The 57,671-nt window shown below is 42.1% G+C and carries 53 protein-coding genes; 29 read left to right on the top strand and 24 right to left on the bottom strand.

All coding sequences use genetic code 11. The annotated features are described in order from the left end of the window. Window positions 1-174: 174 nt before the first annotated feature. Window positions 175-1,026 (bottom strand): phospholipase A, encoded by an 852-nt coding sequence (locus L2703_RS14510; RefSeq protein WP_428848664.1) that lies wholly within the window; start codon window positions 1,024-1,026, stop codon window positions 175-177. A gap of 282 nt (window positions 1,027-1,308) precedes the next feature. On the opposite strand from L2703_RS14510, the gene cobA reads away from it, so the two are divergent. Genes cobA through cysC form a run of 5 tightly spaced genes read left to right on the top strand, consistent with a single transcriptional unit; the run spans window position 1,309 to window position 6,974 of the window. After that, the gene (gene cobA, locus L2703_RS14515) at window positions 1,309-2,124 is read left to right on the top strand and encodes a uroporphyrinogen-III C-methyltransferase (protein ID WP_248971798.1); all 816 of its coding nucleotides are present in this window, start codon (window positions 1,309-1,311) and stop codon (window positions 2,122-2,124) included. Window positions 2,125-2,178: 54 nt separating this feature from the next. Next, window positions 2,179-3,087 carry a sulfate adenylyltransferase subunit CysD gene (cysD, locus tag L2703_RS14520; protein WP_248971799.1) on the top strand — a complete coding sequence of 303 codons (909 nt, stop codon included), beginning with the start codon at window positions 2,179-2,181 and terminating at the stop codon, window positions 3,085-3,087. Between the two features lie 48 nt (window positions 3,088-3,135). After that, entirely contained in the window at window positions 3,136-4,578 is a 1,443-nt protein-coding gene (gene cysN, locus L2703_RS14525; protein ID WP_248971800.1) for a sulfate adenylyltransferase subunit CysN, read from the top strand. 3 nt (window positions 4,579-4,581) lie between these two features. After that, on the top strand, window positions 4,582-6,306 hold the full coding sequence (locus tag L2703_RS14530) for an SLC13 family permease (protein ID WP_248971801.1): 1,725 nt from the start codon (window positions 4,582-4,584) through the stop codon (window positions 6,304-6,306). 44 nt (window positions 6,307-6,350) lie between these two features. Further along, entirely contained in the window at window positions 6,351-6,974 is a 624-nt protein-coding gene (cysC, locus tag L2703_RS14535) for an adenylyl-sulfate kinase (RefSeq protein ID WP_248971802.1), read from the top strand. 93 nt (window positions 6,975-7,067) lie between these two features. Here cysC and fliB read toward each other — a convergent pair whose 3' ends face one another. The 7 genes from fliB to yjjX all read right to left on the bottom strand — a co-directional run bounded on the left by fliB (window position 7,068) and on the right by yjjX (window position 13,649). After that, window positions 7,068-8,246 carry a flagellin lysine-N-methylase gene (fliB, locus tag L2703_RS14540; RefSeq protein WP_248971803.1) on the bottom strand — a complete coding sequence of 393 codons (1,179 nt, stop codon included), beginning with the start codon at window positions 8,244-8,246 and terminating at the stop codon, window positions 7,068-7,070. A gap of 46 nt (window positions 8,247-8,292) precedes the next feature. Then, on the bottom strand, window positions 8,293-9,474 hold the full coding sequence (locus tag L2703_RS14545) for a membrane dipeptidase (RefSeq protein WP_248971804.1): 1,182 nt from the start codon (window positions 9,472-9,474) through the stop codon (window positions 8,293-8,295). Window positions 9,475-9,499: 25 nt separating this feature from the next. Beyond that, window positions 9,500-9,961 carry a cysteine desulfurase sulfur acceptor subunit CsdE gene (gene csdE / locus L2703_RS14550; RefSeq protein WP_248971805.1) on the bottom strand — a complete coding sequence of 154 codons (462 nt, stop codon included), beginning with the start codon at window positions 9,959-9,961 and terminating at the stop codon, window positions 9,500-9,502. 37 nt (window positions 9,962-9,998) lie between these two features. Beyond that, window positions 9,999-11,258: an aminotransferase class V-fold PLP-dependent enzyme gene (locus L2703_RS14555; protein WP_248971806.1), complete on the bottom strand. Its 1,260-nt coding sequence runs from the start codon at window positions 11,256-11,258 to the stop codon at window positions 9,999-10,001. 121 nt (window positions 11,259-11,379) lie between these two features. Further along, entirely contained in the window at window positions 11,380-12,420 is a 1,041-nt protein-coding gene (locus tag L2703_RS14560) for an NADP(H)-dependent aldo-keto reductase (protein ID WP_248971807.1), read from the bottom strand. Window positions 12,421-12,574: 154 nt separating this feature from the next. Then, complete coding sequence (locus tag L2703_RS14565; protein WP_346347551.1) at window positions 12,575-13,087, bottom strand: GNAT family N-acetyltransferase; 513 nt, start codon at window positions 13,085-13,087, stop codon at window positions 12,575-12,577. Beyond that, complete coding sequence (yjjX, locus tag L2703_RS14570; protein WP_248971808.1) at window positions 13,080-13,649, bottom strand: inosine/xanthosine triphosphatase; 570 nt, start codon at window positions 13,647-13,649, stop codon at window positions 13,080-13,082. Before yjjX ends, L2703_RS14565 begins: the two co-directional genes overlap by 8 nt. Window positions 13,650-13,903: 254 nt before the next feature. Here yjjX and L2703_RS14575 point away from each other — a divergent pair, with 254 nt between their 5' ends. Further along, window positions 13,904-14,707: a DUF4097 domain-containing protein gene (locus L2703_RS14575; RefSeq protein WP_248971809.1), complete on the top strand. Its 804-nt coding sequence runs from the start codon at window positions 13,904-13,906 to the stop codon at window positions 14,705-14,707. A 130-nt stretch (window positions 14,708-14,837) separates the two neighbouring features. Then, window positions 14,838-15,626 carry a ribonuclease H family protein gene (locus tag L2703_RS14580; protein ID WP_248971810.1) on the top strand — a complete coding sequence of 263 codons (789 nt, stop codon included), beginning with the start codon at window positions 14,838-14,840 and terminating at the stop codon, window positions 15,624-15,626. Between the two features lie 93 nt (window positions 15,627-15,719). On the opposite strand, the gene pepN is transcribed toward L2703_RS14580, so the two are convergent. From pepN to L2703_RS14610, 6 genes are all read right to left on the bottom strand, one after another. Beyond that, window positions 15,720-18,383, bottom strand: coding sequence for an aminopeptidase N (gene pepN / locus L2703_RS14585; protein ID WP_248971811.1), 2,664 nt, complete (start codon window positions 18,381-18,383; stop codon window positions 15,720-15,722). A gap of 77 nt (window positions 18,384-18,460) precedes the next feature. After that, entirely contained in the window at window positions 18,461-19,054 is a 594-nt protein-coding gene (lpoB, locus tag L2703_RS14590; protein ID WP_188958353.1) for a penicillin-binding protein activator LpoB, read from the bottom strand. A 48-nt stretch (window positions 19,055-19,102) separates the two neighbouring features. After that, window positions 19,103-20,476 (bottom strand): COG3014 family protein, encoded by a 1,374-nt coding sequence (locus L2703_RS14595; protein ID WP_248971812.1) that lies wholly within the window; start codon window positions 20,474-20,476, stop codon window positions 19,103-19,105. Next, complete coding sequence (gene def / locus L2703_RS14600; protein WP_248971813.1) at window positions 20,470-20,982, bottom strand: peptide deformylase; 513 nt, start codon at window positions 20,980-20,982, stop codon at window positions 20,470-20,472. Before def ends, L2703_RS14595 begins: the two co-directional genes overlap by 7 nt. Window positions 20,983-21,067: 85 nt before the next feature. Continuing rightward, window positions 21,068-21,280, bottom strand: a complete 213-nt coding sequence (locus L2703_RS14605) for a SlyX family protein (RefSeq protein ID WP_248971814.1) — start codon at window positions 21,278-21,280, stop codon at window positions 21,068-21,070. A gap of 22 nt (window positions 21,281-21,302) precedes the next feature. After that, window positions 21,303-22,274: a WD40 repeat domain-containing protein gene (locus L2703_RS14610; protein WP_248971815.1), complete on the bottom strand. Its 972-nt coding sequence runs from the start codon at window positions 22,272-22,274 to the stop codon at window positions 21,303-21,305. A 170-nt stretch (window positions 22,275-22,444) separates the two neighbouring features. Here L2703_RS14610 and fkpA point away from each other — a divergent pair, with 170 nt between their 5' ends. Then, the gene (gene fkpA / locus L2703_RS14615; protein WP_248971816.1) at window positions 22,445-23,194 is read left to right on the top strand and encodes an FKBP-type peptidyl-prolyl cis-trans isomerase; all 750 of its coding nucleotides are present in this window, start codon (window positions 22,445-22,447) and stop codon (window positions 23,192-23,194) included. Between the two features lie 174 nt (window positions 23,195-23,368). On the opposite strand, the gene L2703_RS14620 is transcribed toward fkpA, so the two are convergent. Continuing rightward, on the bottom strand, window positions 23,369-24,334 hold the full coding sequence (locus L2703_RS14620) for a zinc transporter ZntB (RefSeq protein ID WP_248971817.1): 966 nt from the start codon (window positions 24,332-24,334) through the stop codon (window positions 23,369-23,371). 744 nt (window positions 24,335-25,078) lie between these two features. Between L2703_RS14620 and L2703_RS14625 the strand changes: the two genes are divergently transcribed. Further along, complete coding sequence (locus tag L2703_RS14625) at window positions 25,079-25,450, top strand: YacL family protein (RefSeq protein ID WP_248971818.1); 372 nt, start codon at window positions 25,079-25,081, stop codon at window positions 25,448-25,450. A gap of 179 nt (window positions 25,451-25,629) precedes the next feature. Here the strand turns inward: L2703_RS14625 and L2703_RS14630 are convergent, their stop codons facing one another. Together L2703_RS14630 and narQ are read right to left on the bottom strand one after the other, a co-directional pair. Continuing rightward, window positions 25,630-26,259 (bottom strand): response regulator, encoded by a 630-nt coding sequence (locus L2703_RS14630; RefSeq protein ID WP_248971819.1) that lies wholly within the window; start codon window positions 26,257-26,259, stop codon window positions 25,630-25,632. Further along, a complete protein-coding gene (gene narQ / locus L2703_RS14635; protein WP_248971820.1) occupies window positions 26,252-27,970 on the bottom strand; it encodes a nitrate/nitrite two-component system sensor histidine kinase NarQ in 1,719 nt (572 codons plus the stop codon). Before narQ ends, L2703_RS14630 begins: the two co-directional genes overlap by 8 nt. A gap of 277 nt (window positions 27,971-28,247) precedes the next feature. Here narQ and nrfA point away from each other — a divergent pair, with 277 nt between their 5' ends. The 5 genes from nrfA to L2703_RS14660 all read left to right on the top strand — a co-directional run bounded on the left by nrfA (window position 28,248) and on the right by L2703_RS14660 (window position 33,513). Then, the gene (nrfA, locus tag L2703_RS14640) at window positions 28,248-29,645 is read left to right on the top strand and encodes an ammonia-forming nitrite reductase cytochrome c552 subunit (RefSeq protein WP_418359015.1); all 1,398 of its coding nucleotides are present in this window, start codon (window positions 28,248-28,250) and stop codon (window positions 29,643-29,645) included. A gap of 407 nt (window positions 29,646-30,052) precedes the next feature. Then, window positions 30,053-30,391 (top strand): P-II family nitrogen regulator, encoded by a 339-nt coding sequence (locus L2703_RS14645; RefSeq protein WP_160053502.1) that lies wholly within the window; start codon window positions 30,053-30,055, stop codon window positions 30,389-30,391. A gap of 9 nt (window positions 30,392-30,400) precedes the next feature. Next, window positions 30,401-31,651, top strand: a complete 1,251-nt coding sequence (locus tag L2703_RS14650) for an ammonium transporter (RefSeq protein WP_188738891.1) — start codon at window positions 30,401-30,403, stop codon at window positions 31,649-31,651. 206 nt (window positions 31,652-31,857) lie between these two features. Next, a complete protein-coding gene (locus L2703_RS14655) occupies window positions 31,858-32,193 on the top strand; it encodes a hypothetical protein (protein WP_248971822.1) in 336 nt (111 codons plus the stop codon). A 243-nt stretch (window positions 32,194-32,436) separates the two neighbouring features. Further along, on the top strand, window positions 32,437-33,513 hold the full coding sequence (locus L2703_RS14660) for a tetratricopeptide repeat protein (protein ID WP_248971823.1): 1,077 nt from the start codon (window positions 32,437-32,439) through the stop codon (window positions 33,511-33,513). A gap of 67 nt (window positions 33,514-33,580) precedes the next feature. On the opposite strand, the gene L2703_RS14665 is transcribed toward L2703_RS14660, so the two are convergent. Next, window positions 33,581-34,432, bottom strand: coding sequence for a substrate-binding periplasmic protein (locus tag L2703_RS14665; protein WP_248971824.1), 852 nt, complete (start codon window positions 34,430-34,432; stop codon window positions 33,581-33,583). A 358-nt stretch (window positions 34,433-34,790) separates the two neighbouring features. Here L2703_RS14665 and aroG point away from each other — a divergent pair, with 358 nt between their 5' ends. Next, window positions 34,791-35,843, top strand: coding sequence for a 3-deoxy-7-phosphoheptulonate synthase AroG (gene aroG / locus L2703_RS14670; protein WP_248971825.1), 1,053 nt, complete (start codon window positions 34,791-34,793; stop codon window positions 35,841-35,843). A 33-nt stretch (window positions 35,844-35,876) separates the two neighbouring features. Here aroG and L2703_RS14675 read toward each other — a convergent pair whose 3' ends face one another. Next, window positions 35,877-36,053 carry a hypothetical protein gene (locus L2703_RS14675; RefSeq protein WP_248971826.1) on the bottom strand — a complete coding sequence of 59 codons (177 nt, stop codon included), beginning with the start codon at window positions 36,051-36,053 and terminating at the stop codon, window positions 35,877-35,879. A 342-nt stretch (window positions 36,054-36,395) separates the two neighbouring features. Between L2703_RS14675 and L2703_RS14680 the strand changes: the two genes are divergently transcribed. Further along, window positions 36,396-38,207, top strand: coding sequence for an ABCB family ABC transporter ATP-binding protein/permease (locus L2703_RS14680; RefSeq protein ID WP_248971827.1), 1,812 nt, complete (start codon window positions 36,396-36,398; stop codon window positions 38,205-38,207). Between the two features lie 636 nt (window positions 38,208-38,843). Beyond that, the gene (locus tag L2703_RS14685; protein WP_248971828.1) at window positions 38,844-39,065 is read left to right on the top strand and encodes a hypothetical protein; all 222 of its coding nucleotides are present in this window, start codon (window positions 38,844-38,846) and stop codon (window positions 39,063-39,065) included. 180 nt (window positions 39,066-39,245) lie between these two features. On the opposite strand, the gene L2703_RS14690 is transcribed toward L2703_RS14685, so the two are convergent. Together L2703_RS14690 and L2703_RS14695 are read right to left on the bottom strand one after the other, a co-directional pair. Further along, the gene (locus L2703_RS14690) at window positions 39,246-39,452 is read right to left on the bottom strand and encodes a hypothetical protein (protein WP_248971829.1); all 207 of its coding nucleotides are present in this window, start codon (window positions 39,450-39,452) and stop codon (window positions 39,246-39,248) included. Window positions 39,453-40,489: 1,037 nt separating this feature from the next. Continuing rightward, window positions 40,490-41,977 (bottom strand): FMN-binding glutamate synthase family protein, encoded by a 1,488-nt coding sequence (locus tag L2703_RS14695; RefSeq protein ID WP_248971830.1) that lies wholly within the window; start codon window positions 41,975-41,977, stop codon window positions 40,490-40,492. A 192-nt stretch (window positions 41,978-42,169) separates the two neighbouring features. Here L2703_RS14695 and L2703_RS14700 point away from each other — a divergent pair, with 192 nt between their 5' ends. The 6 genes from L2703_RS14700 (at window position 42,170) to L2703_RS14725 (ending at window position 48,723) form a co-directional block, all read left to right on the top strand. Beyond that, a complete protein-coding gene (locus tag L2703_RS14700; RefSeq protein WP_248971831.1) occupies window positions 42,170-42,784 on the top strand; it encodes a DUF5610 domain-containing protein in 615 nt (204 codons plus the stop codon). Between the two features lie 115 nt (window positions 42,785-42,899). Then, window positions 42,900-43,649 carry a ferredoxin--NADP reductase gene (locus L2703_RS14705; protein ID WP_248971832.1) on the top strand — a complete coding sequence of 250 codons (750 nt, stop codon included), beginning with the start codon at window positions 42,900-42,902 and terminating at the stop codon, window positions 43,647-43,649. Between the two features lie 179 nt (window positions 43,650-43,828). Beyond that, window positions 43,829-44,836 (top strand): extracellular solute-binding protein, encoded by a 1,008-nt coding sequence (locus L2703_RS14710; protein ID WP_248971833.1) that lies wholly within the window; start codon window positions 43,829-43,831, stop codon window positions 44,834-44,836. Between the two features lie 72 nt (window positions 44,837-44,908). Then, entirely contained in the window at window positions 44,909-46,540 is a 1,632-nt protein-coding gene (locus tag L2703_RS14715) for an ABC transporter permease (RefSeq protein ID WP_248971834.1), read from the top strand. Window positions 46,541-46,542: 2 nt separating this feature from the next. Continuing rightward, entirely contained in the window at window positions 46,543-47,577 is a 1,035-nt protein-coding gene (locus L2703_RS14720) for an ABC transporter ATP-binding protein (protein ID WP_248971835.1), read from the top strand. 207 nt (window positions 47,578-47,784) lie between these two features. After that, entirely contained in the window at window positions 47,785-48,723 is a 939-nt protein-coding gene (locus L2703_RS14725; protein ID WP_248971836.1) for a Dyp-type peroxidase, read from the top strand. Window positions 48,724-48,788: 65 nt separating this feature from the next. Here L2703_RS14725 and argR read toward each other — a convergent pair whose 3' ends face one another. Next, window positions 48,789-49,259 carry a transcriptional regulator ArgR gene (argR, locus tag L2703_RS14730; RefSeq protein WP_248971837.1) on the bottom strand — a complete coding sequence of 157 codons (471 nt, stop codon included), beginning with the start codon at window positions 49,257-49,259 and terminating at the stop codon, window positions 48,789-48,791. A 297-nt stretch (window positions 49,260-49,556) separates the two neighbouring features. On the opposite strand from argR, the gene L2703_RS14735 reads away from it, so the two are divergent. The 3 genes from L2703_RS14735 to L2703_RS14745 are packed head-to-tail and all read left to right on the top strand — an operon-like array spanning window position 49,557 to window position 50,705. Then, window positions 49,557-49,775, top strand: coding sequence for a hypothetical protein (locus L2703_RS14735; RefSeq protein WP_248971838.1), 219 nt, complete (start codon window positions 49,557-49,559; stop codon window positions 49,773-49,775). Between the two features lie 3 nt (window positions 49,776-49,778). Continuing rightward, a complete protein-coding gene (locus L2703_RS14740) occupies window positions 49,779-50,327 on the top strand; it encodes a GNAT family N-acetyltransferase (RefSeq protein ID WP_248971839.1) in 549 nt (182 codons plus the stop codon). Window positions 50,328-50,348: 21 nt separating this feature from the next. Further along, window positions 50,349-50,705, top strand: coding sequence for a hypothetical protein (locus L2703_RS14745; protein ID WP_248971840.1), 357 nt, complete (start codon window positions 50,349-50,351; stop codon window positions 50,703-50,705). 7 nt (window positions 50,706-50,712) lie between these two features. Here L2703_RS14745 and L2703_RS14750 read toward each other — a convergent pair whose 3' ends face one another. Continuing rightward, complete coding sequence (locus L2703_RS14750; protein WP_248971841.1) at window positions 50,713-51,258, bottom strand: GNAT family N-acetyltransferase; 546 nt, start codon at window positions 51,256-51,258, stop codon at window positions 50,713-50,715. A 128-nt stretch (window positions 51,259-51,386) separates the two neighbouring features. Next, window positions 51,387-52,538: a methionine adenosyltransferase gene (gene metK, locus L2703_RS14755; protein WP_248971842.1), complete on the bottom strand. Its 1,152-nt coding sequence runs from the start codon at window positions 52,536-52,538 to the stop codon at window positions 51,387-51,389. 522 nt (window positions 52,539-53,060) lie between these two features. Between metK and tkt the strand changes: the two genes are divergently transcribed. From tkt to L2703_RS14770, 3 genes are all read left to right on the top strand, one after another. Next, the gene (gene tkt, locus L2703_RS14760) at window positions 53,061-55,055 is read left to right on the top strand and encodes a transketolase (RefSeq protein WP_248971843.1); all 1,995 of its coding nucleotides are present in this window, start codon (window positions 53,061-53,063) and stop codon (window positions 55,053-55,055) included. A 186-nt stretch (window positions 55,056-55,241) separates the two neighbouring features. Beyond that, window positions 55,242-56,261, top strand: a complete 1,020-nt coding sequence (gene epd / locus L2703_RS14765; protein WP_248971844.1) for an erythrose-4-phosphate dehydrogenase — start codon at window positions 55,242-55,244, stop codon at window positions 56,259-56,261. 129 nt (window positions 56,262-56,390) lie between these two features. Beyond that, window positions 56,391-57,566: a phosphoglycerate kinase gene (locus L2703_RS14770; RefSeq protein ID WP_248971845.1), complete on the top strand. Its 1,176-nt coding sequence runs from the start codon at window positions 56,391-56,393 to the stop codon at window positions 57,564-57,566. Window positions 57,567-57,671: the final 105 nt, after the last annotated feature.

A 57,671-nucleotide genomic window follows, 5' to 3' on the forward strand; every position in this document is an offset into this window, starting at 1 on the left:
GTCAATTCGCCTTGTTAGCAGAACAAATGACAAGCTTGAAAGTGAGAATGGGTAACATGTTGATTTTAAATAGTATAAGTTCATCCCTTATCCCGAGCTCAGGTTAAGTAACCTCGTGTTGCTTTAATAGCCAATAAAAAGGTGACCAGTTGGTCACCTTTTTACATGTTCCAATTACAGAATGTCATTTAACGCAATACCAATACCAATACGTTGGTTATGATGGTTGTAGTCAATAAGGCTTTCGCCGTAGCCATTAAAGTATTGGGTATACACACGCAAGTTACCGATAACCGGATAGCTCCAGGTAAACTCTACTGCACCACGATTGGGTGACTGGAGGTTGTTTCGCACTAACATCGTAAAGCGATGCTCATCTAATCCATAAACGCCAGTGAGTTCAAAATTACCCATATAGTCGTTAATATCTGGGTTGTCGTCGCCATCGGCTGAATTAGGCATTTCTTTCTCGTCTTCGGGAATACGCCACCATACTTTTAATCCTAGCGCGAATGGGCCTTTATCAAATACGGCACTGCCGTAAATGCGGTTCCAACTGCGAGATAATTCTGTCGTTTGGCCGTTCGATTGATGCACTAAGCCAAATCCTAAAAATGAGTTGGTAAAGCCACCAATTTTCCAATCGTTGTTAAATAGCATAAACACTTCTGGTTCATGGTTGGTTTCACGAAACGGTGATGACGCGTCTTGGTTGTAGACTTGCCAATAAGACTGATTAGTATAAGCAAAGAATAAATGGCCGTTATCGCCAAAAACGTTGTACCACACCGGAAATTTAAAACTGATTTGGAATTTGGCTTCTAATTTATCAATATCGATATCGTCGTCTGGGTATCTGGCTTCAAACGGAGAAGGATTGGTTCGGGTTTGGTAAGTGACTGGCAGTAAATAGTTGGCCTTGTGGGGCGTGAGCACAAAAGGCTTTTCTGAGGTTGCGAGCTCTTCTTTTACGCGTTCTTCTACTAGTGAATCTTCAGCTAATGTACTGTTGATACTCCCTAGCATTAACAGTGACATTCCAAGGTATTGAGTGATTTTCATCGTTGCATTATCCATTAGCAAAATTATCAGTTTGAATTCTTTGGCACACATTGTTATCAATTGTGCACCTTTTGTCGAACAAACTGCAAAATTGTCTGTTTTGCCGTTCAGGTTTGTCTGTGAATTACCTAATCGCCAAATAATCTTTATATTCTTTTTAGTTATAAAAACTAACTTTTTACTATTGTATATGGAATATGTAAACCGTTATATTTGATCCTAGTAAATTATCTTGAGGTAAATGTGATGGAATTAGTATCGATGCCGGGTCAAAAAGCCAAAGGCAAAGTATGGTTAGTTGGCGCAGGTCCTGGTGACGTTGAGCTATTAACCCTAAAAGCCTATCGCATTCTTAAACACGCTGACGCAGTGCTATATGACGCATTAGTGAGCCAGGATATTTTAGATCTTATTCCGAACAGCGCTGAAAAAATCGCAGTGGGCAAACGTGCGGGCAAACACAGCGCTGCTCAAGATGACATTAATCAACTGTTAGTGACCAAAGCGTATACCCGCAAAAATGTGGTGCGCTTAAAAGGTGGTGACCCGTTTATTTTTGGCCGTGGCGGTGAAGAGCTACAAACCTTAGTCGCCTCAGGCATCGCCTTTGAAGTTGTCCCCGGCATTACCGCGGCTAGTGGCACATCGGCCTATGCGGGTATTCCGCTGACGCATCGTGATTATGCCCAAGGTGTAACGTTTATTACAGGGCATTGCCAGTTAGCCAGTCGCCCAATGGATTGGCAAGGTTATGCCAACCCCAATAACACGTTAGTGGTTTATATGGGGATTTTAAATGCCAACGTTATCAGTGACGGACTGATTAATGCAGGAAGAAGTGCCGATACTCCTGTTGCTATTGTGTCAAAAGCGACGACATCATCGCAACAGCGCTTTATGGGTAAGTTAGGCGAACTTGCGCAGTTAGCCGCAGACCCCGCATTACAAATGCCAGCATTAATGATTATTGGCGAAGTGGTTGAGCTTGCAGACAGCTTAAACTGGTTTGAGCCCAACACAGTACAACAAGCAACCGATTTAGACGCAGCTAAAGCGCTGTAGTGACCAAAAATTAACCCGCTGTGTAAACAGCATATTAGGTAATGGAGAATTATCATGGCAGGCCGTTCGTTAAGCCATTTACAACAACTGGAAGCAGAAAGCATCCAGATCATCCGCGAAGTTGCCGCCGAGTTTGATAACCCTGTCATGATGTATTCGATAGGTAAAGACTCATCGGTGATGCTGCATCTTGCACGCAAAGCGTTTTATCCAGGAAAAATTCCATTCCCGTTATTGCATGTAGATACCGGTTGGAAATTTAAAGAGATGATCGCTTTTCGTGATGCCCAAGCAAAAGCATTTGGATTTGAGTTATTGACTCATACCAATCAAGAAGGGGTAGAGCAAGGTGTTGGCCCGTTTACCCATGGCAGTGCCAAACATACTGATATCATGAAAACTCAGTCTTTAAAGCAAGCATTAAACAAGTATGGTTTTGATGCCGCTTTTGGTGGTGCTCGTCGCGATGAAGAAAAGTCTCGTGCCAAAGAGCGAGTGTATTCGTTCCGTGATAAACACCATCGTTGGGACCCAAAAAATCAACGTCCTGAATTATGGCGTACCTATAACGGTGCAGTAAACAAAGGTGAGAGCATCCGTGTATTCCCGTTGTCAAACTGGACTGAATTGGATATTTGGCAATATATCTACCAAGAAAATATTGAAATAGTACCGTTATATTTTGCCGCCCCTCGCACTGTTGTGAATAAAGGCGGACAACTCATCATGAAAGATGACGACCGCATGCCAGTCGAAGAAGGTGATGTCGTGTCTGTTGAGCGCGTGCGTTTTAGAACTTTAGGGTGTTACCCATTAACGGCAGCGATGCCGTCTGAAGCAGACACGCTAGAAAAAATTATTGAAGAAATGTTGCTTACTCGCTCAAGTGAACGACAAGGTCGCTTAATCGACTCTGATCAAAGTGCGTCGATGGAGCACAAAAAGCGCCAAGGTTATTTCTAATTAACCCCGCGGGCAACGCCAATAGACTTAATTTGAGTGAGAGAGACAATGGATAAAGCAACAGCAAATACTGACCGCATGGCAGCAGAGATCCAGCTGCACGGCGTAAAAGAATACCTAGCCTTACAACAAAACAAAGGCCTATTACGATTTTTAACCTGTGGTAGTGTTGATGATGGTAAAAGTACCTTAATTGGTCGTTTATTACATGACAGTGCCCAAATTTACGAAGACCAATTAGCCAGCTTAAAAAATGATAGCGCTAAAATGGGCACTACGGGTGAAGCTATCGATTTAGCGTTATTAGTTGATGGCCTGCAAGCTGAACGTGAGCAAGGCATTACTATTGATGTGGCTTATCGTTACTTTTCTAGTGAAAAGCGTAAGTTTATTATTTCTGATACACCAGGCCATGAGCAGTATACCCGTAACATGGCAACAGGTGCGTCGACATGTGACCTAGCCGTTATTTTGGTTGATGCACGTTACGGCGTACAAACCCAAACTAAACGTCACGCGTTTATTGCCTCACTTCTTGGTTTGCGTCACTTTGTTGTTGCGGTGAACAAGATGGATCTCGTCGGTTTTGATCAAACTGTGTTTGATAAAATACAGGCTGATTTTGCGGATTTCGTAAAAGATTTTGGCGACTTAGATATTCACTTTGTGCCTTTATCAGCATTAAATGGCGACAACGTGGTTAATCGCAGTACGCAGTGTGATTGGTATCAAGGCAGCACATTACTCGAGCTATTAGAAACCATTGATACTCAGCGTGAACTCAGTGAGTTACCGGCGCGTTTCCCGGTACAGTATGTGTTACGCCCTAATCTCGACTTTCGTGGGTTTTCAGGCACGTTAGCATCAGGTGTGCTTGATGTAGGCGATGAAGTGGTGGCACTTCCTTCAGGTAAGCGCAGTAAGATTGAACGCATAGTGACATTTGATGGTGATTTGCAAGAAGCCGTAGCAGGCCAAGCTGTGACCATTACCCTTGAAGATGAAATTGATATTTCTCGTGGTGATTTGTTAGCGAAACCCGATAGCGCTCCAGAAATAGCTAATCATATTGTGGCAGACTTAGTGTGGATGGATGAAAAGCCATTACAAATCGGTCAGTTATACGATGTAAAGGTGGCGGGCAAAAAGACCCAAGCTGTTGTGAGTGAAATCGAATACGTAACCGATGTGAATACTCTTGAGCGCAGTGCTGCGACTACGCTGAGCTTAAATACCATTGCACGGGTTAAGCTAGATTTAACTGAGTCAATTGTATTAGATGCCTATAGCTTAGTGCGTGACACCGGCGGAATGATTTTAATTGATCGTTTATCAAATGCGACTGTAGCAGCTGTAATGGTGGTGAGTGGTCATCAAGGTGACAAGCAAACTAACACTGAGTTTAGTGCATTTGAAATTGAGTTTAATGCGTTAATTCGTAAGCATTATCCTCACTGGAATGCTCGTGATATTAGCATACTTGGAAAATAAATCATGAGCGAAATATGGTTGTTAGCGCTGGTATTGTTAGCATTGGTTGGTGGATTAGTTGCAGGTTTTGCTTCACCAGCCGCCATGTTTTTTTTCGCTTCTTTGTTGTGTTATATGCTCGGATTAGTCGAGCTAAGTCCATTGTTAGTTAATTTTACTAACAATGGACTAATAACCTTGGTATTGATTGTACTTGCTGCTACTGCGTTAGAGAAAACCTCTTTGTTAGGTAAGCTCAGCCAAGTAATTGGTAAAGGATCTTTGTTTACGACGCTTGCTAAGTTGGGAATATCGACCGCATTATTATCATCATTTACTAATAATACTGCGGTGGTCGCATCTATGATTAGTGTTGTGCGCCGTAACCAAGCGCATGCACCTTCTAAGTTGCTGTTACCATTAAATTATGCCGCTATTTTAGGTGGGACATTAACCTTAATCGGCACCTCGACTAACTTGATTGTTAATTCGTTTGTTGAAAACGCAGGGCTAAAGCCCCTTGGTTTTTTTGAGTTTTCTGTTGTGGGTGCGTTAGTGGTATTGGGTGGATTGGTTTTATTAACCATTTTAGCTAATTTTGTGCCGGATAGACGTGAAGAATCGGAAGATGAATCACTGCCTTATTTACTAGAAGCGCATGTGGCTAAAACATCAAGTTTAGTGGGTAAAAGCGTGATAGATAATCGCTTACGTGCACTAAAAAAACTCTATTTGGTTGAATTAGAACGTAGTGGCATTCGTATTTGCCCAGTGCCACCACAAATGGTGTTACAAGCCGATGATGTGCTGCGATTTAGTGGTGCTGTAGAGTCTGTTGAGTTACTGCATCAATTTGATGGTTTAGAGTGGTTTGGCAAGCAACACGCAAAAGGTCAAAACTTGGTTGAAGCCGTGCTAGCCCCGTCATCAAGTTTAGTGGGCACCACGTTAAAAGACTCTCGATTTCGTGAAGAGTATGATGCCGCCGTCATGGCGATTCGCCGTGGAAATATGCCGCTAAAAGGTGGCCTTGGCGATATCGTGTTGCAGCCAGGAGATGTATTACTGCTTACCCCCGGAGATCGTTTTTCAAAATGCCCAAATTTAAGCAGTGATTTTGCAGCAATTAGCGGTTTAGATCTCAATGTACGCCTAGATGAAAAGCGCGGGACATGGGTGTTAGCGGGTTTTGCGTTAACCATTTTAGCCAGTATTTTTGAATTACTCCCTTTAGCTAAAGGATTAGTGTTATTGCTGCTTAGTTATGTGGCGATTGGCGCGGTGTCCTTAACTGAGCTTAAGCGCCGATTCCCGTTAGAATTGGTGATTATAGTGGGTAGTGCCTTAGGCTTGGCCAATTTAATGGTGACGACTGGTTTAGCAGATCAGATGGCACAAAGCTTATTAAGTCTGTTTGATGGTTATGGTGTGTTTGCTGCCTTTGTTGGCGTTTATTTTATCACGTTGATTGTGACTGAGTTGATCACTAATAATGCCGCCGCCGCGTTAGCGTTCCCGGTTGCTTATGCAGTCGCGACAAGTTTTGGCGTTGATCCTCGTCCATTTATTATGGCTGTGGTGTTTGGTGCAAGTGCGAGCTTTATTTCTCCTTACGGTTATCAAACTAACCTTATGGTATACAACGCGGGTAACTATAAATTAAGCGACTTTGTTCGTTTAGGTTTACCGTTATCCATTTTGTATTCAGTCATAGTATTAATGGCCGTACCGTATTTTTTCCCGTTTTAGTATGAGTTTAATGCGGTGTGTATTGCCGTAAATCAGGAGCTGTTATGAGCAATATTGTTTGGCATCAACATTCTATAGACCAAGCTGCCCGAGGGGCACAAAAAGGCCAAAATCCAGTGTTGTTATGGTTTACTGGTTTGTCTGGATCAGGCAAGTCAACGCTTGCTGGCGCCTTAGAGAGAGCGTTATTTGAGCATGGCTTTCATACTTATTTGTTAGACGGTGATAACGTTCGTCATGGTTTATGTAAGGATCTAGGCTTTAGTCTCGAAGACCGTGATGAAAACTTACGTCGTGTCGGCGAAGTGGCTAAATTGATGGTGGACTCTGGTTTAGTGGTACTGTCGGCATTTATTTCACCAACCCGTGAAGAGCGTGATCGGGTTCGTGCTTTATTTCCACAAGGTCAATTTATCGAAGTGCACGTTTCTACGCCATTAAGTGTGTGTGAATCGCGTGATCCTAAAGGATTGTACGCAAAAGCACGTAAAGGCGAGATAGCTAACTTTACTGGTATTTCATCACCATACGAGGTGCCAGAGTCAGCTGAGTTAACCATAGACACCAGTAAAGGTGACCTTGAGACTCAAGTAAATGGTTTATTAGCTTATTTAAAAGCCATTGAGGTATTAAATCCTCCTAGGCAAATTGCCGGTGCGGGTATTTAAGGTTTAATGCGGCCTTAGTCGTAGCAATAAAAGGCTGATATTTGATTAAATATCAGCCTTTTATTATTTTTACATGTATCAGTAGCAGGCCTATTATGAGGTTTTAATTAAGCTCATAGATGCTGGGAGTGTTGTGAGGTTATATTCCGTTAAGATATCTTGTATACGCTCGCTGAATTTGGGTTTATGTTGCCTTACAACATGATAAACCTGAAAGCACTTAATTATATCATCTTGCGTTAATACTTTTTTGTTGTGGTATAAGGCACTGAGATAGCATCTGACCATAAAACAATCAATTACCAGTTGCTGAAAAACCTGCTCTGGGTTTTGCTCACTATGCATTGGAAAGTGATTATGGAACATGGAATAAAGTAAAAACTTAGTGAATATTTCATCAAAGTTGGCCACTTGTTTTTCGATCATTTCATTCCAAGTCGCGTTGATTGTTTCAATAGAGTAGTTATTTTCTTCATTACACAATGAGTTTACCGCGTCATTAATTGACATAAAACGAGGTCTTGTACTTCTTGAATGCATAGTGCATAACGCATCATGAATAGCGACAAACGTGTGGGTCTGAGATAATTCTGAATATGGAATCGTATCCAGTTGTTGTGAAACCATTCCTAATTGAGCCATGTGGGTGAGTTGTTGGTATCGATTATCAAGTTGTTCAATTTTGACTTTGTTGTTTTTTACTTCGTGACTTGTTTTAATTAATAAACCGATGGTAAAAATCGCTTCTTGCCAATGTAAGCCTGAATTTAATAATAAATCTAGACTGTATTCATATGATTTTTCTAACCAGGCTGGGCTGGGAGGAATCGCAGTTTTATTACCACTAGCATTTGCTGCAAACTGGAATGCTTCATCTTCAAATAAAACGATCCGAGTGACTTCTGGACAGGATAAATACAGGCTGTTGTATTTGTCTGGCCCAATAAATTGATCTCTTTTGGGGTAGGTTTTACAGGTGTGACTGAGAGCATCGACTCCGGCTTTAGCATGAATGTTGCAGAGTTTTTGTGGATTTAAAAATGGGCATCCACCGTTTTCATCTAATTTAATTACTGCCCATTCTGATTCACTGTCTTTTGTTTCGTGTAATGCAAAGGAAGCGATTTCTGCCAAGTATTTATTTGATAATGTTTTTTTATAACTCTGCTTATCAAATGTAATCATCCAATCGTTACAACAGCTGTCGGGACACTGTTCACCAATACAGTTAAATAAAGAAGTATATCCAGGCTTTATAATGAGATTTTCCATATCCACTCTTTTATATTATTTTACATGTTATAGGTCATTGTGAAGTTTATACCAATACTTTCTTGAGTACTCTTTGCCAGTTTCCGCCCATAAAACGATCGCGGTCAGATGATTTAAAGCGCGCTTTTTTGAGGGCGTCATCAATGCGGCTCATGCGGTCTATGTGGTTAAGCTCAGGGATAACAACATGCTTAGGCACTACGTCAAACCCTAATACGTTTTTACTTTGCAGGCTGTGCCACCAGTCAAGGTACTCTTTAACCCCTTCGCTGTTATTGTTATTGAGTGCTAATAGATTTTCTTGGCCGCGCAGAGGGAAGTCGTTGGCAACTGCGGCGCAGTCAACGCCACCGACTCTGGCCACGTATTCTATCTGTTTTATATAATCTTCAATGGTGGGGGGGGCATTGTTGGTGAGCCAAAAACTCATCATAAATACCCCAAAAACACCACCTGTATCGGCTACTGCTCTGATTACGTCATCTGATGAACAGCGCGCATGGTTGACAAAGTGTCTGGCTGCGCCATGACTCAGTACGATTGGAGATTGACTTGCCTTAGCGGTATCAAGCGCGGTTTGTTCGCTTGAGTGACTCACATCGATGAGAATATTTTTTTGATTAAGCGCTGCGATGAGCTCACGACCAGCATCAGTAAGAGGCTTATTGACACCCTGGTTGCCATTGTTGTCTAGTGCACCACCTGCGAAACGATTGCCGTAGTGATGGGTGAGTTGTAACACCCGCAATCCGTGCTGATGCAGAGAGTCGAGTTGTGGCCAGAGTGAAGGCTTACCCTTTGTGACAATAGCGTCGGCTTCGACACAATCAGCACCCTGAATTTGAAAATATACCGCCGTGCGTTGTTGTGCCCGAGCGTTATCGATATCAGCCCCCGTAAGGCCTTGTAAATAAACCTCTGGATTGTCGGTAACGGTTTTGGCTGCTTGTTGAATGCTGTTAAAGCACGCTTTGTAGGTGCGTTTATAATTTTTAGTGCCATCGCTTTGTTCGATAGTTTCAATGGCGGAAATATCGGCGATAAACGCATCGAGTTTGGAGGCTTTAACATCATTGATGTCGTTAGGCAGAAATGACAGTCCGTCAACATAAAGGCGGCGAGATTTGGCAGCCCAGGCAGGAAGCGTACAAAATGGGCTTAATAATGTGGCTGCTCCAAGGCCTTTTATAATGTGGCGGCGTGTTGGGTTGCAGACTTTTAGGGGCATTATTATTCCTTAAATTTGCTGGGCATTAAGTGATGTTGCCTTGGGCATAATGTTTGATTGCGCTGGCCAATGCGGCAAGTCCATTGGTACGGGACGGACTGAGTTGGCCGCTTAATCCTAATGAGTCGAAGCAATGATGCACATCAAACTGAGTAATTTGCTCAGTAGTTTTACCTTGGTTAGCCACCAATAAAATAGCAATCAGTCCTTTGACGATTCGTGCATCGCTGTCGGCAAGGTAAAAATGTTGGCCATTTTGTTGATGATGGTATAACCAGGCCTGGCTTTCACAGCCTTTAACCTGCGCATCTTCTTGCTTTAAGTGGTCAGGCAGTTTGGGCAGTTGCTTGCCCAGTAGCATGATTTGTCGATACTTATCTTGCCAGTTATTCGCTTGTTCTATTTGATTTACAGCTGCAATGAGTTCAGCAGGTAACAAGGTAAATAACTGACTATCGGGCGTATTTTTTGTACTTATTTGTGTCATTAACTGTGTTGTCTCATAAAGCGTGGGTATTGCCAAGTTATAACAGTAACTCTTTTACCGTATTTAACGCATGAATAAATTGATCAATATCGTGCTTATTAGTATAGATGCCAACAGAGGCGCGGCAACATCCGCTTAATTTAAGTTGGCTCATCAATGGCATAGCACAATGATGCCCGCATCGAATCGCAACTGCCTGTTGATCTAATAAAATGCCTACGTCTTGATGGTGTTCATTGGCTACATTAAATGCAACCGAGCCGATATTGGATTGGCTATTATCGTTGCTAACGCCGTACAAGGTAATATCACCAAGGTTGAGCAGTTGTTGTTGTAAATACCGCATTAATTGTTGCTCATGCGCCTTAATTTGCTCACGCGGTAAGCCTTGTAAAAATGTGATTGCGGCGCCTAAACCGATAACCTCAGCAATGGCGGGAGTGCCCGCTTCAAGCCTGTTTGGCAGTTCACCATATTCAGTACGATCAAAGCTAACGGTTTTGATCATTTCGCCACCGGTCAGCATGGGCGTTAATGTGTTTAGTTGTTCAAAACGGCCGTACAAAATACCGACACCTGTTGGGCCATACATTTTATGACCTGAAAACACATAAAAATCGCAATCCATTTGTTGGACGTCAATCTCTAGGTGGGCAACCGCTTGGGCACCATCGACTAAGGTTAATGCTCCTGCATTTTTTGCCATGGCGATTAAGTCGATAATGGGGTTGACTGTGCCCAGTGCATTCGACACATGGCATAAGGCAATTAGCTTTGGTTTGGCTTGCAGTAGCTGCTCATAGGCATTGATATCAAGTTGGGCGTCAGCGGTAAGTGGTATGGGTTTAATGATGGCCCCAGTACGTTTAGCGAGCTCTTGCCAGGGCACGATATTGGCATGATGTGCTGCGGTGTCGATTAATATTAAATCGTTTGGTTGTACTTGTGCTGTTAAGCCGTATGCCACCATATTGATCGATTCTGTGGTGCCGTGAGTAAAAATAACCTCTTGCTGGTGCTTGGCATGAATAAAATGCGCGACTTGTTGACGAACGGCTTCATATTGCTGAGTTGCACGGGTTGATAATTGGTGTGCTGCGCGGTGCACATTGGCATTGTTGAGTTGATAATACTCAGTCATCGCATCAATCACTGCCTGCGGTTTTTGGCTGGTTGCAGCGGTATCGAGATAGCATAACGGATGATCGCCAATGGTCTGCTTAAGCGTAGGGAATTGATCGCGAATGGCTTGATGATCATAAAAATCAGCAGACGATAATGACGGGTTAGGCTTCATAAATACGGGTTTCTTCGCTAAAAATAAAAGGCATCAAGATCTTCAGTGATCTTGATGCCTAATGCAAGGTTTTGTGGCTATTGCTGTTTGTGAGCCTGTATTGGCGACTTTTTGCTGGCTATTAAGGGCAAGGAAAACGATACAGGGCTGACAGTTCGTTAATTCTTGTTATTAATTCAGCTGACAATGTCACTTTATGACTGTCGATGTTTTGCTTTAGCTGATGTAAGTCAGTTGCGCCGATAATGTTAGCGGCAACAAATTTACGGCTATTAACAAACGCTAACGCCATCTCGGTTGGTGACAGGTTAAATTCACGCGCCAAATCGATATACGCTTGGGTTGCCTCTAGTGCCACTGGCGTACTGTTATACCGTGCAAACCGTTTGTATACCGTGAGGCGTGCACCTTCTGGCCATTGATCGTTCTCGTATTTACCCGTTAATGTACCAAAAGCCAATGGCGAATAAGCCAGTAATGGTACATTTTCACGATGGCTAATTTCAGACATGGCAATCTCGTAACTGCGATTGAGCAAGTTATAGGGATTTTGCACACTCACAATACGCGGTAAGTCGTGTTTTTCTGCCAACTTAAGGTATTTCATAAAGCCCCATGGGGTTTCGTTAGAAATGCCAATATAACGCACTTTACCTTGTTTGATGACTTCTGCGAGCGCTTCAAGGGTGTCTAAAATAGGCGTGTAATGTTCGTCTTCATCGTGCTCATACATCATCTGACCAAAAAAATTGGTATTTCGGTCAGGCCAATGCACTTGGTATAAATCGATGGTGTCGATTTGTAAGCGACTTAATGAGTCATCTACAGCTTGATGTACATTCCGCCAGTCTAGCGCCATGTTGTCGCGAATATAGTCGCCTTTACCCCCAGGTGCAGCAATTTTACTGGCAATAACCAGCTCGTCACGATTACCTTGGGCTTTGAGGTAGCGACCTAAAATGCGCTCGGTTTCACCTTGAGTATCAGCTTTCGGTGGCACGGGATACATTTCGGCAGTATCAATAAAGTTAACGCCTTGGCCAATGGCATAGTCAAGTTGAGCGAAAGCTTGTGCTTGGGTATTTTGTTCGCCCCAAGTCATGGTCCCGAGGCAAATTTTACTGACCTCAAGGCTTGAATGTCCAATACGTTGATATTCCATTATCTTCCTCCTATGGAATGTGCTTAATCTGAGGCTACCAAGCTTTTGCATCCTTGCAAAGCGCTATCAAGTTGTTGCAATAAGACTGGTTAAAAAGTGTGCTAATTACACCATTGCGCAATGGTATGACATCTTGCGGGGCATGTTTTGTTTGTTATAGGCTCATTATCATGGCGATTTCGCAGGCATCGTGGCCCGTTTGCCCTAAATGCTGGCAGTGGGTAAAGCCGAGTTTTTCATAGAGTGCTAATGCTTCAACTAATACGGCTGTTGTTTCTAAATACATGAATTGATAACCATGCTGTTTAGCAAACTCAATACATTGACGGGTGAGTTTTTTGGCCATGCCCTGGCCGCGAATCGCGCGGCTAAAATACATTTTTTGTAGCTCACATACGCCGGCATTCCCTGCAAGTGCAGCAACGCCTGCGCCGCCAACCACTTTACCTTGGTATTCAATCACCCAATATTGTGCGTCTTGTGCTTGATAAACTTCACTTAAACAGTCGAGGGTTTTGTCTGCAACGCTAAAGCCTTTGTCTGGGGTTAAGCCGTATTCTGCCGACACGTCACGGATAACCGCGGCTATTGCAGCATCATCTTGTGGTGTGAGTGGGCGGATCATGGCATCGACGGTATAACGTGTTGTACTAGGTTGATCAGTCATTAAATAATTCCGCGTTAATAAAGGGGGTCATGGCCAGTAGCAGCGCCTGGGTATAAATGCTTTCGCGGGTGGCTAAACCTTGTGTGAGAAGGCCTATCGCACCGCCTTTTTGTTTTATATTTTGAGTGCTAAACATGCGGTCCATTACGTGGCCCAGTTCTTCGCCAGCGGCTAATGCTGCATAGACCTTTTCTGGTAAGGGTAGGTTGGCGCTGCGACCTACAGATAGGGTGTCATGACTGATAATGGCCATATAAGCAAATGTGGCAGGGCCATGTTCAAATTGGTCTACGCCGCCTTCCATTGCCACATAAAAGTCGGCAGGTTCAGCCTGTTGTTGGCAGTATTTGGCACGGTTTATGGCACCCAATTTGGTTTCTGCTTCTGTCATGGGTTGCTCTGCCACTTGCGAGGGAGCATGCATACCCTGACAGTGTATCGTGCTGCTTGGGAAATACTGGGAAATGGCATTTTTGGCGGCATTTATTTTTACCGGATTGGTAGAGCCGACAATGATATTAATCTGGTGAGGATGATTGTGTTGTGTTGTGGTGGTTGTCATAAGCCGCCGTTGCTATTTTATTGAGTGGTTATAGTGGTGATATTAACCACTTTGTGTTGTTTTAGATGATTTTTTACATTTTTAGCTCAATGAATATGATCATTGAATAGTTATAAAGTTCTATAAAACATAAGCTTACAGTGTTGGTATGAAATCTGCTTAGTGTTTGCTATCAAGGTGATGATATGTATTTGCGACTAACCTTACGTATCAGCCTATTTTATTTCGAACTTCTTATAAAAGGAATTTAACCTATGTCTATTCGAATTGCGACCATTAGCCTAACAGTCGGTTTAGTATTAGGCGCGACTATTTTTGGTGCGTCATACACTGAAGCGGAATCGATATTTTCGTTATCGGATTCTGCAAAGACAAATGCAGAACTAGCACATACCCAACAAAAAATGACCCTAGACAGTCAATCACTACACCAATTAGTGGCGAATACCGGCGCGGGTCAATTAACCGTAAAAGGGGTTGAGGGACAAACACAAATTGAGGTCACTGCCGACATTTATACCGATAAAGACAGTGACGATGTTGAGATTGAATTAACCCTAAACAAGCAAGGCGATAATGCCATGTTTGTTGCCGATATTCAGTCTGACGGTTTTATGGAGCAATCTCCGTTTATTGATGTGTTAATCACGGTTCCGACTGGGTTAGCGTTAGATATTACCGACGGCTCTGGCTCGATTACGATATCCGATGTAGCGGCTAATATTAAGCTTAAAGACGGTTCGGGTAGTATTGTGATGCAGAAGGTCGGTGCTGTGACCTTAGCTGATGGTTCTGGCTCGATTAACATGAAAGATGTCAATGGCGATGTAACATTACAAGACGGCTCTGGTTCTATCAGCATCTCACAAGTGGCCGGTGATATTGAGGTGAGCGATGGTTCTGGTTCGATTAATATCGATCAGGTTAATGGTAAAGTAACCATTAGTGATGGTTCTGGTGGCATTAATGTCAGCAACACGAAAGGGCTTGAGATTGTGAGCGCAGGCTCTGGCGGGGTCAATCATCAGCATATCGATGGACCGATTATCGTCAACTAGTCGTTTGGTGTTTCGCCTTAGATTGATTTGGCTAAACAACCAGCAAAACCTGCTTATCTTGCAGGTTTTGTTTTTATGGCCCAATGAATCATGGCATGATGCGACATTGATTTGGCAAGGATAAACCACAATGGCAAAGAAGTATTATGTAGTTTGGACAGGGCGAGAAACGGGTATTTTTACCAGTTGGGATGTGACTAAACGTTCTGTTGATAAGTTTCCTCAAGCTAAATACAAATCATTTGCTACAGAAGCTGAAGCAAAAGCGGCTTTTGCAAAGTCGCCTAACAGCAGTATTGGGCGTGCAGCGGTTAAGCCTTCTGCTGCATCATCAAAGCCTGTTGGCCATAAGGGCAGTAACTCAATAAAAACCCTAAGTGATAATCAAGTGGTATTGAGCCAGTATGAAGTGGTGATTTACACCGATGGCGGGTGTGAACCCAATCCGGGTAAAGCGGGCTCTGGTATCGCCTTGTATCATCAAGGCCAGTTGGCGCAGTTATGGTTTGGCTTATTTAATCCAAATGGTACCAACAATACCGCAGAATTAAACGCCTTGTATCAAGCCTTACTGATGGCAAAAAACGCCATTGAACACGGCCAAACGGTTTGTATTATGAGTGACTCGCAATATTCGATTAATTGTATTTGTGAGTGGGCTTACGGTTGGAAAGCTAAGGGCTGGACTCGCAAAGGCGGTGATATCGCAAACCTAGATATGATTAAACACGCGCATGAGTTGTATGAAATCATTAAAGACAAGATCAGTATTAAACATGTTGCTGCGCACACAGGTATTGAAGGTAACGAGTTGGCCGATCGCATGTCAATTTATGCCGTTGATCAAGCCCACATAGCTTTTAGCCAGTATCAACCGCCGTTAGACATCAGTAAAATATTGGCATTACGTGCGGGTTAACATTTATAGAACCATTTCGTCTCTGGGACTGTGTCTTACCGTACAACATAAAAAAGCCGGATGACTCCGGCTTTTTTATTAATTCACTTCAGGTTAATTCAGCATTTGCTTAATATTGATGCAGCGCTGCTCTTGTTGGCGCGCTTCAAGTAGTGCGCGCCGAGTTAAGGCCGATAAACTGGTCTGGCGATTGAGTACGTGGCTAATGGCATCAATATTAGATGAGCTACAATCCATCGGAATAAGCTGGGCAGCAAAACTGCGCATAAACACCGGCCCTTTATCATCCATTAAGGGTAAATTAGCAAAGCGTTGTTCAGCCGTCGCCGCGCTGAGTAACTTTTGTTCGGCAGGGTAAAGGTTGTACATTGCCACTCTAATTTTTGAAAATGCCATATTGTCATTATGTTCAATCCTATTTAACCATTGGCGTTTAAGCGCGGATTCTGGACGGATCACCTCTGCTGCGATTGCTGCTTTCTCCCCTGAGTCAGACTGATCAAGGCGTTTTTCTGCTGCCAGTAATGCATGGGCATCACCGTAATCATAACGATTTAGCTGACGGATCATGGCCCAGCGTAAGTCTTGATCAATCGTCAAACCTTTAATGTGGCTTTTGTTTTTGAGCAAAGATTGAATGTGCTCCAGGGCATCTCCGTGGCTTGATAAGTTGATGTAAGCATCAAACCAGCGACGTTGAAAGTCGCGGTTACGGTAATGTTCCATGCTCATTCTAAGGCTCATTTGGCTGAGCGCTTTAGAGATTTTGCTGTTGTAACTGCTATGCATAGGTGCCATTAAGTCGAGATAGTTTTTGGCTCGTTGCATGTTATCAAGGACCTGACCTAATATGGTGTAATCCTTTTCTAATGGGGCATTGATGAGCACAATGTTGATAAATTGCTCCATCGATGTTTTACCATCAACCACACTGTCCCACATACTTTGCCATAACATTGAGCGCAATAATGGGTCGCTAACCAGGTTCAATTGCTGTTTAGCAGTTGTAAACGATTTTTGATCCAGTTCGACTTTAACAAATCCCCAGTCATCATAGTTTGGGTACACTAAATCAGGACAGATTTCCCCAATCAGTTCATTAATTTCGGTGTAAGCCCCTTTATAGGTTACGGCATGGGATTGTTGCATTTCTAAACCGTAACGATGGGTGTTAAATAAACCTATTTGCACTCGCTGTTCGCGCAGTGTTGGGTGTTGGCTATCTTCTGCGGTTTGTATCAGTGCAAATGAGTCTATTTGATTACCTTGGCAGGTGTATTGTGCCTTAATGGTGTTGACGCCTGCGGCATATAACCACTCTTTAGTCCACTGCGACAAATCGCGACCACTGGCTTTGGCCAAACTGTTGATAAAGTCATCAAGCTCGGCATTTTTATAACTGTATTGTTGTAAATATTGACTCACACCACGACGGAACGTTTCTTCGCCCAGTAAATGCCTGAGCTGTTTAATGGTAGAAGCCCCTTTTTGATAGGTAATGGCATCAATGTTGTCAAACGCATTTTGGCTGGTGGGCACTGGCACCTCAATGGGGTGAGTGGTCACTAGGCTATCTTGATGGTAAGCCGCTTGTTTGCCTGAGGCGTAAAAAGTACGCCATGCATGACTAAACTCAGTCGCTTCGCTGGTGGCTAAGGTGCCCATAAATGACGCAAAACTTTCGTTTAACCATAAGCCATTCCACCATTTCATGGTGACTAAATCACCAAACCATTGGTGAGCCATTTCATGCATGATAACCCCAGCTAAACGCTCTTTTTGTTCGGCGGTCATTTGGGCATTAAATAAGAAACGATCTTCGGAAAACGTAATTGCACCGGCGTTTTCCATTGCGCCGTATAAAAAGTCTGGTACTAATACCTGGTCGTACTTTTTAAATGGATAGTCAATGCCAAAGTAACGATCAAAAAATGCTAAACCTTGTTTGGTATAGGTAAACCAATCTTGTGGTGTGACTTGATCTGCCACTGATTGGCGTGAGAATAGGCGCATTGGGTAACGCCCTGAGTTGTCTTCCCACACTTTATACGGGCCAGCGTGCATCGAGAAGTTATAGGGGCTTAATTTGGGCGTAACAGGGAAAGTCCACAAGTTGGTATCGCCTTGATCGACCACATTGGTTTCACGCATGGCGCTGATAACTTGCCAGTCTTTTGGTGCATGTACATTAATTTGGTAAGTGGCTTTTAAGTCGGGTTGATCAAACACGGCAAACATTTGTTGTGCCGCAGCTGGCTCAAAATGTGAGTACAAGTAAACATTGTTGTCTACTGGGTCAACAAAGCGATGTAAGCCTTCACCGTTAGTGCTGTGCTCGCGGGTAAATTCAACGACCACAGTGTTGTTGCCACTGACCAATAAACTTTGGTTAATGACGATATAAGCGCCGTTGTAGTTAGGGTAAACCTTGGTGCCATTAATGCTAAATTGTTTAATGTTAGCTTTATTAAGATCGAGTGTTAATGACTTAGGCACACTGCTTAGGTCGAAGTGTACTGTCGAAATAGCGCTGAATTGACTGTGTTCACTTAAAAAGAAGGTTAAATCATATTGCACATTGGAGATGACATTAGCACGAGCTTGCGCTTGTACTTGACTGATGTATGCCGAACCGTCACGTTGTAATGATGAGGTTGAAAGCGAACTACTGCAGCTGAACAAACTGGCACAGCATAATGCAACAAAACTGGTTTTGATAACCCGTGGACTAAACAATTCAGTGGATAACAATTTCACGTTAGTGTTCCTAACTTATTATTGGGTGTATGAAAAAGCCGACATCAATGTCGGCTTTATTGCTATGTGCTTGAGTATTACAAGCCCAAAAATGACTTCGATTTAACCTTGCGGATTTCTTTTTCGTCAGACCATTCAATTAAGCCGGTTTCTAAATCCATTAAACGCATGGTCATTTTATAATAGACGTCTTTGGTGCTGCCATCTTGCTTCACAATGCTTGATAGGTTGCCATAAAGCATATACTGCGCGCCAATTTGACGGCCAAATTTAATGGCGGTTGTAGGGTCTACCATGCCAGCATTATTTTGGTAATCTAATTGTTTACGTACGGTATCCACTTTTGTCATGTCGATAAAACGAAATTTACCAGAGCGCAGCAACTTGTTGCTGATGGTGTCAGTGACAGACTCGGTATCAATATGTTCTGAGGTTTTGTTTTTAATTTTATCGACAAAAATAATTGGACGATTATTTTGGGTAATAACAACCACAGGTGGGAATGTCATCATGCTGTCGACCATTTTAGCGGCAATGTCTTGCAGGTCCGTTGAGCCAAAGTTTTCGTTAACCGTTTCGACTTCAGTGGCGTCGCCGTACTCTACTTTAGATTGACAGGCACTTAGCCCTATCACTGCGGCTAACACAAATATCAGTTTCAAGTTTTTCATAATAAATTCCATTGGTGATGAGTGACAGTTGATAAGGGTTATCATCTATTAGATGATTATCGAATAAAAACGGGTACGATTTCCAGTCTCTATTGCCCAAATTATTGTTGTACGGTTCGGTTTTACTTCAATTTTGACATTTTGGCTGTTATTTAGGCGTATATCGTAGGTGCCAGCATCGATAAACTGCTTTGCTATTTGTGCTTGGCGTGGCAAGGTTAACCAGCTACGACGGTCTGCTTGTTCGCTAATCACGTTGAAAATTTGCATCACAAGCGCACCCGCATCAACTTGATTGTTTGCCCGCCTGCTACCACTTTGCACACTTTGATTTAATTCGTATTTGGCATAAATTCTTGCCGCTTGGCGAAATAACGCACCAGGCAAATCTTCTTTTAACGCATTGATGGCAAGCGCGCTGATATTGGCAATATTTTGCGCTTCTACATTTTCTTCACCTAACCCGTGAATGAGGCTGGTTGAATTGAGATACGGCTGAGGTTGGTATGTGGCTAGCGATGCACTTTGTATGTTGCCATTGATTGGAAATGGTACAGTAATACTTTGTTTTTCAGGTACAAAGTCTCGCTCAACAATCAATATGACTTGGCCTTGCTGTTCGCCAGGTAAAACGGTATCTCCCCATCGCTGTTTAAATTCGTCATATTGAGGCATGGCTAATTGCTTTGCTAAACGTACCAAATCCTGTTGCAAATAACGGTTGTCTGGGGTGATTTGTGCCGCTTTACGGTAATCGATAAATGCGTCATTAGGTTCGTTAGCTAACTCGTGCAATAAGCCTGTAATATAATAACTGTATGCATTTAAAAATGAACTTGTTACCGTCCCAGCTGATTGACCCAATTGTGCCATTTGCGCATCGATGGTGCCATTAGCCATATTTTGCACCGACTTTTGCGATTGTTGATAACGCGCTTGCTCCATGCTTTGCAACTCGTTACTGCGGCGTACTTCAACTAGGGCACCTTGTGTGTCGCCACTAAATAAATAATTTAATGCTTGATACTGGTGCACCATAATTCGCTCGTAACCGGGGCCGCGATAAGGTATTGCATTGTCGTTTAATAATAAACTGCTTGCACCTGAGCCGAGCTTGCTGGCACTGATAATGGCTTTATCGTCAAAGGCCTGATATGCCGAAATCGCTTGTTGATAATAGGTTTTACTGCGCTCAAAATCGCCAGCAACTTGCATAATTCGTCCCGACTCTTGCGCATAGAGTAAGCCGTCATTGCTGTTAATATTGTCTGCTAATTCACTAATATTTGCCGTGGGCGTGTCGCTGTTTAACGCTTGCTTATGTGGCGCAATTTGTGAGGGGTAATTAACAAAAACACTGTTATAAGCACAGCCTGTTAATCCAAACAGCAGCGATAATGATATAGACAGTGATTTTAGCATGGCATCACCTCGGGTTGCGGCGACATTAAGCAAGTCCGCTCAAGCAAAGTAATGCCTTGTAAGTGATCATATTCATGTTGGAAAATACGCGCCACAAAGCCCTGTAATACTTGTTGTTGCAGTTGCCCGTCAAGCGACTGGTATTGCACTTCGATTTGACTGTGCCGCGCAATACTTAGGCGTTTTCCTGGGATGGACAGGCAGCCTTCAATACCCATTTCTGTGGCAGAAGACGCTGACAAAATTTTAGGATTAATCACCACTGTTGGCACCATTACTGGGGCGTCAGGATATCGCTCGTTTGGGTTGGATGCCATGATAAACATTGCGGCGCGACTAAACACTTGTGTGGCTGCAATACCCACGCCGTTTGCTTGCTGCATGGTCAATAACATTTTATGGGCTAATGCCGCTAAATTATCATCAAACACCGTCACAGGAGTCGCTGTCAGTGTGAGGATTTCGTCACCTGTTTTGGCTATTGTGAGGTACTGATTTGGATGCATGCTTGCCTGCTAATTCTCATTTGAATAAATAATCGCTATTTGCCAGAGATTATATCGTGTTTTTAACCTGTTTTTGTAAGCTATATTAATAGTGTGGCGGCGGTGTTTCATCAGCTTGAGAGGCCATGTTACTTGGCTCCATCGCCTGCATTTTACTTACCATTAGTATCATTTGCTGTTGTTGTCTGGCAACTAATGTATTGAGTTTAATCACTTCTTGGTTCAGATCTTCTATCATGACTTCTTGAAACGATAGTTTCATTTCAAGGTCGTCTATCTTTTGCAAAATGTGCTCCATGTATACCTCTAAATTAGGGTTGTTACTGCTGCCAATATTCAATTAAACCTTGGCTACTTATACTGACAATGGTGCCTTGTGGGGTCATTGCGGCAGAGTATACTACAGCGCCTCTGTTTTGGGTGTTTTTACTCAGTTGTACTTGCCAGTGACCTAGGGCTTTACCAGAGTTTATTTGCCATAAAAATAGTTCTTTAGACGGTGTGCCAGTCAGTAGTTGCTGATCATTTTTGACAAAACGCGCTGAAGAGAAGTTCATTTGCCTGCGAACGATATTTAACTGGCTGACTTTACTTCCACTTATGGATTGCCATATTGCTGCATTACCGGTGATATCAGCGGCAAAACTTAAACTGCCACTATGATTAATGAGTACTTTGGTTATTCGTGAGCCCAATTGCCACTGCTGTATAGGCTGCCCAGTTTGGCTATTCCATAGCATGACTTTGCCATCATTACCGCCTGTTAGTGCCGTTTGACCATCGGCAGAAATTGATACGCTATTTACCTTTTCCTGGTGGCCTAAAAATTGAATTAAGCGATTTTTTTGTGGTGATAATGACATTACTGAACCATCAACAAGGCCCACTAGTGTTTGGCCATTATTGGCGATAGCAACACTTTGAGCGTAAGAGGGCAGTGACCACCAACCGACAGAACTGCCGTCATCTAAACGCCAAATGGCTAATGAATTATGGCTAATGGTTGCGGCAAAGGTGTTATTGGCAGACATCGCCGTATCAATAACATTACTGGTGTCGTCTTTTTTTCCTTGAAGCCACTGGTAAGACATACTGGGGCCTGTGAGGTCCCATACTTGTACACCATTATTAGCGGTGCTCACTAATGCTAATTGAGCATTGTCAGATAGGCTGGCACTGTAACTGGCATCGGTGGTAATTTCGATGACTTTATTTGGTGCAGGTTGGCAAGCAGATAAACACCATACGCACAGCCAAGTTGAGCAAAAAAGCAGCATTGAACCCTGTGTCATGAACTTGCCCCTTGAATTATTGTCCTAAACCCTGTGATATAAGGTTGACCCAATGGTATAACCCCATTAACTAGTATAAAGTGGCAGGCGAACATGACCACTAAAACATCTCGTTGTTAGAATGTATTAGGTTATTGTAACCACTAAAGGATGATGCTGAGGAAGCTTTAATGAAATCTATTTACAAATTATCGTTAGTTGCATTAGCTGTTGTTGGATTGACTGCATGTAACCAAGAACAAGACGCTGCACCAAAAAAAGTAGAGCTAACAACTGACGCTCAAAAAGAAGCATACAGTGTGGGTGGTTCAATTGGTAAGTACATGTCTGGTCACATTAAAGAGCAAGAAGAATTAGGCTTTGCTGTTGATCGTACTATGGTTATCAAAGGCTTTAGCGATGGCCTAGGCGAAGAAATGCAGTTAACTGAAGAAGAAATGCAAACTGTATTACAAAACCTAGATAAAAAATTAAACGACAAACGTTTAGAGCAAGCAGAAGCGTTAGCGGCTAAAGCTATTGCTGAAGGCAAAAAGTTCTTAGAAGAGAACAAAGCTAAAGAAGGCGTGACCACCACTGAGTCAGGTTTACAGTATGAAGTGTTAGCAGCAGGCAAAGGTGACAAACCGGCCGCAGAAGACACTGTAGAAGTGCATTACCGTGGTACGTTAATTGATGGTACTGAGTTTGACAGTTCTTATGCTCGTGGCGAAACGGCTAAGTTTCCATTAAACCGCGTTATTCCAGGTTGGACTGAAGGTGTTCAGTTAATGTCTGTTGGTGCTAAGTATAAGTTTGTTATCCCTGCTGAACTTGCCTATGGTGACCGTGATACTGGCACTATTCCTGCTAATTCAACATTGATTTTTGAAGTTGAACTTGTGTCGGTAGAAAAAGCCGCCGCTGCTGCGACCAAATAATCTGCAGACAAAGCCTTGACTCGTGTTTGGTGTTAACGCCCAAATGATTGAGTTAATGACAAAAGGACGCTAAGCGTCCTTTTTTATTTCCAGAGTTCTGATGACTATTGGCAACGGTAGAAGCAGTTGAGCTCAGCGTTGTTTACGAAACTGACTGTAATCAATATTAATCAATTACAGCCACTTCAAGCGATAAAATAAATACATTTGCAAGGCGATAAGCGCAAATAAGCCACCGCAGAATGCCGCAAATGCCCAGTTAGTTTCAGCACCTGGAATCCCCCCAATATTGACGCCCAGCAGGCCTGTTAAAAAGCCAAGTGGTAAAAAAACGGCTGAGATTAAAGATAAAAAGTACAGCCTTTGGTTCACTTGTTCAGACTGTTGTGATTGCAGTTCTTCTTGGGTCACGCTGGCCCTGTCACGAATGGCATCGAGATCTTCAATGACTCTAATTAAGGTTTCATGAATTTCGCGCAAACGCAGTTTATCGTTATCGTCAAATAGCTCGCTGGTTTCATGTAACATCCTCGAAAATGCTTCACGCTGCGGCGCTAGGTAACGACGCAATACCACGGTTTGTCTGCGCAGTTCAGCAATCTCAGTACGCAAGGATTTGTTGACCTGGGTGACAACACGCTCTTCTAATTCATCGAGCTGTTCTTCGAGTTTGCCAATAAACTCAACTTTACGTTGGGTTAAGCGCTCACAAATGGCCATAATAAAGGCTGCTGTGTCGATAGGCCCCTTACCTTGAGCAATGGCATCAGCAATATCGACAACCGATTGCAATTGACGCTCACAGGTAGAAATGATTTTATGTTCTTCAGCATAAATGCGTATCGCCACCATATCCTCAGGATCTGAATTCGGGTTGAGGTTAACGCCTCTAAGCGCTAACAGTACGCCCTTGCTGGAGTTTACTACGCGCGGGCGAGTGTCTGTGGCTAACAAAGTATCGGTTTCGACACGCTCTAAACCAGAGTTGAGGATCCATTTACGGGCTTTGGGTTCTCGATAACGAAGATGAAGCCATAATAAGCCGTCTTGAGGTTGCCATTGAGCCACTTGCTCTTCGCTAAGTGATTGCCCAGCATTTGGCCCAGTTAACAGCAAGCTATAAATAAAACCGGTATTCATTGTTGATTCTTCCAAGTATTCGCTATTACAGCAATTTACGCTATTTTTAAGTTCGCCCCAAGTTTATACCATTGCGCATTAATAAATGACCACTGAGAATGTTTCCAGTCGTTTTTGATTAAGATGTGGTTATGTTGCAATGGTGCTCCTTTCAAATAGCGAGAACGCAAAGAAAGTGGGTGTATTTTTGATTAACACACGAGTATTATAACGATTATGGCTGGTAAAACCTTATACCTTTCTGATGTTTAACCTTATTAACCTGAGCTCGGGATAATAAATGCCTTTCAAACAGTCCTTTGCCCTGCTCACTGCGTTGAATCGACTTACAATAGGCTAGCTAACCTCAGCTCTGGATAACAAACGCCTTTCAAGCAGTCCTTTGCCTTCCTCACTGCGTTGAATTAACTTGCAATAGGCTAGCTATTGACGCGTTAATTCGCCTTGTTAGCAAAACAAATCACAAGCTTGACAGTGGATTTTAGTCAATCTATTGATTTATATCGTTATCAATACATCTCTTATCCAGAGTTGAGGTTAGCTATTGACGCGTCAATTCGCCTTGTTAGCAGAACAAATGACAAGCTTGAAGGTGAGAATGGGTAACATGTTGATTTTAAATAGTATAAGTTCATCCCTTATCCCGAGATCAGGTTTATTAGTGCGGATTAGATTAGATAACAAGCAGCAGGTTTGGTGTTCTTCGGTTAAAATAGTGATAACGCTAATTACAGAGCAACAATAATGGAATACCAATTTCGTCGTAACCGTTTAGAAGGGACGGTTTTTGCTGAGTTTAGTATGGATCATGAGGTACTTGGCCGCTGGTTTGCTGAAGAGTTAGGCGTGGATGATCAGCGTGCTAATCATATTCTTTCTCAAATTTCTCTCATTAAGACTGGCGGTAAAAATCACTGGCGTAATATTGGCGCTGATTTAACCATTGATATCGATTCTGAACAGGTTAGAGTTTTTGCTAATGTGATAGATTTTGATGAAGAGCATGAACTAGATGACGCAATGAATTTGTACGATGCCGAGTCTGAGTCGTATTGCGGTTTAGAGGATTTTGAATCTGTGCTGCAAAGTTGGCTCGAATTTATTGAGCAAAAATAATGACATTGTCATTTATTCGATGTGGTATGCCTTTAAAATCGTATGTGCCCGATTATAAAGGCATACTTAACTGATTATTTGTGCAACAGAGCATGATTCTAATGCGGCCCAGTATCACAGGGCTGCACTGTATCGCCTCAGTAAGACAGAGTTCACCAGATCATAAGAATTAACGGATCTTAATTATTGAGATACCTAACAGCCATTTCGGTTCTTGATTTTGCATTAGCCTTACGCAGTAGGTTTTTTACATGCACTTTAACCGTACCTTCACTAATATGTAAATCTTCAGAAATCATACGGTTACTTTTTCCTTCGGCCAGTTCCTGTAGTATTTGTAGCTCACGCGGGGTGAGGTTTTCAATCCAGGTGTTGTCATCAGTGGCATTTTTTAATTCGTAGAGATAAGCCTCAACTTCTTCGCTGATCACTCGATGACCTAACATGGCTTTTTTGAGTTGCTCAAGCAATAAATCTGGCTCAGTGTCTTTAAGCAAGTAGCCATCGGCACCTGCGCGCAGCAGCCTAATAACATCTTGCTTAGCGTCAGATACGGTTAAGATCACAATTCTTGCGGTTACCCCTTCTTGGCGCATGGCGTTAAGGGTGTCTAGGCCAGACATGCCTTTCATATTTAAGTCGAGCAAAATGATATCGGGTTCATTTTCTGCAACGGCTGTGAGTGCGTCTAGACCTGTGCCTGTTTCGCCAAAAAGTAAAAAGTCACTGTCGGAGGTGATCAATTGACAAATGCCACGACGTAGCAAAGGGTGATCATCGACAACAAGTACGGAATACGGCTTACCCATTTAATGGCTCCTGTTGAGGGGGGAAACTGAGCGTAACGGTCGTGCCGCCATGCTGATTACTATTGAACGACACGATACCATCTAATTTATTGGCTCGTTCATGCATGATACCAATGCCAAAATGCTGGTCGCGTTCTTGTAAATGTGACACACCAATACCATCATCGCATATCGCTATGGTTATCATATTATTTGTTGTTAACTGACAATCTATCATTATATGAGTCGGTTTGGCGTGTTTTATTGCGTTAAGTGTGGCTTCTCGAATTAATTGTAAAATATGAATATGTTGTTTTGCTTCTAATAAATGCGCTGACAGTTTGTAATTAAGCTTAATATCAACATCGCTTTGTTGGCGTAACTGGTCGAGCATGACCTCAATAGCTTGGCTTAAATTAGGCTCTTTAATGGTTAACCTAAATGTTGATAGTAACTCGCGTAATTGTACATAGGCGGTACTGACACCTTCGTTGATCTCTATCAACTGCTCTTCGACTTCTGGGCTGCGGCAATTTAGATCCAAGCTTTTTCTAAGCAAGCTGACCTGAATTTTTAAAAAGGATAATACTTGGCCAATGGAGTCGTGTAATTCTCTTGCGATAACCGCTCGCTCTTCCATTAGCGCTAATTGCTGGCGTTGCTCTGTTGCATTGTGGATCGTAATTGAGCGTGACAACATCATGGCAAAATTATGAAATAACTGCCGATTCAATGGTTTCGAGCATATAACATCTAAATAACCCAGTTGGGTCACCTCGATAGTTAATGGAAATTGTACCGAATCGATCCTTGTTGTGCTTTTGGGCCAACCGCCTAGCGCATTAATCACATCATTTGTGCCATCTTCGTGTTTAATCACTAATCTGAGATAATCGAGGCCCTCGAAATCTTTCAGCTGATTGATTGCAGATTGCAATGCCTTGTAGTCTAGTTTATCGGCATGAAGCATGACGAGATTATCATAGAGAAAACTGAGTTCATTATTGGCTCGGGTGAGGGCTACGGTTTTTTCGTTAACTTGGCCTTCTAAATCCTCGTATAAATTAGCTAGTTCTGCCGCTGTTTTTTGGAGTGCATTACCCAGCGCGGTGAGCTCTATATAATCCGTTTTAGGCATCTTCACTTTAAAGTTACCTTTAGAAATGGTGGCCGCACTGTCCATCAATAATTGTAGGGGTTTAACAACTCGTTTACGGGTAAATATCACGGCAATAAATGCAATGCACAGCAAGATAACTAACCCAACAATCTGCCCAATGACCAGTAACTTTAATTTAAATGCGGCAAACAATTCCATTTTTAATACGAGCGTATCAATGGTATCGACAAAATCTTTTAGTGCCGCCGAATACAGGCGAGCATTCCCTTCTTCTACGTAGGTTTTCATTACTTGCCACTTGTCGATAACCAACAAATATTGGTCGCTCAGCTCCTGTGGGCTGTACCAGGCAAGTGTTCTTTTTAATGCACTAGAATTAAGGGTGTTTTCAAACTCGATAATTTTTTCGTTAGTGTTGATGCTACCTGCGTTGGTAAAAAGCAATAAACGATAGCTTTGCATGCGCATTGAGCCTGAAGCATTGATCCCTTTTGCGTCATCGAGACTAAAAGTTAAGTTAACGATAGAAAACACGGCCAAGCTTGATGACAGTAAAATCAGTAATAGCATTAGGCCTAAAATGGTGGAGGTAAGACTGCCTCGAGTAAACATAAAATCCTACTTTGCATGTCGAAAAAGAAATTTGGATCAGACAAAAGTATGGCTTTTTCTCCTGTCCAATAGTGTGTTCTACATTAGGTATACCTGCATTACATTAACGAGTTTACAGAACTGTGAGATACATCCTGTTTACATGTTGATCTGGCGCAAACTTTCCTCTCTATACCCCATAAGGGGTATGTCTAAATTGACGCTTAATAGCTACTTTTGACCTTGGAGATGTCGTGGTTATTAAACTAAATATAATGTAACACGGAGATAAAGGGTGATGAAGATGAACGCAAAATCAATTGCACTCAGTGCCGTTATTGCAGCGAGCTTTATGGCTGCAGGCGCAATGGCGAGTGATAAAACCGAACCCCGTAATGAGGTTTATAAAGATAAATTTTCTAATCAATACAACAGCTGGCATGCAACAGCAGAAAGCGAAGAAGTTGTTGATATGCTAGAGCAAGTTCCTAGTTTAGTCGTATTGTGGGCTGGTTACGGTTTCGCAAAAGACTATAACGCACCGCGTGGTCACATGTATGCGGTAACAGACGTCACCAATACATTACGTACAGGTGCGCCTAAAAATGCTGAAGATGGCCCAATGCCAATGGCCTGTTGGAGCTGTAAAAGCCCTGATGTGCCTCGCGTGATTGAAGAGCAAGGGGAAGATGGCTATTTTAGCGGTAAATGGGCTAAAGGCGGCCCAGAAATGGTTAACACACTTGGCTGTGCGGACTGCCATGAAAAAGGCTCACCTAAATTACGTATGTCACGTCCGTTTGCAGATCGTGCTATGACAACATTGAACACGCCATTTGATAAAGCGTCTCGCAAAGACAAGCAGTCAATGGTGTGTGCTCAATGTCACGTAGAGTACTATTTTGAAAAAACAGCAGAGCGTCCAAACTTTGTAAAATTCCCTTGGGATATGGGCACCACTGTTGAGCAAATGGAAGTGTACTATGACAGCATGGAGTTCTCTGATTGGACTCACGCTGTGTCTAAAACCCCGATGCTAAAAGCGCAGCACCCAGGATATGAAACTTGGCAGTTAGGTGTTCACGGTCAAAATAATGTCAGCTGTGTTGATTGTCATATGCCGAAAGTGACTAACGACAAAGGCCGTAAATACACCGACCATAAAGTGGGTAATCCATTTGACCGCTTTGAAGAAACCTGTGCAACTTGTCACACTCAAAGCAAAGAGTTTTTGGTGGACCTAACGCATAAACGTAAAGCAAAAGTTCAAGAAATAAAAGAACGTGCAGAAGCGCAATTAGTTAAAGCTCACTTTGAAGCCAAAGCTGCTTGGGATGCCGGTGCCACTGAAGCAGAGATGAAGCCTATCCTGATGGATATTCGTCATTCACAATGGCGTTGGGATTTTGCGACAGCATCACACGGTGCGTCTGCTCATGCTCCTGACGAAGCACTACGCATTTTAGGTACCGCAGTTGATAAAGCCGCTGATGCTCGTGTGAAACTAGCACAATTATTAGCCGCTAAAGGTGTTAAGCAACCAATTGCTTACCCCGATACGTCAACTAAAGCGAAAGCACAAGCAGCATTGGGCATGGACATGAAAACCATGAATGCTGAAAAAGCTGAATTCAAGAAAACACTGGTTCCTAAGTGGAAAGAAGAAGCTAAAAAACGCGAAGCTACCTACAAGTAATTTGCAATGACCAACGAGCGGTTAATGCCCTTGCTGGTAAATCAATAAGCTAAACCGCTCTTGTTGAGCGGTTTTTTTATCTATTTGCGGATACCTTAATTGCGCTATTTATCGCCATCGCCATCGGCATCACATCAAACAGACATGTCTTGTACTCTCGCTATTACCGCTATCACTTGCCTCGCCTTCGATATAACCCATTAAATCGTTAAACAATACCGTTGCACCAAAATAAAGCGGTGTTGCTTTTTTAATGCACACCATTGGTGCTTTTGTATGCACTGAAAATAAGTTGATTTAGATTTACCCCTATAAAAACAATATCTTAAAAAAGTGGCCTGATGATTGAATTAGCTAATTCAACAAATCAATAACAACTACATTTTTTCACACTTTTGGAGGTCGGGATGAAACTCGTCAGCGCTATCATCAAGCCATTTAAATTGGATGATGTCCGTGAAGCTATTGCAGGCATGGGCATTGAAGGTATGACTGTCACCGAAGTAAAAGGCTTTGGTCGTCAAAAGGGGCACACAGAGCTTTATCGTGGTGCAGAATATCAAGTGGACTTTTTACCTAAAGTAAAACTAGAAATTGCCACTAAAGCTGAAAATTTAGAGATGCTGATTGAAGCCATTACTACCGCTGCGCATACCGGCAAAATAGGTGATGGTAAAATTTTTGTGACTGAATTAGAACAAGCTATCCGTATCCGTACGGGTGAACTAGATAACGAAGCGTTATAGGGGGCGATTATGGAAGAATTAACAAAATTAGGGCTCACAGTAACGGAATTACGTTTTGCGCTAGATACCTTTTATTTTTTAATTTCAGGTGCATTAGTGATGTGGATGGCAGCCGGATTTGCCATGTTAGAGGCCGGACTTGTCCGTTCTAAAAATACCACCGAAATTTTAACTAAAAACGTATGTTTGTACTCAATTGCATGCGCTATGTTCTTGTTAGTTGGTTATAACATTATGTACGTTGATAACACAGAAGGTGGCATTTTACCTTCATTTGGTTCGTTGATTGGCTCACAAGCAAGTGATGCTGACCATGCATTAGAATCAGACTTCTTCTTCCAAGTTGTGTTTGTGGCAACGGCTATGTCGATTGTTTCTGGTGCTGTTGCTGAACGTATGAAGCTTTGGTCTTTCTTAGCATTCTCTGTTGTTATGACTGCGGTAATTTACCCAGTTGAAGGCTACTGGACCTGGGGCGGCGGATTTTTATCTGAAGCAGGCTTCTTTGACTTTGCTGGTAGCGGCATTGTGCACATGGCTGGTGCAGCAGCGGCAATTTCTGGCGTACTGTTACTGGGTGCGCGTAAAGGTAAATACGGTGCTAATGGTCAAGTCAATCCTATTCCTGGTTCAAATCTACCAATGGCAACGTTAGGTATGTTTATTTTATGGATGGGTTGGTTTGGCTTTAATGGTGGTTCACAGTTATTGGTTTCTGACGCTGAAAATGCGACAGCGGTAGCTAAAATTTTCGTAAACACTAACTCAGCAGCTGCTTTTGGTGCCATCTCTGCGCTAATTGTATGTAAAGTTGTTTGGGGTAAAGCCGATTTAACAATGATTCTTAACGGTGCATTGGCAGGTTTAGTGGCGATTACAGCAGATCCATTATCACCTTCATTCTTAATGGCTGCTGTGATTGGATTAGTTGCTGGTGCTGTCGTTATCTTCTCTATCATTGCATTTGACCGTATCAAAATTGATGACCCAGTGGGTGCGATTTCGGTCCACGGTGTAGCTGGTTTCCTAGGATTAATGCTAGTGCCATTATCAAATGCTGATGCGAGTTTCGGTAGTCAGTTATACGGCGCTGCAGTGATTTTCATTTGGGTATTTGCGGCATCATTACTTGTGTGGTTTGTATTAAAAATGACCATGGGTATCCGTGTTTCAGAGGAAGAAGAATACAACGGTATGGATGTTTCAGATTGTGGTGTTGATGCCTACCCTGAATTTGTGAGTGTTAAATCAGCGGGATAATTTGATTAGTTTTTATGCAAAAAAAACAGAACTTTAGGGTTCTGTTTTTTTTATTTGATATTATACGTAATGGTATAAGTTGTTAGGGGGGGGCTGAGCTTTCAAGCTTGTTTTTACAGCGAATTGTTGGTCACTACTCACCTATACAATTGCGCGGCAAAGACCACAACCCTGGTATAAGATTAATCGACATAAGGCGTCTAAATATGAAGCATTATTTAGATGTGGTTTGCATAGTGTGTGCGTTGATATTCAGCACGTGTTGTTATGCGGGTACTATTGTGGTGCGAAAGTCATCCGAACCCTTCGATGCTTTTGCAGTTCGTGACGATGTGCTACAACATCATCAATGGCAGCAGATAACTCGACAGCAACAACAGTTAATCATTTTACAAGCCTTACCATTAGACTGTATTGCAGTGGATGCAGCATATTTATATTTTCATTGTGGCCAGCAATATTACCGACCATATCAATATCAAGATCAGCAATTATTTATTCAAATTGACCCTCATCAGCCAAGCTCCGTCTTGCCTGAGTGAACTTTATCGGGATGATAAAACGGCGCTAATGAGTGGCTGAAAGTTAAACTATTGACTACGCTTTTAGATAGTTTATTCCTATCTGAGGGTTGAATTATGTTTTCAAATCACCCAAAAAGGAGCACTAATAGCGCGTTATGCCTAATTGAAAGTGGATTTCAACTGAGTGTTAATCTTGTTGTGTTTATCATCGCAACGTGTTGCCTGACTGCTTGCCAATCGACCTCTTCACACGTTAAGCCTATGGATGTGCAAGATTTATTTTATGATGAATACTTTGCACCGGTAAATGTGATATCCCTAGATGAAATTTATCATCTGCCCGAACCGTTTATTGCACAATTTAGACGCCAATTTCAAGCTAACAATGCACTGCGCAGTACCAATCAGCTAGCAAATGAATGGCTTGCTCAATATATTGGCGCACAAGCTGGTGGGTTTGAATATCGGGATCATTTTACTCGTCCTGCCAGTGAAACGGTGCTAAATCGACAAGGCAATTGTATGTCATTGGTGGTGCTGTCAGCGGCATTGGCCGATGTGCTAAAAGTACCTGTTGAGTTTTATGATATTAACGTTGAACCCATTTGGGACCGCCGCGGTGGATTTTTTTTGGTCAATGGCCATGTTAATTTAAGTTTGCTTCCACCAGAAAATACCCAAAGTGTGGTGTTTCGGGGAGCTGAAGTGCTTGTTGATTTTTTACCTGAGCGTTCTGTTAGAGCTTATGAAAAACAGAAAGTCAATAAGCGACAACTTAGTGCGATGTACTACAATAATGTTGCAGCAGAAGCACTAGTTGAAAATGACTATAATCGGGCGTATGCATTGGTCAAAGAAGCCATTAGGTTAAACCCACAATATGTTGCAGCTATTAATACTCTCGCGGTTATTTATCGTCATAAAGGCTTCAGCAATGAGGCTGAACAGGTTTATCGTGCCGCGTTAAACATTGATCCGAATGATTTATCTACCCTATATAATTTGGCTTTGATCTTGGGGGAGCAAGATCGCTTAGAAGAGTGGGCACAAGTCCATAAAGTGCTTGAACTTGCGCGGATTAACAATCCCTTTTATTACTTTGATATGGCTCAACAAGCCTATTTTGATCGGCAATATCAAGACGCCCTTGTCTGGTACAAACGTGCAGTTGCTAAGGCTGATTATCGGCATGAGTTTTATTTTGGCCTGTCCAGAGCGTATTGGGCAACTGGTGAAGAGCGATTAGCCGAGAAACATTTGAAGCGCGCTTTAGCACTCAGTGATGTGAGCAATAAGCAACGTTACCAAAGTAAATTGCAAGCAATGAGAAAACAATAGGGCCGGTTGATTTTTTCGCTGCAAAACAATCTTGAAGGTTCAACAGGCACTAAGGTTATCGAGTCAATTAATTAACATGCTCAGTGGGTTGGTAATTATTTTGCTCAGCTAAACTGAGTATTTCTTGGTATTGATAAGATTGCTTTAGTGAAGAAATGGCATGATTAACAGCAGCGGCAGTATTTTTGTCATGGCAAGCAATTTTTCGCTCGGCTGGATCAAACAGCGGAACTTCTGTTACTGACACCCCGGTGTTGAGTCTATCTTTTAACAAATGGCGGTAATATTCAAAAATCCGTTGCTCAAGCACAACGGATTGAATATGCCCATTAAACAGCATAACAACCTGGCTTTTTTGATTTGATATTTCGCTGTAGTTTGCATGGTCTGTCGCAAGCGCTTTAAACTCTTCGCCTAAATATTGTTTAGCGTTTTGAAACCCTAACACAGTTACATTGTTAAGATCTTGGATTTCATGGATCGCCAATTTATTTTTTGTTAAATAAAATACGCTGTTTTGGTATTCAATTAAACTTTGGGTGTAAAACAAGCCTTGAACATTATCTGGTGTGTTAATCATGCAATCTACTTTTTTTGATTGAACCAGACGTTGTGCGCGTAAATTGGGCGCATGTACTATCTCTTTTATATGCATTCCTTCGAGTTTAAGGGCGGCGACTAATAAATCGTATTGCACTCCTTGTGGTTGATCAGCAAAAAAGTAGGGTGCAATACTGTTACTAGTTGAAAAGCTGACTTGCTTGATAGGTGTGGTAGGCATTTGCTGAAAATAGGCAGCGTGTTGGTCCACCAATGGGTGTTTTTGTTCTGGAGGAGTGACAACTACAGTGGCCGTTGCAAAGGGATAACCCATGGATGAGCTAAGTGTAACAAGTAATAACAAGATGCCAAATTTCAAACGTTAACTTCCTTATGGTGCCATTAGTGTATTGAGAAACTCACTTCCTTGTTATCATGTAGTTGATTTAGTTAAATTAATAACCAATAGTGTCAAAGTGTACGGCAGGCAACATGTTTTGATTGAGCGAATGAGACTTATCAACGCTAACCTTTATATAGACTTTAAACAATAACCTTGTATCGGCTGAGATGAATAATACTTGATTGATTTGTCGATAGATACTGGTTAAATTGGCTAATTATGTTCATTTTTCTGATGTATTGTGGATCGTATTTATATCATTTTTATGAATTAATTCTTATTTTTCCAATCAATTGAATAAGCGCTATTGTGGGTTTGCTGGAGTTGTAACCATATGTATTATCAAAATGACGATATTCGTATCGATGAAATAAAAGAATTGCTGCCGCCTATTGCGATTCTTGAGCGATTTCCGGCAACTGAGCAAGCATCTGCAACCGTGTTTAATGCACGCAACAATATTCATAATATTTTAACGCGTAAAGATGATAGGTTACTGGTTGTTATTGGTCCTTGTTCTATCCATGATCCTGTGGCGGCATTGGAATATGGACAACGTTTGGTTGCCTTGCGTGAGCAATACAAAGAGCAGCTTGAAATTGTGATGCGGGTGTATTTTGAAAAGCCTCGTACAACTGTCGGTTGGAAGGGGTTGATCAATGATCCCTACATGGATAATAGTTTTCAGTTAAATGATGGTTTAAGAACCGCGCGTAAGCTTCTTGTTGATTTAAATGATCACGGAATGCCTACAGCAGGTGAGTTTTTAGACATGATTACTCCGCAATATGTTGCCGACATGATGTGTTGGGGGGCTATTGGAGCACGTACAACTGAGTCTCAAGTTCATCGTGAGTTGTCATCTGGTTTGTCTTGTCCTGTTGGTTTTAAAAATGGCACAGATGGTACGATAAAGGTCGCCATTGATGCTATTGGCGCAGCCAATGCTCCGCACCATTTTTTGTCGGTGACTAAGTTTGGTCATTCTGCAATTGTATCGACTAAAGGCAATCCTGATTGTCATATTATTTTGCGCGGTGGACGTGAGCCCAATTACAGCGCCAATCATGTTAAAGAGATTTCCATTCAGCTTGAAAAAGCGGGCTTGCTAGACAACATCATGATTGACTTTAGCCATGCAAACAGCAGCAAAGATTATAAAAAACAAATGTTAGTTGCACAGGACGTTGCAAACCAAATAGCTGCCGGCACTAAGGCTATTTTTGGTGTAATGGTTGAAAGCCACTTGGTTGAAGGTCGTCAAGATTTAATTGATGGCGTTCAGTTATGTTATGGGCAAAGTATTACCGATGCTTGTATTGGTTGGAGTGATACCGAATCGCTACTTGCCACATTAAATCAAAGCGTTAAGCAGCGCCGAAAGTAACATCAATATAAAAAATAAGGCGCTAAATGCGCCTTATTTTTTTATTTGTTCACTTAGGTATTCATTTGCTTTTGCTAAACTACCAAAGGCAGAAATAAGATTATTACGGCCTTTATCTTGTAATTCAGGGTTACCAGATTCAATCATCATCCATACCCAGGTTTGTATTAGTTGTAGTGGTGGGTATTGAACTTTCGAGCTATCCAACATAAAGCATCCTTCAAACTGTAAATCGTTGTTTGTGAATAACCAAACAGTCGTTTATTTATACCCAAAGAGTATCAAATAAAAACCTTAGAAATAACTCTATTTAGGCATTAAAAGGGAAAATTGACGAAAAAAAATTAAAAAGTAGTCGGTTTGAGCTATATGTACTGATATTTTGTAAGTCTAAAGTGCTACATGTGTTGAGCGGTTGTGCATGAGATGGGTCATGGCCCCTTTGAGATAGAGTAAAATGTGACACAAATCTAATCAGAGAATGCAATATAATAAGACAATGGTATATGTAATTGAGTACTGCTAATAAAGCGGATAACCACTGGAGAAGCGATGAGACCTTCTGCGTATTTTGAAGGCCCTGTAGGGAAACTAAACTGGCACGTTTTACGTTTATTGTGGCCCTATTTAATTGAGTTTAAAGGCCGAGTGCTATTGGCCATGATGTGTTTAATTATTGCTAAAATAGCGAGTGTAGGCTTACCGTTTATTTTAAAAAACCTCGTCGACACATTAGACAATTCAAGTGTAGTTCAAGGGTTGGCTGTGCCCTTGGGTTTGGTGGTTGCGTACGGTGTGGTACGTTTTTTAAACGTGATTATAGGCGAGGTTCGGGATACCTTATTTGGTCGTGTGACTGAGCGAGCTATCCGTCGTCTTGGGCTTGCAGTGTTTGAGCATTTACATCGCTTAGATCTCGACTTTCATCTTGATCGTCGCACAGGTGGGTTGTCTCGTGACATTGAGCGAGGCACCAGTGGTGTGAGCTTTTTAATGCGTTTTATGGTGTTTAATATTGTACCTACTTTGCTTGAAATCACCTTAGTAATAGGCATTTTCTTTTTCAATTATGGCATCAGTTTCGCGATGATTACCCTAGTGTCAGTCATTGCTTATATTGGTTATTCCATTCGTGCAACAGAGTGGCGTACTGGGTATGTACGCGATGCTGCAAAAGCTGATTCACTTGCCAATACACGTGCAATAGACAGTTTATTAAATTATGAGACGGTAAAATATTTTAATAACGAAGAATATGAATCAAAGCGTTATGATAATGCGCTAGCGCAATGGGAAGTCGCCAAACGCAAAAACCGTTTATCTTTACTGGCGTTAAATGGTGGTCAGGCATTGATTATTGCCATTGCAATGACCGCTATGATGGCGCTAGCAGCACACCAAGTTGTTCATGAGGAAATGACCATTGGTGATTTTGTTTTGATTAACGCCTTTATGATGCAACTGTTTATCCCGCTCAACTTTTTAGGTTTTGTATATCGAGAAATCCGGGGGGCATTGGCTAATATTGAACGCATGTTTGACATCATGGCAAATGTGCCAAAAGTAGAAGATCAAGATAGCGCCTCATCATTAAGTCCTGCTATAGGCGCAATCCAGTTTAATGATGTGAGTTTTCAATATGGTGATAGAAGTATATTGAAAAAGGTCAGTTTTGATGTGCCAGCAGGCAAAAAAATCGCAGTGGTTGGCGACAGTGGTGCCGGTAAATCGACCATCATTAAACTGCTTTTTCGTTTTTATGATGTAAACAGTGGCGCGATTACGATTGATGGCGTTGATATTCGTCATTTGACTCAACTTGCATTACGAAAAGCAATTGCTGTTGTGCCTCAAGATACCGTGCTATTTAATGATTCTATATACGAGAACATTCGTTATGGACGTCCTGATGCAACCGAAGCAGAGATTAAGCAAGCTACCCAGTTAGCTCACTTAAGCGACTTTATCGATTCATTACCCGATAAAGGTGACACCAAAGTAGGGGAGCGCGGTTTAAAATTATCCGGTGGTGAAAAGCAACGCGTGGCTATAGCACGTGCAGTGTTAAAAGGGGCGCCCATTTTAGTGTTTGATGAGGCTACCTCGTCATTAGACTCTCGGTCAGAGCAAGCAATATTGAGTGCATTGCGAGATGCCGCCAAAGGCCATACAAGCCTTGTTGTTGCGCATAGGTTATCAACCATTATCGATGCAGACCAGATTGTTGTGCTCAGTAAAGGTTGCATTGTAGAGCACGGCACCCATAGTAGTTTATTGGCTCAGCAGGGGTTATATGCTCGTTTATGGCATATTCAGCACGAACAAGACGATGAAAACGTTGGCGATGAAGCATTAACTGATTGATACCATACTTGGCGTAGGGGGTTGATCTATGGGCACCCTAGTAGGCCTTTATTGGCGCTAAATTGATGTTATTTACCATTAATATTGATTTTAACGATAAGGTGTCATGCACATGCGCAACTGTGGCTCATATTTGGTGATATCGGGCGTGTTGGTTATGAGTGTTATCATCACGACTCGTTTGATTGATTCAGTTTAATCGTTAACGACACTGTTTGTTGGCAGTCTTGTTTATACGCACGAATACCTATGGGGTCGGTTTATCTTGCACACATTGTTACACACTCTCTTATTGCAGCAGGTGTTTTGTTGATATATTAATGATCTCTTAGTGTGGGTATATTATTATTAGCAATATAAGTGAAATCACTTATTTGTTAATGTTTATTGGGTGATAAGGGGCTGTAGCTCTTTGAGGTTGTTTTCAGCACGTGTATACGTATTGATACTAAATTAAAGCTTGTGTTGTTATGCTATATCACCTGTCGATAATGCTGTTGAAATCACTTACAAAGGCAGTACCAAGGCTTCGGTTTAAAACGTGCTTAACTCGAGCAGCATTCAACCAGCAAAGATCAATATACCCTAAAGAGTCGTTGTTAATTTGAGGTGAAAAATGATGTATGGAGGTGACTTGTGCATAATATTGCGTTAATAGCGGCGCTTGAAGGCACCAGACATCAAGTGACGACGGATTGGTTTGCGATTATGGCGATGCTGAAAACCCGTAATATGTCTGACGATGCAATCGAGCTTGTTTATAATGATTTATGTGCAGGCTTGCGAGTGACCACTCGTGGGTTAACGTTAGCAAAAGCCATTGAACAGCAATATGTCGCCACTAAAGGCGTAGAATAATCTAATTTGTTGTCTAACCTTGTTAATCAACGGGGTTTTATACCTGTTTTTTATGGGCGAGTACCATCTTGATGGTGTATTTAATGCTAGGTAGTCGCGATGCTGTGGTGGCTTGAGGTGTGTTAATAAAGCTGAAGGTAATGTAAGTGAGGATAAATTAGCTATTGCTGATGTTTAAGGTTATTTTTTACGCCAACCAATGCAAACCATTTTTATTAATGCTTGAGGTGAAGGGTCGGGTATTAATCGTTTAATTTTGCCATGTTCAAAACACACCATCTCGCCTTCGATCTCAATCATACGATCGCAGTTTTTACAGCTAGCACTTAAGCTTTGCTCTTTTACAGGTATATTTTCCGAAGTAACTTTTAACATATCATCCTTCATACACAAGCACCCTAAATCACATTAGCAAAGATTAATGTGATCCATATCAAGTTCCATTCTACACCTTATTATTGCTTTCAGCAAAGCGAACCTATACTAAAGCGGTAGATTAGTACTACCTAATTAGTCTAGCCTCAACTCTAGGTCCTGTTGACCTTTCAAGGTTGTTTTTGCAGCGAATTGTTGGCCATTACTCATATACAAGTGCGCGGCAAAGACTTAGAGGTGTAGTTATTCTACATAACCTGAGCTCGGGATAATAAATGCCTTTCAAACAGTCCTTTGCCCTGCTCACTGCGTTGAATCGACTTACAATAGGCTAGCTAACCTCAGCTCTGGATAACAAACGCCTTTCAAGCAGTCCTTTGCCTTCCTCACTGCGTTGAATTAACTTGCAATAGGCTAGCTATTGACGCGTTAATTCGCCTTGTTAGCAAAACAAATCACAAGCTTGACAGTGGATTTTAGTCAATCTATTGATTTATATCGTTATCAATACATCTCTTATCCAGAGTTGAGGTTAGCTATTGACGCGTCAATTCGCCTTGTTAGCAGAACAAATGACAAACTTGAAAGTGAGCGTGGTTAACATGTTGATTTTAAATAGTATAAGTTCATCCCTTATCCCGAGCTCAGGTTACATAAAAAGTCGATAACGCAGTAAAAATGACCAACAAACGCTGCCCACAGGGTTCGGCTAAAAACGTTTTACTCTTTGTTGAACGATGCTTTACAAATAAAGAGTTGCTTAGGTGACTAGGCTACAATCCATTCGCCTCGATTAACACGTTTTTAACTCGAACAAAATTCAACCAGCAAAGATCAACAGGCCCTAGATAATAAATACATTTCAAACAGCACTTTGTACCGTTAACATTGTCAAATTTACTTACCATAGACTCGATATTGACACGTAAATTTGCCTAGTTATCAGCGCAAATAACAAGTTTGAATGTATCGTATGGGGTTATTGGTAGAATCAACGTTATTTATTCATCTCTTAACCACAGTTGAGGTGAGTCTAAATTCGCCTTGTGTTATTGCATGTGTCGATAGTATTTGTCTAGGGTCACTGCAACCCCCGTATTTTGGACTATTCGAGCATGGTGACGAGTAAGATACCTTGGGTCTGTGACACCACAAGAGTGAGCTATCATGGTTAAATCATAATGAAGAAAATGATTATAATTTGCGACACGTGCTGATTTGTCTTTTGGGTCTAGTCCTTGTTGTAAACGAGTATTATGGGTAGTGATACCCGTTGGGCAGGTGTCTTTATTGCACTGTAGTGATTGAATGCAGCCTAAAGCAAACATATTGCCTCTTGCTGATGCAATAAAGTCAGCTCCCGTAGCTAACGCCCATGCGACATAAGATGGCATCACTAATTTACCGGTAGCAATAATTTTGATCCGTTGTTTTAAACCGCGTTCATTTAACAAATCGACTAATAGGGGCAAACTTTGTTTTAATGGTAATCCCACATTATCCATCAGTGCTTGAGGTGCAGCCCCTGTACCACCATCTGAGCTGTCTAAAGTAAAAAAGTCTGGTGCTGACTGGAGACCGCGACGTTCAATTTCGTCACATAAATCATTCACCCACGAAAGGTCACCTAACACCGCTTTGATCCCAGTTGGTTTGCCTGTGGTATCACGTACCAGATTTATCATGTCGACAATATCGGCTACGCAGTTGAATTCAACATGGCCATTTGGACTAATAGAATCTTGCCCAACAGGTATCCCTCTAATGGCGGCAATTTCTTCGGTCACTTTTATGGCAGGTAAAATACCACCTTTACCAGGTTTTGCGCCTTGGCTTATTTTAATTTCAAACATTTTTACTTCAGGGTGGGCTGCGATGTCGGTTAATTTTTGTGGGTCTAAATGCCCTTGTTCATTGCGTACCCCGTATTTTGCGGTACCGATTTGAAAGACTAAATCACAATGGCCTTTCAAATGGTACGGACTTAACCCTCCTTCACCAGTGTTTAACCAGCAGCCAGCAATAGCAGCACCGTGAGACAATGCTGTCACGGCGGGGCGGGATAAGGCGCCAAAACTCATTGCAGAAATATGGCAGATTTTGTCTGTGCTATATGGATGTTGGCAATCTGGCCCAACAGTTACAGTGACGGTTTTATGTTGGTCATGATCGCTTATGGGAAAGGCTGAATTCATAAACATGACCGTACCGGGTTTGTCTAGGGCTTGGGTTGAGCCAAAGGCGATGGTGCGATCAACATTTTTGGCTGCGCGATAAACCCAACTGCGCTCAGCGCGATTGAATGGCAGTTCTTCACGATCATGTGAGAAGAAATACTGTCTAAAAAACTCGCCTTGTTTTTCGAATAAATACCGAAAGCGGCCCACTACGGGGTAGTTATGCCTGATTGCCTGTTTAGTTTGTAATTTATCAGCAATATACATATAAACGACAGCAATAAGTAACAGCCAAAATAACACTAAAAATAGTGCTGAAAAGATGTCAATTCCCCACATAAACCAATGTTGTTGTGCCATGCTAAGTCCTTTGGGAGAGTATATTTTTATTAACATATTAGCAGAATTGTATTTGAGCAAGCTTAATTGTTGGTATGAATTTGCAGACGATACAAACTTATGTGATAAAAATGGAATATCGATTTAATTGCTTCAGAAATCATATTTTTGGTCGATAATTAAGCTATCGGTCATTGTCAGTGAGTTTTCAGTATGGATATCAAGTCAACCAATAGCACAAATATAAGTGCACAACGCGATACTACAACCTTAAATGACACATCAAAATCGGCACATCAAGCAACAAAAAGTGCTGTGGCAGAACCTAAAATGACCAATAGTCAGTTAAGTCGCCAGATGATGAATAACAGCATTTTGGCTGCGCAAGAAGAAGTGAGTATTGCCGCCGGTGATCAGTCTATGGCATTACTTTATCGAGCCGCAATCGAGGCGATTAACGAAGAGCTTGCACCAACCTTAGGTGAAAAGGTTGTGCAAAAAAATGCAGATGAAGGCATTGATTACTCACCAGAAGCAACAGCAGATCGTATTGTGAGTTTTGCCACCAATTTTTTTTCAACTCATCAGCAGCAAAATCAATCTATGGATTTTGATGAGCAAGTCAGCAGCTTTATGCTTAAAATTGGCGATGCCATTGACCAAGGCTTTAAAGAGGCCAGTGATATTTTGTCTGGATTAAAAGTCTTAGAAGGTGATATCGCGGCGGGCGTTGATCAAACCTATGAATTGATACAGCAAAAATTAGCTCAGTTTGCTCAAGATAAGCTCGACACCAATACGGCTAAAACAAAAGCATCAGAAGGGTAAACGTTTATGCGTTTATCATTGTACTTGCCTCAATAACAAAAACTTAGGCTGTTCATTAGACCAATATCTGTATAGATTGGTATTATTATTGATACCAATCTTAAGGATAATTGCCATGTGGATTAACGGTACCGTAATTAAACGCATAGACTGGAATGACAAATTATTTTCACTGCGCATTAAAGCCGATATTGCCCCTTTTATCGCAGGACAATTTATTAAACTCAGTCAAATGCGCAACGATAAGCGTGTCGCCCGAGCGTATTCTCTGGTTAATCCACCGGGAAGCGATTATGTTGAGGTGCTTGCTGTTGCTGTTGAAGATGGTCAGTTATCCCCCGATCTGCAAAGCCTAAACCCTGGCGATACAATAGAAATTACTCCTAAAGCCACAGGATTTATGACATTAGATGAAATCCCCCGTGGTGCATTACAGGGAAAACATATGTGGTTTTTGTCGACCGGGACGGCCGTTGGGCCATTTATTTCAATGTTGTCCACTAAAGAGCCTTGGGAGCGTTTTGAAAAAGTAGTGCTGGTCTATGGGGTTAGGTTAGCAGAAGACCTCGCTTACCTTGATACCATTGAGCAACTGCAACAAAAGCATCCGCACCAATTTATCTTTATTCCAGTCGTGACTCGTGAAGCTTTCCCTAATGCTTTATCTTGCCGGATCCCAGATGGCTTGAGCAGTGGTTTGATTGAGCAAAAAGCAGGGTTAGTGATTAGTGCAGATGACTCACAAGTGATGATTTGTGGAAACCCTGGAATGATTAGTGATGCTCAAAATGCGCTAATAGATAAAGGTTTAACAAAAAACTTACGCCGGGCACCAGGTCAAATTACCGTAGAAAAGTATTGGTAGTTTGTTAATTCATCACCTCAAATGAATATCTGCGTTTTTACAAGGTGTTAACTTAACCGACAAAAAAATCAAACAGGTCTTGCTCAATATGTGGCGTTTATTTATTATGTATGCAATTGATAATTATTATCACTTATATTTTAAAGGGCTTAATTAAGCTTTATCACAGGAGAGTCATAATGAAATTGCTCAATAACGCTGTATTGTTCGGGTTAGCCGGTATGGCTTTTTCAGTCACTGCCGCAGAACCATTGACTGTTTATTCTTATCGCCAAGCATTTTTAATTGAGCCAATTTTAGAAAAGTTTACTGAGCAAACCGGTGTTGATGTTAATGTGGTTTTTGCAAAAGACGGTTTGGCTGAGCGAATTGCCCGTGAGGGGCGATTATCTCCTGCAGACGTGGTGTTAACCTCTGACTTTTCGCGTTTAATCGAGTTAGTTGAAAAAGATCTCGTTAGCACTGTGAGCAGCCCGGTTATTGAAGAAAATATTCCTGCGCAATATCGCTCACCACAAAATGATTGGTTTGCATTAACGATGCGCGTACGCAATGTGTACTCTTCAAAAGAGCGCACTGGTAAGATTGACATTAATTATCAAGATTTAGCCTCTGATAAATTCAAAGGTAAAATTTGCACTCGTAGTGGTAAGCACCCTTATAATGTGGCTCTTGTTGCCTCGATGATTGCCCATGATGGTGAAGCTAAAACCAAAACATGGCTTGAAGGTGTCAAGGCAAACTTAGCTCGCAAACCGCAGGGTAATGATCGTGATCAAGTGTTAGCCGTTAAAGAAGGCTTGTGTGATGTTGCTATTGGTAACAGCTACTATTTTGGTAACATGATGATGGACAAAAACCAAAAGAGCTGGGCTGAGGCTGTATACATTAATTTCCCTAATCAGCAAAACCGTGGTGCACACATCAACGTATCAGGTATGGCATTGGCAAAATATGCACCTCAAAAAGACAATGCTGTGAAGTTAATGGAGTTTTTAACATCTAATGTCGCTCAAGGTATGTACGCTGAAGTGAACATGGAATATCCGGTTAAAGCGGATGTTGCACCGTCTAAGTTGGTGGCTTCTTGGGGTGATTTTAAAGCAGACTCATTGCCTATTTATAAACTGGCTGAGCATCATCAAGCCGCAGTTAAGTTACTTGATGAAGTTAAATTTGATCTGTAATTCATTACAGGCAATCACGTATCGGCACATTATTAAATGTAATAATGTGCCGTAATTAATTCGGTAGGCTTTATGATTTTAGGGTTAACCAGAGGCTGGTCGCTTACTGGTTATGTGATTACAGCAATATTATTACTACCGCTATTGGCATTGATCGTACAGGCAGCACTGCCAGACGAAGCGGTATTTGCCCATCTGTTTGATACCGTATTACCTACTTATATAGTTAATAGCTTGTTACTCATGTTACTGGTTGGCGGTGGTGCATTACTTATCGCTTTACCTGCGGCGTGGTTTATTGCACGTTGTGAGTTTCCTGCAAGACGTTATTTTCAATGGTTGTTATTATTACCTTTAGCGATGCCTGCTTACATTGTGGCGTATGTTTATACCGACATGCTCGATTATGCTGGCCCTGTGCAACGCGCATTGAGAGCTTGGTTTGAGTGGCAAACCCCCTATGATTATTATTTTCCTGCCATTCGCAGTATGGGAGGAGCCGCAATTGTGTTGTCGCTGGTGTTGTTCCCGTATATTTATTTGTTAGCTCGCACTGCATTTATGGAGCAATCGTCAAATTTATTGCATGCCTCTAAAGTGATGGGATGCGGACCTTGGCGAAGTTTTTGGCGCTTATCTTTGCCCATGGCGCGCCCAGCGTTAGCCGTTGGTGTTGCCTTAGTTGCCATGGAAACCGCAGCCGACTTTGCCACGGTAAGTTATTTTGCCGTACCCACGTTAACAACTGCTGTTTACGATACCTGGCTTGGATATGGAAGTTTAACGGCTGCAGCTAAATTGTCTGCCATTATGTTACTCGTGGTTTTTAGTATGGTAGGAGTGGAGCGTTTTGCTAGGCGTAAGCAACAACTCTTTCAAAAACAAGCAAGATTAGCTGAATCAGATAGATATAACTTAACCCCAGTTAAAGCTTGGGCTGCCTGGGGGTATTGTTTTAGCTTATTAACGTTCTCATTTGTATTACCTTTTGCAATATTGTGTGGTTATGCCTTTGATTATTTTGGTGAGAGTTGGGATGCTCGTTTTTGGCAATACAGTTTAAATAGCTTATATATTGCTGCGATAGTGAGTGTGGTGTGTGTGCTGTTGGCTGTTGTGTTAATGTTTTTAAGGCGGGTGAGCCCATATCCTAGTGATCATCTTGCTTCTCGGCTTAGCTGTACTGGCTATGCATTGCCAGGAACCGTATTGGCTATTGGTGTGCTGGTTCCGCTTACTTATATCGATTTTGCGGTTAATGATTTGATGCAATGGTTCGGCACTCAAGGGCCTGGGTTATTATTTACGGGCAGTATATTTACGCTCGTGTTTGCATTTTGTGTGCGTTTTGTGGCCATTGCGATAGGCAGTTTAGAAAACAGCTATAAGCGGCTCTCGCCCTCGCTTGATATGGCAAGTGTTACCTTAGGTCAATCACCGATGCAGTTATTAAAACGCGTGCATTTACCTTTATTGCACAAGGGCATGTTTGCTGGTGCATTGCTGGTTTTTATTGAAAGTATGAAAGAATTACCCGCAGCACTGTTATTGCGCCCAATCGGCTTTGAAAACTTGGCGACATATGTGTTTCAATTTGTCTCAGATGAAAAGCTGGAGCATGGCGCATTAGCGGCCATTGTGATTGTTATTGTAGGGTTAATCCCTTTGATTTATTTGAATCGTTCTTTGGAGCAGTCACACTAAATATGTCTACCTTATCTATTTGTAATGTCAGCAGTGACTATCAAGGTCATGTCATTTTGCAGCAGTTAGATTTAACCTTAGAGCAAGGCGAAATTGTAGCATTGTTAGGTCCAAGCGGTTGTGGTAAAACCACATTACTCAAAGCCATTGCTGGTTTGCAGAGCATCAGCCAGGGGAGTATCAAGATTAATGGTCAGGTGCTCAGTGGTGATGGGGTATTTATTACCAGTGAGCAGCGTGGTGTTGGAATGATTTTTCAAGATTATGCACTGTTTCCGCATTTAACCGTTGCTGAAAATATTTTGTTTGGTGTTAAAGGGCTTGAACGCGCTGAACGCCAGGCCAGGCTCTCTGAAATGCTTGAATTAGTTAAACTTGTTGGCTTGTCTGAGCGATATCCACATGAGCTTTCTGGCGGGCAACAGCAACGTGTTTCGATTGCTCGCGCCCTTGCGTATCAACCAGAACTGATGTTACTTGATGAGCCTTTTTCTAACATTGATGCGCAAGTACGCCATGAAATGATGTTAGAAATTCGTGCTATTTTAAAGCAACGTAATGTCAGTGCTGTTTTTGTGACACACAGTAAAGACGAAGCGTTCGTATTTGCCGATAAACTCGCTTTATTTGAGCGTGGACAAATCGTACAACATGGCACGGCAGAAACCCTATATGCTAATCCTAACAGCCGCTATGTTGCAGATTTTCTTGGTACGACTAACTATTTGCCTGTAACCGTCATCACAGAACGGCAGCTTGAAAGCCCATTGGGGAGGTTAAGCAGCACCACCCCGTTAGCACATGCTGTGGGGGCAAATGGTCAGCTATTACTAAGACCACAACAGATTGCTTTGCAAGCAGATACACAGGGGCAAGCCCAGATTATCGATAGACGTTTTTTAGGCACAGTATGTCATTATAGGGTTAATCAAAACGGTGTCGATTTAGAGGTGAGCAGTCCTTTGATGACGTTTGAGCCAGGACAACGCGTCAAGCTTAGTGTCACCGAGCACCCATTGGTGATTTTTATTGATTAACCGATGCGTATGCTTAAGCTTCGTGGTTTTTTACTCGTAGAATGGCACTTAAGAGGCAGTTATTGATTTAAATGTGAGTGTTCTTCAAGTAATTTGCGCATATTTAGACTAAAGTGATTTGGCTTAATGGTATTAAATCTAATATCATCAATTTGTTAAGTTATAAACATTTGGGCCGACAAACAGTATTAAGGTGGATGAGTTTATATGGGTAGCCAAGTTATGCCTCGTGAACAGTTAGGAATTTGCGCAGAAGGGAACCTACACAGTGTGTACTTGATGTTTAATGCCATTGATGGCGTTGAAGCACAATTGCGCCCATCAATTGCCAATGTGGCGCAATACATTTACGAACTCACCGACCAGTATGCAGATAGTGCGTTTAATGGGTTTGTGGGCATAGGTGCTAACTTTTGGGATACTTTTTATCCAGACTCTCGTCCGGCACTTTTAAAACCGTTTCCAGCGATGAATGAAGGTAATCGTGATGCACCCGCAATGGAGTATGATATTTTTGTGCATATTCGTTGTGACCGTTATGATATTTTGCATTTAGTGGCCAATGAAATTAACCAAATGTTTGAGGACTTGGTTGAGCTCGTGGATGAAGAACGCGGTTTTCGATTTATGGACAACCGTGATTTAACCGGTTTTGTCGACGGAACAGAAAACCCTAAAGGACGTCATCGCCAACAGGTGGCCTTAGTGGGTAGTGAAGATCCTGAGTTTACCTCGGGCAGTTATGTGCATGTGCAAAAGTACAAGCACAATTTAAGTAAATGGCACCGTTTACCTCTTAAAAAACAAGAAGATATTTATGGCCGTACCAAGGTTGACGATATCGAGTATGAGTCTGAAGATAAACCGCTTACAAGCCACACTAAGCGAGTTAATTTAAAAGATGATCAAGGTAATTCACTTGAGATTTTACGCCAAAGCATGCCGTATGGTTCGGTAAAAGAGCAAGGGTTAGTGTTTATTTCTGCGTGCAGCACTCCTGAGCATTTTGAGAAAATGCTGCGCAGCATGGTACATGGTGACGCACATGGCAATCATGACCATTTAATGCTGTTTACTAAAGCGTTAACGGGCTCGTCATTTTTTGTACCGTCGCTCGATTTTTTAACCCAATTTGATGATGCATAGTGCTCAATCATACAATAAAAAAGCAATGCCATGGCATTGCTTTTTTATTCAGTCTAATTGCTTTTTTATTCGCTATAGTTAAATAATGATTTAACTGTCTCTAATGTGTCATCAATGGTTTTGATGCTGGCAGGGCAGATAAAAATAGTATCATCTCCTGCAATAGTACCTAAAATCCCCTCAGGTTTACCGATTGAATCGAGTAAACGGGCAATAAGCTGGGCAGCACCTGGACTTGTTCTAACCACAATCATTGCTTGGTTGTGGTCAACATCGAGTACAAGATTTTTTAACGGACTTCCAGCGGTAGGGACCCCTAACTCTGCTGGTAGGCAGTACACCATCTCTTGTTTAGCATTGCGGGTGCGAACAGCCCCAAATTTGCTAAGCATGCGGGAGACTTTTGATTGGTTAATATTGCCGAATCCTTCGGTTTGAAGCGCATTAACAATCTCACTTTGGCTTCCAAAGCGCTCTTCTTTCAGAATCGCTTTAAAAGTTTTGACGAGCTCATCCTGATTTCTTGTCGCTGGCATAGTGATATTTCATCTTATAGTTGTTATTCAAAAAACCTGCACATTTTGAATATATCTGCGTTATAAGTCAAGAACGAATCATATTTTTTGAATAAAAATTCAAATTAAGAGTGGAATGTTATAATGACACTTTGCCCACAATATACGCATGTTTCATACAATTGTGATGCTGACTTGTAGGTATTGTGCTCACTTGGCCCAGAAAGCGAATAATTAACCCTTATACTATTTGTTCTTTACATTAAGATGGACAGTAGGGCATTTTTGATTTTATATAATTTTTTGATGGGTACGACTATGTTAAAAATACTCAAAATGTTACATCTAATAGGCCTCATTATGTTGGCGGTGGGGGTGTATTTATACCTTAATACCACACTTGGGCAGCAGGTCAGTGGCATGTTGGTGATTGCATTACTGATTGGTATCGGTACGTTGATTATGTCGCCATTACCCGTTGCACTGGTTATAGAATGGGCTCGTAAGCAGCCTTCTTCAGATAATCTAAAGGAATAATCATTGTCTGTAATTATCCGCAAAGCAATATTGGCTGATGTTAACGCTATTGTGCAGTTAGAGCGTGCACATGTTAATGATGAACTCACCACAAAACAGGGTGTTTTACATGCTCATTCATTAACAGTAAATGAAGTTAAGCAGCTGATTAATCAGCATTGGATAGTGGTTGCCGAACAACAAGGTAATATTATTGGTTATGTTGTTGCTGCTAAATGGGCTTTTTTTGCCTCGCAACCTTTGTATCGCTATATTATCCAGCGTATTAAATTTGCTGATTGTGAAGGGCAAGCGTTAACAACAACAAATACTTGCCAATATGGGCCGATATGGATTAACCGCTCTTATCGCGGCCAGGGAATATTTGAAGCCATGGTTAATGAACTTAAACTGGCTTTAAAACATCGATATCCTTTTATGGTGACCTATATTGCAGCAGACAATTTACGTTCATTGGCTGCCCACTACAATAAAGCAGGCATGCACCTTATAGAACATTTTAGTTTTGAGCAGCGTAACTATCACTTGCTGGTAAGTGATACACATCAATAACAGGCCCTAGGGAGCTTACACATGACTACGCGTTTTGATGGCCTTTTTGGACCTTATTTGTCGCTGAGGTTATCCGCTTTTGACAACATGAAGTTAGTCGTTGCTGTACTGTTTGATGCTGGTGAGTCTTATCAATGTGTAGAGGCAAAAATGCAATCGTTGGCCTGTCACGACGAAATGACCACTGGCTATTTCGTTTGTTGGGATCATGTATGGTTATTTTGCGGGTTAACTCACTCCTACAGTGCCTCTATTTCCTTATTGACAGACATAGAACGCATCGAGAAGGCATCGATTAAGTCTATTTCTGTCCCTGTAATGTCAATGCAGCAAGTTGAGTTTATGTGTGTTGAGAGCGCACATTTTGATCATTGTTAACTTAGTTTTATGGTTTTTGCAGCAATTGCATAATCACAAGCGGGCGCGCCTCATGATGATAGCGGCGGTACAATTGCACAATATCGGCCGGTAGTTTAGTGATATCTTGAACTGGCACAGTGTTAAATTGCTGTTGTTGATATAAGCGCTGCAAATTACTGTGAGTAAACAAAAAACATTTTTGTATTACTAGGGTCGGAGCGATAAAGTGAAGTAATTTGGTGGCCAGTCCTTTGTGACGGTTATCTGGTGCCACTAATAAACCACTTATCAGTTGATATTGGCCAACATGTTTGATCCTTACCGCAGCGACAATCTTTACCGCTGTCACAGAGGGCACACCTGATACTGTCGACGTTAGCTTGTTTTGTGGTTTGAGCACGCTTTGCATGTTTGCATGGGTTATTGAAGCGTTATTTTCATACATCACAGCAATTGATTCTTTGAGGGATATTCTTGCATAACTCATATGTTGACGATAAAACAATTTTAGCGCCGACCACTGCTGTATTTGCTCAGGGGATGGTTTGTCATTTTTATGTTGAGCTGTCATGGGCGTGGTTACCCAGCAAGTCGTAAACATCGTTTTACCCTAAGCCTTAAAAGCGCATGTTCATTGGGATCACATTAGCAAAAAACCGCCCTGCGGCGGTTTTTGTATGGGCTAGACTGCTCAGTTAATTATAAACCGGCGTCTGCGCGTAAGGCTTCAGCTTTGTCTGTGGCTTCCCAAGGGAAGATATCACGACCAAAGTGACCATAAGCTGCGGTTTGCTGGTAGATAGGGCGAGCTAAATCTAACATTGCAGTTAAGCCGTATGGGCGTAGTTCAAAGTGTTGACGCACTAACTTAATTAACACTTCTTCAGACACTTTGCCAGTACCGAAAGTTTCGATGCTGATAGAAGTTGGCTCTGCAACACCAATAGCATAAGACACTTGAAGCTCACAGCGATCAGCAAGACCTGCTGCAACAATGTTTTTAGCAACATAACGTGCGGCATAAGCTGCGCTGCGGTCTACTTTTGATGGGTCTTTACCAGAGAAAGCACCACCGCCGTGACGTGCCATACCGCCGTATGTGTCAACAATGATCTTACGACCCGTTAAGCCGCAATCGCCAACAGGACCACCAATAACAAAACGGCCGGTAGGGTTAATAAAGTATTTGGTGTCTTTATTTAACCACTGCGCAGGTAATACTGGCTTGATGATGGTTTCCATTACCGCTTCAATCAAGTCAGATTGAGTGACGTCGTCACGGTGTTGGGTAGACAATACAATGGCATCAATACCAACGATTTTGCCTTCGTCGTAAGCAAAGGTAACCTGGCTTTTTGCATCAGGACGTAACCAAGGCAAGGTACCGTCTTTACGCACTTCAGACTGACGCTTCACTAATTTGTGAGCATAAGTGATTGGCGCTGGCATTAATACGTCGGTTTCATTGCTGGCATAACCGAACATTAATCCCTGATCGCCAGCGCCTTGTTCAGCAGGATCGCTTCGGTCAACACCTTGATTAATGTCTGGAGATTGTTTGCCAATTGCATTTAAAACGGCACATGAGTCAGCATCAAAACCCATATCTGAATGGGTGTAGCCAATTTCGCGTACAGTTTTACGGGTAATCTCTTCAATATCGACCCAGGCTGAGGTGGTGACTTCGCCGCCGACTAACACCATGCCTGTTTTTACATATGTTTCGCACGCAACACGAGCTTTTGGATCTTGCTCAAGGATTGCGTCTAGCACCGCATCAGAAATCTGATCGGCGATTTTATCTGGATGACCTTCTGAGACTGACTCAGAGGTAAACAAGTGCTTTGCCATAATAGGAAAATCTCGTTGGTTGCATTTGAATATACGTCTAGACGTCTATTTTAGTCGAAATCTAAATTGATAACACCCCCCAATACGAATTTAACTTAATAATTGTGCATAACGGCATACTATTTTTTGTTTACAATAGGCGAAAACGAGCAAGTTATTCTGTAACATATTGATTTGTAGTAGTTTGTTTTATGTTCTCTTTGGCTGTGATGTGTTGCGCAAAAAATAGAAACTATAGATAAAGTTGCTTTTATTAGCTTAATTAGCATCATCACACTGTGGTTTGGCTGATTTTTATATGCGGCTGTCAATAAGTCCGTACTGGGCATTTTATTTGGCGTGGTCACTATGACTATATAGCGAATGTGTATGCGAAGATTCGCGATGATTATGGTACGAAATCGCGTTTATTTAATGGTTTTGCCATCAACCTAGAAAATTTTAATTTGCGTCCCATCGTCTAGTAGGGGAAAATGCCAATCCACAATTGCCGTTAGATCTCACAAACAAGCAGGAGAGAGCATGTCTTCTCGTAAAGTACTCGCTAATGCCATTCGCGCCTTAAGTATGGATGCAGTTCAAAAAGCTAATTCTGGTCACCCAGGAGCCCCAATGGGGATGGCTGATATCGCTGAAGTGCTATGGAATGATTTTCTAAAGCATAACCCGACCAATCCTAATTGGGTCGACCGCGACCGTTTTATTTTGTCAAATGGTCATGGTTCAATGCTTATCTACTCTTTACTGCATTTATCTGGTTATGAATTACCAATCGAAGAGCTAAAGCAATTCCGCCAATTACATTCTAAAACACCAGGCCACCCAGAATACGGTTACACACCAGGTGTTGAAACCACGACAGGTCCTTTAGGTGCTGGTATCAGTAACGCTGTTGGTATGGCGATTGCTGAAAAAACCTTAGCGGCACAGTTTAACCGCCCAGGCTTTGATATTGTTGACCACTACACATACTGTTTCTTAGGTGACGGTTGTTTAATGGAAGGTATTTCTCATGAAGCCTGTTCATTAGCGGGTACCTTAGGCCTAGGTAAGTTAGTGGCATTTTGGGACGACAACGGTATTTCTATCGATGGTCATGTTGAAGGTTGGTTTACAGACGATACCCCTAAGCGTTTTGAATCATACGGCTGGCATGTGATTGCGGGTGTTGATGGTCATAATCCTGATGCAATCCGTGCTGCAATCGAAGAAGCTAAGTCAGTAACTGACAAGCCTTCAATGATTTGCTGCAAAACCATTATTGGTTTTGGTTCTCCAAACAAATCTGGTAGCCATGATTGTCATGGCGCACCATTAGGTGATGCTGAAATTGCTGCAGCACGCGAATTTTTAAACTGGCCACATGCGCCATTTGATATTCCGTCTGACGTTTATGCAGGCTGGGACGCTAAACAAAAAGGCGCCGCTAATGAGTCATTATGGAATGACAAGTTTTCCGCTTATCAAGCCGCGTTTCCTGAACTTGCTGCAGAATATGAGCGTCGCGTATTAAAAGGTGACTTACCCGCTGACTTTGAAGCTAAAGCACAAGCATATATTCAAGAATGCCAAGACAAGGCTGAAGGTATTGCCAGCCGTAAGGCATCTCAAAATGCTATCGGTTTCTTTGGTGCAATGTTACCAGAGTTATTAGGCGGCAGTGCTGACTTAGCGGGTTCTAACTTAACGCTGTGGTCAGGTTCAAAAGGGATTCAAGATGATCCTGCAGGTAACTACATTTATTACGGTGTTCGTGAATTTGGCATGAGCGGCATTATGAACGGCGCATCATTACATGGTGGTTTTATTAACTATGGCGCGACCTTCATGATGTTCATGGAATACGCACGTAATGCGGTACGTATGTCAGCATTAATGGGTATCCAAAACATTTTTGTTTATACCCATGACTCTATCGGTCAAGGTGAAGATGGCCCAACTCACCAACCAGTTGAGCAACTTGCAAACTTACGTTTAACGCCAAAAATGGCGGTGTGGCGTCCATGTGATGCGGCCGAAACAGCGGTATCGTGGAAGGCGGCAATCGAGCGTCGCGATGCTCCAACATCGTTAATCTTTAGCCGCCAAGGTTTAAAAGCCCAAGCACGTACTGCTGAGCAATTAGCTAACGTTGCCAAAGGTGGTTATGTGTTATCTGATTGTGAAGGTACTGCTGACGTGATTTTGATTGCAACAGGCAGTGAAGTGCAATTAGCGATGGACTCAGCAGCAGAGCTCACTAAGCTTGGTCAAAAAGTGCGTGTGGTTTCAATGCCATCGACTACTGAATTTGACAAGCAAGATGCAGCTTATAAAGAGTCTGTATTACCAAAAGCGGTCACTAAACGCGTGGCGATAGAAGCGGCTCATACTGATTTTTGGTATAAGTATGTTGGTTTTGAAGGCGGCGTTGTGGGTATGACAACCTTTGGTGAGTCTGCTCCTGGTGGTGATTTACTTAAACATTTCGGTTTCACTGTTGATAATGTAGTAAAAACTGTCCAGTCTTTAGGATAATCGCTTGCCATTAAACACTTATCTATTAAGTGTTTAATCTGTATAATGACGACCTGCAATGCAATTGTAGGTCGTTTTTTTATGTCTGCAATTTCACGTGATTTGTTAAAATAAATCAATCGCTTAATTAGATAATTACCCCTGGGTAATCATATTAGGACTTTTGATGAATACTCTGGACCCTAAATGATTCGAGTTGCAATTAATGGTTATGGCCGGATTGGCCGCTCAATTCTTCGTGCATTGTACGAGTCTGGAAAACGTCAGCAAATTCAGATTGTGGCCATCAATGAGCTCGCAAAACCTGAAGCCATTTGTCATCTTACCCAATATGACACCACTCATGGTCGTTTTCAGCACACCGTTAAACTCGATGGTGATAAATTGCTGATTGGCGACGACAGCATTCAATTACTTAACCAAGCTGATGCCAGTGCATTACCTTGGCGCGATCTTGACATTGACATAGTATATGAAGCCACTGGTAGCTTAATTGACCGTCAAGCTTGCGAAGCGCACATTCAAGCTGGCGCAAAACAAGTGTTGATTAGTCACCCATCGTCTGCCGATGTGGATGGCACCATTGTATATGGGGTGAATCATGATTTGCTGCGACCTGAGCACACGGTTATTTCAAATGCATCATGCACAACTAATTGTATTGTGCCGGTGATTGATGTACTGGACCGGCATTTTGAGGTTAAAAGTGGGGCGATCACCACAATTCACTCGGCAATGAATGACCAGCAAGTGATTGATGCTTACCATGATGATTTACGACGTACGCGTGCCGCTGGGCAGTCTATCATTCCTGTCGATACCAAATTGGCTCGCGGGATTGAACGTATTTTGCCGCACATGAAAGATAAATTTGAGGCTATTTCTGTTCGAGTACCGACCATCAATGTGACCGCGATCGATTTATCTGTCACGCTGAATAAAAAAGTCGATATTGAACAAATCAACAATGTGCTACAACGTGCGTCAAACGGCAGTTTTAATGGTATTTTAGGCTATACTGACGAGCCGTTGGTGTCGTGTGACTTTAACCACGATCCACGTTCGAGTATTGTTGATGGTACCCAGACACGAGTTAGTGCCGGTCATTTAGTTAAGTTATTACTATGGTGCGATAACGAATGGGGTTTTGCTAATCGTATGCTTGATACGAGTTTAGCCATGATCCAAGCCAGGCAAACTGACTGACAAGGTCAAATATTTCAGTAATGGGCAATAAGCCGGTTACTCGAGGTGCTTAAAGGTGATGAAGATGCATACAACCTAAGCATATCTCGAAACAAGTTTTGTTTTTAACTTAAAAAGGAAATGCTAATTATGGCAATTATTAATATGACAGATTTAGATCTACAAAATAAGCGTGTGCTTATTCGTGAAGATTTAAATGTACCTGTCAGTGACGGTGTGGTGACCAGCGATGCGCGCTTACGTGCTTCACTTCCAACCATTGAACTTGCACTTAAAAAAGGCGCCGCCGTGATGGTGATGTCGCATTTAGGTCGCCCGACAGAAGGCGAATTTAATGCTGAGTATTCAATGCAACCTGTGGTCGACTATTTAGCGAAAGCATTAACTTGCCCAGTGCGTTTAGTCAGTGATTATCTTGATGGTGTTGATGTTAATGTTGGCGAAGTGGTAGTGTTTGAAAACGTCCGTTTTAACCTAGGTGAAGGGAAAAACGATGACACATTAGCCAAGAAAATGGCGGCATTGTGTGACGTATACGTGATGGATGCCTTTGGTACCGCACACCGCGCTCAAGCCTCTACCCACGGCGTGGGTGTATATGCACCTGTTGCCTGCGCCGGCCCGTTATTAGCGCAAGAATTAGACGCTTTAGGTAAAGCGTTAGATAATCCTGCTCGCCCAATGGTGGCTATTGTGGGTGGGTCAAAAGTATCAACTAAGCTCACGGTACTTGAAAGTTTATCTACAAAAGTAGATCAATTAGTTGTTGGCGGTGGCATTGCAAATACCTTTATTGCTGCCGCGGGCCATAAAGTCGGTAAATCATTATTTGAAGCCGATTTAGTTGAAGAAGCAAAGCGTCTTGTGGCTAATGCGCAAAGCCGTGGTGGCGACATTCCGGTGCCAACGGATGTGGTCGTTGCCAGTGAGTTTAGCCCAACAGCTGCGGCAACGCTTAAGTCAGTGACGGATGTGACCGATGGCGATATGATTTTTGATATTGGTCCAGATAGTGCAGAAGCGCTGGCAAAAATAATTGAACAAGCTGGTACGATAGTCTGGAATGGCCCTGTGGGCGTATTCGAGTTTGATCAATTTGGTGAAGGCACTAAACGTATTGCGCAAGCAATTGCTGAGTCAAAAGCTTTTTCTATTGCGGGCGGTGGCGACACCCTTGCAGCAGTAGATAAATATAATATTGCTGACAAAGTGTCTTACATCTCTACTGGAGGTGGTGCTTTCCTTGAGTTTTTAGAAGGTAAAGAGTTACCCGCAGTCGCAATGCTTGAAAAACGTGGCGCTTAAGTTCACGTCTTAAGTTATTGCAAAAAATATAATTATTATAATAAAACACGCTGTTATAGCCTAAAGGAATGAGGTTGTGACAGCGTTAAAATCTGTCCAAACGAT

The organism is Shewanella basaltis, from assembly GCF_023283885.1.
GTDB classification, from domain to species: domain Bacteria; phylum Pseudomonadota; class Gammaproteobacteria; order Enterobacterales; family Shewanellaceae; genus Shewanella; species Shewanella basaltis.

What these genes read in the sequence shown, in the direction of transcription:
- csdE (WP_248971805.1), bottom strand. Translation starts at nt 9,961, where the DNA reads ATGACACAAATAAGTACAAAAAATACGCCCGATAGTCAGTTATTTACC.
- cobA (WP_248971798.1), top strand. Translation starts at nt 1,309, where the DNA reads ATGGAATTAGTATCGATGCCGGGTCAAAAAGCCAAAGGCAAAGTATGG.
- L2703_RS14650 (WP_188738891.1), top strand. Translation starts at nt 30,401, where the DNA reads ATGGAAGAATTAACAAAATTAGGGCTCACAGTAACGGAATTACGTTTT.
- yjjX (WP_248971808.1), bottom strand. Translation starts at nt 13,649, where the DNA reads ATGACAACCACCACAACACAACACAATCATCCTCACCAGATTAATATC.
- L2703_RS14705 (WP_248971832.1), top strand. Translation starts at nt 42,900, where the DNA reads ATGTGGATTAACGGTACCGTAATTAAACGCATAGACTGGAATGACAAA.
- metK (WP_248971842.1), bottom strand. Translation starts at nt 52,538, where the DNA reads ATGGCAAAGCACTTGTTTACCTCTGAGTCAGTCTCAGAAGGTCATCCA.
- L2703_RS14595 (WP_248971812.1), bottom strand. Translation starts at nt 20,476, where the DNA reads ATGCTAAAATCACTGTCTATATCATTATCGCTGCTGTTTGGATTAACA.
- L2703_RS14630 (WP_248971819.1), bottom strand. Translation starts at nt 26,259, where the DNA reads ATGGGTAAGCCGTATTCCGTACTTGTTGTCGATGATCACCCTTTGCTA.
- aroG (WP_248971825.1), top strand. Translation starts at nt 34,791, where the DNA reads ATGTATTATCAAAATGACGATATTCGTATCGATGAAATAAAAGAATTG.
- L2703_RS14690 (WP_248971829.1), bottom strand. Translation starts at nt 39,452, where the DNA reads ATGAAGGATGATATGTTAAAAGTTACTTCGGAAAATATACCTGTAAAA.
- L2703_RS14710 (WP_248971833.1), top strand. Translation starts at nt 43,829, where the DNA reads ATGAAATTGCTCAATAACGCTGTATTGTTCGGGTTAGCCGGTATGGCT.
- L2703_RS14655 (WP_248971822.1), top strand. Translation starts at nt 31,858, where the DNA reads ATGAAGCATTATTTAGATGTGGTTTGCATAGTGTGTGCGTTGATATTC.
- L2703_RS14725 (WP_248971836.1), top strand. Translation starts at nt 47,785, where the DNA reads ATGGGTAGCCAAGTTATGCCTCGTGAACAGTTAGGAATTTGCGCAGAA.
- L2703_RS14645 (WP_160053502.1), top strand. Translation starts at nt 30,053, where the DNA reads ATGAAACTCGTCAGCGCTATCATCAAGCCATTTAAATTGGATGATGTC.
- L2703_RS14620 (WP_248971817.1), bottom strand. Translation starts at nt 24,334, where the DNA reads ATGAATACCGGTTTTATTTATAGCTTGCTGTTAACTGGGCCAAATGCT.
- argR (WP_248971837.1), bottom strand. Translation starts at nt 49,259, where the DNA reads ATGCCAGCGACAAGAAATCAGGATGAGCTCGTCAAAACTTTTAAAGCG.
- L2703_RS14675 (WP_248971826.1), bottom strand. Translation starts at nt 36,053, where the DNA reads ATGTTGGATAGCTCGAAAGTTCAATACCCACCACTACAACTAATACAA.
- L2703_RS14745 (WP_248971840.1), top strand. Translation starts at nt 50,349, where the DNA reads ATGACTACGCGTTTTGATGGCCTTTTTGGACCTTATTTGTCGCTGAGG.
- fliB (WP_248971803.1), bottom strand. Translation starts at nt 8,246, where the DNA reads ATGGAAAATCTCATTATAAAGCCTGGATATACTTCTTTATTTAACTGT.
- L2703_RS14735 (WP_248971838.1), top strand. Translation starts at nt 49,557, where the DNA reads ATGTTAAAAATACTCAAAATGTTACATCTAATAGGCCTCATTATGTTG.
- L2703_RS14575 (WP_248971809.1), top strand. Translation starts at nt 13,904, where the DNA reads ATGTCTATTCGAATTGCGACCATTAGCCTAACAGTCGGTTTAGTATTA.
- L2703_RS14625 (WP_248971818.1), top strand. Translation starts at nt 25,079, where the DNA reads ATGGAATACCAATTTCGTCGTAACCGTTTAGAAGGGACGGTTTTTGCT.
- L2703_RS14580 (WP_248971810.1), top strand. Translation starts at nt 14,838, where the DNA reads ATGGCAAAGAAGTATTATGTAGTTTGGACAGGGCGAGAAACGGGTATT.
- lpoB (WP_188958353.1), bottom strand. Translation starts at nt 19,054, where the DNA reads ATGAAAAACTTGAAACTGATATTTGTGTTAGCCGCAGTGATAGGGCTA.
- L2703_RS14560 (WP_248971807.1), bottom strand. Translation starts at nt 12,420, where the DNA reads ATGGAATATCAACGTATTGGACATTCAAGCCTTGAGGTCAGTAAAATT.
- L2703_RS14565 (WP_346347551.1), bottom strand. Translation starts at nt 13,087, where the DNA reads ATGACTGATCAACCTAGTACAACACGTTATACCGTCGATGCCATGATC.
- L2703_RS14750 (WP_248971841.1), bottom strand. Translation starts at nt 51,258, where the DNA reads ATGACAGCTCAACATAAAAATGACAAACCATCCCCTGAGCAAATACAG.
- cysN (WP_248971800.1), top strand. Translation starts at nt 3,136, where the DNA reads ATGGATAAAGCAACAGCAAATACTGACCGCATGGCAGCAGAGATCCAG.
- L2703_RS14605 (WP_248971814.1), bottom strand. Translation starts at nt 21,280, where the DNA reads ATGGAGCACATTTTGCAAAAGATAGACGACCTTGAAATGAAACTATCG.
- L2703_RS14545 (WP_248971804.1), bottom strand. Translation starts at nt 9,474, where the DNA reads ATGCCCCTAAAAGTCTGCAACCCAACACGCCGCCACATTATAAAAGGC.
- nrfA (WP_418359015.1), top strand. Translation starts at nt 28,248, where the DNA reads ATGAAGATGAACGCAAAATCAATTGCACTCAGTGCCGTTATTGCAGCG.
- L2703_RS14695 (WP_248971830.1), bottom strand. Translation starts at nt 41,977, where the DNA reads ATGGCACAACAACATTGGTTTATGTGGGGAATTGACATCTTTTCAGCA.
- L2703_RS14660 (WP_248971823.1), top strand. Translation starts at nt 32,437, where the DNA reads ATGGATGTGCAAGATTTATTTTATGATGAATACTTTGCACCGGTAAAT.
- L2703_RS14555 (WP_248971806.1), bottom strand. Translation starts at nt 11,258, where the DNA reads ATGAAGCCTAACCCGTCATTATCGTCTGCTGATTTTTATGATCATCAA.
- fkpA (WP_248971816.1), top strand. Translation starts at nt 22,445, where the DNA reads ATGAAATCTATTTACAAATTATCGTTAGTTGCATTAGCTGTTGTTGGA.
- L2703_RS14700 (WP_248971831.1), top strand. Translation starts at nt 42,170, where the DNA reads ATGGATATCAAGTCAACCAATAGCACAAATATAAGTGCACAACGCGAT.
- L2703_RS14510 (WP_428848664.1), bottom strand. Translation starts at nt 1,026, where the DNA reads ATGCTAGGGAGTATCAACAGTACATTAGCTGAAGATTCACTAGTAGAA.
- L2703_RS14610 (WP_248971815.1), bottom strand. Translation starts at nt 22,274, where the DNA reads ATGACACAGGGTTCAATGCTGCTTTTTTGCTCAACTTGGCTGTGCGTA.
- L2703_RS14530 (WP_248971801.1), top strand. Translation starts at nt 4,582, where the DNA reads ATGAGCGAAATATGGTTGTTAGCGCTGGTATTGTTAGCATTGGTTGGT.
- epd (WP_248971844.1), top strand. Translation starts at nt 55,242, where the DNA reads ATGATTCGAGTTGCAATTAATGGTTATGGCCGGATTGGCCGCTCAATT.
- def (WP_248971813.1), bottom strand. Translation starts at nt 20,982, where the DNA reads ATGCATCCAAATCAGTACCTCACAATAGCCAAAACAGGTGACGAAATC.
- tkt (WP_248971843.1), top strand. Translation starts at nt 53,061, where the DNA reads ATGTCTTCTCGTAAAGTACTCGCTAATGCCATTCGCGCCTTAAGTATG.
- L2703_RS14680 (WP_248971827.1), top strand. Translation starts at nt 36,396, where the DNA reads ATGAGACCTTCTGCGTATTTTGAAGGCCCTGTAGGGAAACTAAACTGG.
- cysC (WP_248971802.1), top strand. Translation starts at nt 6,351, where the DNA reads ATGAGCAATATTGTTTGGCATCAACATTCTATAGACCAAGCTGCCCGA.
- narQ (WP_248971820.1), bottom strand. Translation starts at nt 27,970, where the DNA reads ATGTTTACTCGAGGCAGTCTTACCTCCACCATTTTAGGCCTAATGCTA.
- cysD (WP_248971799.1), top strand. Translation starts at nt 2,179, where the DNA reads ATGGCAGGCCGTTCGTTAAGCCATTTACAACAACTGGAAGCAGAAAGC.
- L2703_RS14715 (WP_248971834.1), top strand. Translation starts at nt 44,909, where the DNA reads ATGATTTTAGGGTTAACCAGAGGCTGGTCGCTTACTGGTTATGTGATT.
- L2703_RS14720 (WP_248971835.1), top strand. Translation starts at nt 46,543, where the DNA reads ATGTCTACCTTATCTATTTGTAATGTCAGCAGTGACTATCAAGGTCAT.
- L2703_RS14770 (WP_248971845.1), top strand. Translation starts at nt 56,391, where the DNA reads ATGGCAATTATTAATATGACAGATTTAGATCTACAAAATAAGCGTGTG.